We start from the raw sequence: 55514 nt of genomic DNA on the forward strand, positions 1-55514 counted from the left end.
GCGCGGCGGCGCGGTCGGCGAGGCAGGTGCCGGCGGCGGCGTGGTCGCCGCGGCCGTGGGCGCCTCGGTCTCCGGCGCCGGCTTGGGCTCAGGCGGCGGCGGGGGCTCCAGGGCCGCCCGGCGTGTGACTGATCCGCTGCCGGCCGCGCCCAGCTTCGGCGGCTTCAGGACGATCGGCTTCTGGCCCGGCCGCGACTCGCCGGGCAGCGCCGGCCGGCCATAGCGCGAACCATAGGGTTGGCCGATCATCACGCCGGAATCGCTGCCGAGCCGGTCCAGCGCATCGAGATTGACCTCGACCGAAGGCCGTCCGCTGCCGCCCACCGCCACAGGCTCCTGCGCCCACGCGCTGGTCGTGAGCAGAGCCGTGCCAAGAAGGGTCGCGATGCGGATCGACATCATGCCGGTCGTTCTACGGTCCCAAACGCCTCTCTGCCATCGTCCTATATTATGCTTTGGCGAGCAACGTCTTGAGGGCGCCGTGCAGCGAGTCGTTGGCGGCCAGGATGGAGCCGCCGCCGACCGGGTCACCGGTGCCCTGGATGCCGGTCACGACCCCGCCCGCCTCCCGCACCAGGACGATCCCGGCGCAGACGTCCCAGGGCTTGAGGCCGCGCTCCCAGAATCCGTCATAGCGGCCCGCCGCGACATAGGCGAGGTCGAGGCTGGCCGCGCCCATGCGGCGGATGCCGGCGATCTCCGGCATCATCACGGCGAGCTCGCGGGCAGAGAGATCGTGGCCTTCCTTGCCGTTGAACGGCAGGCCGGTCGCGATCAGCGCATCCGGCAGCTTGCTGCGGGCGGAGACCCGGAGGCGGCGATCGTTGAGGAAGGCGCCGCCGCCCTTCTCGGCCAGGAACAGCTCGTCCTTCACCGGATCCAGGATTACGCCGCAGACCGGCTCGCCCTCGCGCTCGACGCCGATCGAGATGGCGAAATGCGGCACGCCGTGCAGGAAGTTGGTGGTGCCGTCGAGCGGGTCGATGACCCAGCGGTGGCTGGGATCGCGCCCTTCGATATCGCCGCCCTCCTCCAGCCTGAAGCTCCAATCGGGCCGCGCCTTGCGGAGTTCCGTCACCAGCAGCTTCTCGACCCGGTGGTCGGCGGCGGAGACGAAATCGGCCGGGCCCTTGCGCGAGACCTGCAGCTGCTCCACCTCGCCGAAATCGCGCGCCAGGCCGCGCGCCGCCTTGCGGGCCGCCATGACCATGACATTGAGCAGCGCGGAACGAAGCGCCATCAGGAACCTCTGGCTTTTTGCTTTGGGAAGCGGGGCGGACAGGGCCCGGAATTCGAGCGGCGGAAGCTATCAGCGGGGCCTGGACCGTTCAATCTCGGTATTTGGCAAGCGCGTCGTTGAAGGCGACCACCGCGGCCGCCGGCCCCTCCGGATGCGACCAGACGCCGCCGACCACGGCCAGGAAGTCGGCGCCGGCGCGGACCAGATCGCCGCAATTCTCCACGGTTATGCCGCCGATGGCGACGCAGGGGATCTCGAACAGTCCGCTCCACCATTCCAGGATCTCGGGCGCGGCCCGCGTCTTCGGCTGCTTGGTGCCGGTCTCGAAGAAGGCGCCAAAGGCGACGTAGTCGGCGCCCTTCTCGGCCGCCTCCATGGCAAGGTGGCGGCTGTCGTGGCAGGTCACGCCGACGATGCGATCCCGGCCCATCAGGCGGCGCGCGGTGGCGTAGTCGGCATCCTCCTGGCCGATATGCACGCCGTCGGCACCCAGTTCGGCGGCGAGATCCGGCCGGTCGTTGACGATCAGTGCCACTTCGTGGCGTTCGACCACCGGCGCAATCGTCGTATAGGCACGACGGACCGTATCGTCCGGCGCGTCTTTCAGGCGGAGCTGCAGCGCCGCCACGTCGCCGGCGCCGAGCGCCGCCTTGAGCGGTTCGAGAAACGCCACCGGCTCAAAGGCCGGCGGCGTCACGAGATAGAGGCGGCAGCGATCGGAAACGGGAGCGCTCAGCTTACTTCTGGCCCCCGTTTTCCTGGCCCTTGTAGATCTTGATCAGCTGGTCGAGCATCTGCAGCGCCTGGTCGCGCGGCCGCTGGAAGGTGTTGCGGCCGATGATCGAGCCGTTGCCGCCGCCGTCGCGGATGGCACGGGCGTCGTCGTAGACCGAGTCCTCGCCCTTCGCCGCGCCGCCGGAGAACACCACGATACGGCGGCCGCCGAAGCAGCACTGCATCACATGCGCGACCCGCTTCGCCATGGTGCCGGTGTCGATCTTCTCGGCCTCGTAGACCTTCTTGGCGTCGCCCTGCTCCAGGTTGGCGCCGGGCAGCTTGACCTTGATGATATGGGCGCCGAGCAGCGCCGCCATGTGCGCGGCATAGCCGCAGATATCCATCGCCGTCTCGCCGTCCTTCGAGATCGCGCCGCCGCGCGGGTAGGACCACACGACGACGGCGAGGCCGACCGCCTTCGCCTCCTCGGCCAGTTCGCGGATCTCCTCCATCATCTCGAACTGGGCGTCGGAGCCCGGATAGATGGTGAAGCCGATCGCCGAGCAGCCGAGGCGCAGCGCATCGTTGACCGAGGCGGTCACCGCCTGGTTCGGCGCTTCCTTGTCGCGCGACAGCGAATTCGACGAGTTCATCTTCAGGATGGTCGGGATCTGGCCGGCGAAGGTATCGGCGCCGGCCTCCAACATGCCGAGCACCGAGGCATAGGCGTTGAGCCCGGCCTCGATCGCGATGTCGAAGTGGTAATGCGGGTCATAGGCCGGCGGGTTCTTGGCGAAGGACCGTGCCGGGCCATGCTCGAAGCCCTGGTCGACCGGCAGGATGATCATCTTGCCGGTGCCGCCGAGCCGGCCGTGCATCAGGATGCGGGCCAGGTTCGCCTTCGTGCCCGGATTGTCGGACTCGTACCAGGACAGGATTTCCTTCACCTTGCGGGTGAGCTTCATGGGGCTTCCTCGTTCGCGTCTCTAGGGGCGCCCGGCAATCGGCCCGGACGCGGGGCCAGATATCGGGCCGGCGCCGCAGAATCCTGCCTGCCCGGCACCCGGCGTTTGCATGGGGCCGTCTGGATAGTGCAGGGAGGGACCGGATGCAACGCCGACGCCGGGGGAAGGCGCCGGCGGTCGCGATCGGATGGTTAGTGCGTGGTCTCGTGCTCTAGTCGGGCGATCTCGTCCTTGATCTTCAGCTTTTCTTTCTTGAGCTGGGCCAGTCGGAGCATGTCGGGGTGCGGCCGGGTGATCTCTTCGTGAATGGTGCTTTCCAGGGCCGCGTGTTTCTGGGTCAACTGCTCGACATGGGGATCGAAGCTCATGCCCACTTCTCCCTTGTTGCTACCGCGCCCGAGGCGGCGCAAGCGGAGCTCGAGCGCAGTTGCTATCCTATCCCGGCCCGGGCCCGGGCGCCAGCGGAGCCGTTGGGGAATTAAGAAAGATGAACGAAAACAAACGGATGATCGTGGGCATCACGGGCGCCTCCGGAGTCGCCTACGGCATCCGGCTGCTGGAGGCGCTGCGCGCGCTGAAGGTCGAGACGCATCTCGTTATCACCAAGGCCGGCGAGATGACGATCGGCTACGAGACCGACCGCAAGCTGGCGGCGATCCGCGGCCTGGCCGACCAGGTCTACGCCATCGCCAATGTGGCGGCGCCGATCGCCTCCGGCTCGTTCCCGACGCTCGGCATGGTGGTCGCGCCCTGCTCGGTGCGCACGCTGTCGGAGATCGCGACCGGGGTGACTTCGAACCTGCTGACCCGCGCCGCCGACGTGGTGCTGAAGGATCGCCGGCGGCTGGTGCTGATGCTGCGCGAGACGCCGCTGCATCTCGGCCATCTGCGCGCGATGACGGCGGTGACCGAGATGGGCGCCATCGTGGCGCCGCCGGTGCCGGCCTTCTATGCCAAGCCGACCTCGGTCGAGGACATCGTCGATCACTCGGTCGGGCGGGTGCTCGACCTATTCGGCCTCGATGCCGGCCTGGTGCGCCGCTGGGGCGAGACCAGCGGCCCGACGCGCCGCCGCCGCTGATCGAGCTCCGCCCGGGCGGCACGAGCGATCGTCGCGATCGCCTTGCGGCCGGCGGTTCCGAGCTTCGGGCGCGCCCGCCCCGCCACTGCGGCGAGCGCGACGGCAAGATCGCCGCGCCGCGCCTCCGGCGTACGGTCCTGGCGGGGTCCGAGCAGCCCGGCCAGCCGGCGCTGCGCTTCCTTCTCGGCTTCGAGCTCCGCGGCCAGCACGCGCTTCCGCGCCGGCGCCGCCGTCGCGACGCCCTTGAGCTGCCCGCGCAGCCGGCGCAGCGGCAGGATGACCAGCAGTCGCCAGCCCTCGATCGCCCGGTTGGCCGCGGCCAGAGCCCCGGCATCGACGGCGCCGCGACCCGAGACCGCGGCATAGGCCGCATAAAGCAGCAGGTTCACGTCGATGCCGTGCCGGTCCTGGAGGGCAAGGCAGGCATCGGCCACGCCGCGCCGCCGGTAGAGCCGGAGCGAGAAGCGCCAAAGCCCCGCGCCGGATGTGGATTTCTTGGTCTTCGGCATGGGAAATGATACCCTGGCCGACCCCGCCGGGCACTGGATCAGGACTGCAGACGAAGCCGGCCGGGGCACAGCGATGTTGGGCATGAACGACGAAGAAATCGGACTGGACGTCAACGCGATCAACGGGCGCCTCGGCGAACTCAGACAGGAGCATCGTGATCTCGACGACGCGATCCAGGCGCTGTCCGGCGGCGGCACGTTCAACCACCTGCAGCTGCAGCGGCTGAAGAAGCGCAAGCTGCAGATCAAGGACCAGATCGCCAAGCTCGAGAACCTTCTGGTTCCCGACATCATCGCCTGACCCGTCACGCGATCCGACCGCCTGACCCGACTGGCCTGCATTGCGCGCCGTTGCCGATCTGTGGAACCGCCATCGCCGGACGCTCGGCGTGGCGCTGCTGCTCGTCGTGCCGGTGATGTTCTCGGTCAACCAGCTGGTGGCGCGGGCGGCGCACGATTTCTTCCCGCCCTTCGCGCTTGCCTTCTGGCGCTGGTCGCTGGCCGGGCTCGTCATGCTCGCTTTCACCGGCGGCCGTCTGTGGCGGCAGCGGCGCGCGCTGGCACGCGAATGGCCGGAGCTGCTCGGCCTCGGCTTCCTCGGCATGTTCGTGTGCGGCGCCTTCGTCTATATCGGCGGCCAGACCACGACGGCGACCAATATCGGCCTGATCTACGCCATGACGCCGATCGGCATCATCGCCATCGGCGGCACCTTCTATGGCGAGCGGCTCGCCGCCGTGCAGAAGGCCGGGGTCGCCCTCGCGCTTGCCGGCGTGCTCGCGATCATCTGCAAGGGCGATCTCGGCATCCTGCTGGATCTGGCCTTCACCGCCGGGGACCTCTGGATCGCCACGGCGGCGACGTGCTGGTCGGTCTACTCGGTGCTGCTGGCCAGGCGGCCTTCGGCGCTCGGCATGGCGGAGCGGTTCACCGCCATCTGCCTGGGCGGCGCGCTGCTGCTGGCACCGTTCGCCATCTGGGAAGCCGCGCGCGGCGAGGTCGCGCCCCTGGATCTGCGCAGCCTGGCGATCGTGGCGCTGGTCGTGCTCGTGCCCTCGCTCGGCGCCTATCAGGGCTACACGCTGGTGCAGCGCGCGCTCGGCACCGGCATCGCCGGCCTGATCGCCTATCTCTCGCCGGTCTACAACGCGGGCCTTGCCTGGGCCTTGCTCGGCGAGGTGCCGCAATGGTTCCACCTTGCCGGCGCCGCGCTGGTGCTGCCGGGGATCTATCTCGCCACGCGACGGTGAGTCTAGGCGCTGACCGGCGCCTTCTTGCCCTGCTTCTGGGCGTACATGGCGCGGTCGGCGCTATCCAGCACCTCGGTCGCCGTGCGGCCCGGGACCAGCGCCTCGACGCCCCAGGAGAACCCGAGCGTCACGGCGGCGCGGTCGATGACGAGCGGCCGGCTCTGCAGGGCCTCGGCGATGCCTTCGGCCTTGTGCGCCGCCTGCGCGACATCGGTCTGCACCAGCAGGACGGCGAACTCGTCGCCGCCGAGCCGCCCCACGAGGTCGGTACGGCGCACATTGTCGTTGACCACTTCGCCGAAGCGCAGGATCGCCTGGTCGCCGGTCGCATGCCCGTAGCGGTCGTTGATCTGCTTCAGGCCGTCGAGGTCGATATAGAGCACGCTCGCCTTCAATCCGTGCCGCTCCACTTGAGCGATGGTGCGGTCGAGCTCGCGCATAAAGGCGCGGCGGTTGACCAGCGGGGTCAAGGTATCGCGGTCGGCCAGCCGCTCCAGCTCGCCGACCCGTTCCTGCATGCGCTCCAGCTGGCGGCGCAGGGTCTGCAGCTCGCCCATCAGGCCGGAAACCGCCGCCTGCACCCTCGGCGTCAGCTCGGTCTCCGGAATGCCGAGCACGGAGGCGGTGTCGCGCGCGCCGCCGGTCGGCGCCGCGGCCGGCTGCGGCGCTGCCGCAGGCGTGCGCAGATCGGCCCGGGCCACCCGGCCCGCTGCCGCCACGCCAGCGCCGTCACCAACCTTGATCTCGGCCATCGCCCTGCCTTTGCCGCGGAATCTTAGGTCACTTGGGGTGATTCGGCCACCCGGCCATCCGGCCACGTCCTGGGCAGATTTGGGGCAGATCCCGCCCAAACAAAGGGCGCGCAACCGGCGTAGACTGGCGCCAAAATAAGCTGGCAGGGAATGTTCTCAGGGAAAGCTGACGGTCAGGGGATGCAGCGGCGCCCGATATTCGACGAGATGCGCGGGTTCGGCGGTGACGTGCGGCCGGTCTATCAGCGCATCGCCCGCTGGCTCGAAGCCCTGGACCCCGAAACCCTGTCCCACAAGCGGGGCGAAGCCGACCTTCTGTTCCGCCGGCTCGGCATCACCTTCCGCGCCTATGGCACCGATGCGGAGGTCGAAACCACGATCCCGTTCGATCTCGTGCCGCGGGTGCTGGGCGGCGCCGAATGGGAGACGCTGTCCAAGGGCCTGATCCAGCGCGCCAAGGCGCTGAACGCCTTCCTGACCGACGCCTATGGCAGGCGCGAAATCTGCCGCGCCGGCAAGATCCCCGAGGCGCGCATCGTGGCGAACGAGCAGTTCGTCGCCTTTGCGCAAGGGTTGGAGCTGCCCGGCAAGGTGCATGCCCATATCAGCGGCATCGACGTGGTCCGCGTCGGCGAGGACCAGTTCTACGTGCTGGAAGACAATGTGCGCACGCCCTCCGGGGTCTCCTACATGCTGGAGAACCGCGAGGTGATGATGCGGCTGTTCCCCGGCCTGTTCGCCGACGGCAAGGTGCGCCCGGTCGCGACCTATACCGACCTCTTGCTCAGGACCTTGCGCCAGGCCTCGTTCTCCACCGATGCCGACCCGACCGTCGTCCTGCTGACACCCGGCCCCTACAACAGCGCCTATTTCGAGCACCTGTTCCTCGCCGACGAGATGGGGATCGAGCTGGTCAAGGGTTCCGACCTGTTCGTCGACGACAATCGGGTCTACATGCGGAGCCCGCGCGGACCGCAGCGCGTCGACGTCATCTACCGCCGGCTCGACGATCCCTTCCTCGACCCCCTCGCCTTCCGGCCCGACAGCATGCTCGGCGTGCCGGGCCTGGTCGGGGCGCTGCGTGCCGGCCGCGTCAATGTCGTCAACGCGATCGGCAACGGCATCGCCGACGACAAGTCGATCTACCCGCTGGTGCCGGAGATGATCCGCTTCTATCTCGGCGAGGAGCCGCTGATCGCCAACGTGCCGACCTACGAATGCAGCGACGGGAGCCAGCTGCAATACGTGCTGGACCACATCGCCGAGCTGGTGGTGAAGGAGGTGCACGGCTCCGGCGGCAAGGGCATGCTGGTCGGGCCGACATCGACCAAGGCCGAGATCGAGGAATTCCGCGCCATCCTGAAGCGCCATCCCGAAGGCTATATCGCTCAGCCCACCTTGGCGCTCTCCACCGTGCCGACCTTCGTCGACCAGGGCGTGGCGCCGCGCCATGTCGACCTGCGCCCCTTCGTGCTGTGCGGCGAGAGCATCACCGTGGTGCCCGGCGGGCTGACCCGCGTGGCGCTGCGCGACGGCTCGCTGGTGGTGAATTCAAGTCAGGGCGGCGGCACCAAGGATACGTGGGTGCTGGACGACGGGGAGCCGGACGGCGGGGCGCTCGATGCTTAGCAGCACCGCCGACAATCTCTACTGGATGGGCCGCTATATCGAGCGGGCGGAGAACACCGCCCGCCTGCTCGCCGCTTCCAACCGCATGTCGCTGATCGCCGGCCCGGAGCGCGCCGCGGGCCAGTCGCAGTCGCAGACGCAAGGGCGCGGCGGCGAATGGCGCTCGGTCGCCACCATCTACGGCATCGAGCCGGAAGCGATCGCGGCCGAGAGCGAGGCACCCGAAGAGAAGCTGCTGCGCACGCTCTGCTTCGATCGCGACAACGCTTCCAGCATCGTCGCCTGCGTGCAGCGCGCCCGCAACAATGCCCGCGCCGAGCGCAACAACCTGACCGTCGAGGCCTGGGAGAACATCAACGCCACCTGGCTCGAGCTTGCCGAGGTGGCGCGCAAAGGCGTGCCGCCCGGCGAATACCGCCCGTTCTTCGAATGGGTGAAGCGGCAAAGCCATCTGATCCTGGGCTCGCTCTGGACCACGCTGCTGCGCGACGAGGCGTTCGACTTCCTGCATCTCGGCATCTTCATCGAGCGCGCCGACAACACCGCCCGCATCCTCGACGTCAAGTATCACCGCATCCTGCCCGACGGCGCGCCCCGCGCCGACGTGGTCGACTACTACGAATGGGCCGAGCTGCTCGCCTGCGTCAGCGCGGTGCGCGCCTACAAGCGCATCTACCAGTCCGGCATCGAGCCGTGGCGCGTCGCGGAATTTCTGCTGCTGCGCCGCGACCTGCCGCGCTCGCTGCATTACTGCCTCGGTCGGGTCGACCGGCATCTCAACAGCCTGGCGGATTTCCACGGCCACCGGCACGAATGCCACCGCATCTCCGGCGTGCTCTATTCCCGGCTGCGCTACGGCCAGATCGAGCGCATCTTCCGCCGCGGCCTGCATCCGGTGCTGACCGATTTCATCGGCTCGATCGCCGAGCTCTCGGAAGAGCTCCGGCGCAACTACCTGATGACCACCTGAGGCCCGCGATGCTGCTCCGGATCGACCATCGCATCGCCTGGGAGCTGGACGAGCCGGCCCGTTTCTCGATCCACTACGTGCGGCTCTGGCCGACCAACGAACCGACCCAGGCGGTGGTCGACTGGCGGGTCGAGAGCCGCGGCCGCACGGCGCCGTTCACCGACGGCTACGGCAACAAGCTGCTCTCGCTCTCGCTGACCGAGCCGCACCGCCGCCTCGCCCTGCATGCCGGCGGCGTGGTGGAGACGCGCGACGCCGCCGGCGTCTACGGCTTCGCGCTCGACCCGCTGCCGCCGGCCTACTGGCTCCGCAACGAGGGGCTCGCCCGGCATGAGGCCGGCATTGCCGCCTTCGCCGCCGCGATCAAGGCCAAGGCCGGCGACGAGCCGCTCACCCTGGCGCATCAACTGATGACGGCGATCCATGCCGGCCTCAAGCGCGAGCGCGCCCAAGGCGCGCCGCGCCGCACTGCGGCGGAAGTGCTGGCGGCCGGCGCCGGCACGCCGGACGACCTGGCGCATCTGTTCATTGCCGCCGCCCGCGCCGTCGGCATTCCGGCCCGCTTCGCCACCGGCTATCTGTTCCGGCCGGATATCATCATCGACGGCATGCATTGCTGGGCCGAGGCCTGGTTCGAGCATCTCGGCTGGGTCGGCTTCGATTCCGCCCATTCGATCTCGCCGACCGAGCACTATGTCAGGGTGGCGGTCGGCCGCGATCAAAGCGAGGCGGCCCCCGTGGCCGGACTTCCGACCGAGGCCGTCAAAATCGAGGTCGCCGTCGCGGCGATCTGATCGGCGTTCAAAGCGATAACGGGCTCGGGAGGAGCCTTCGAATGACCTATTGCGTCGGCACCCTGCTCCAGGATGGCATCGTGCTGCTGTCGGACACCCGCACCAATGCCGGCGTCGACCAGGTGGCGAGCTTCCGCAAGATGACGGTCTGGCGCGTCGCGGGCGACCGCATCATCGCCCTGCTCTCCGCCGGCAACCTGTCGGTCACCCAGTCGGTCATCCACCACCTGAAAGAGGGCCTGGAGATCGACGAGGAGCAGCGGGTCCACCGCATGGACGACGTCCGATCGATGTTCGAGGCGGCGGAACTGGTCGGCCGCGCCGTGCGCCGCGTGCACGCGGTGCACGGCAAGTCGCTGGAGGCCGATCCCGGCATCGGCTTCAACGTCTCGTTCCTGCTCGGCGGCCAGATCGCCGGCCGGCCGCCGGCCTTGTTCCAGATCTACGCCCAGGGCAATTTCATCGCGGCGACGCGCGAGACGCCGTATCTGCAGATCGGCGAGACCAAGTACGGCAAGCCGATCCTCGACCGCGCCCTGACCTACGAGACCGATCTGAAACACGCGGCGAAGCTTGCGCTGGTCTCGATGGATTCGACCTTGCGGTCCAACCTCTCGGTCGGCCTGCCGCTCGACCTGCTGGTGATCCGGCGCGATACCTTCACGCCGCTGATCGAACGCCATATCGACGAGCACGATCCCTATTTCGCCGAGCTGCGCACCGGCTGGTCGGCGGCGCTCCGCGAAGCCTTCAAGCGCATGCCCGACGTGCCGTGGTAATCGGCCGTTAGCCAATCCGCCCGCATAAGGCTGGCGACGGGCCTTGAACCCGCCGCAAATCGATGGCATATCGCGATCCATGACGACGTACGGCCCCTCGCGACGACGACTGGGCCGGCGCACACGGTGCGCCGGGCAGAGCTGATTCGCGCGCGCCCAGGCGGCGCGCTGGCCGCCTTCCGGGCCGTTTTCCAACCGGCCCCGTCGTCAGGATCCCCCGTCAGATGACCAAGTTCACCCTTGTGCCCGAGCAGCCGGAGCACGCCGAGACCATCGAAGCCCTGGTCGCCGAGGCCTTCGGCCCCGACCGGTTCCACAAGACCGTCTACAAGCTGCGCGACGGCGTCGACCCGCTCGGCGAGCTCGGCTGGGTCGCGCTCGACGAGGGCCGCCAGCTGCAGGCCTCGATCCGCTACTGGCCGATCTCGATCGGCAACCGTTGGCCGGCGGTGCTGCTCGGCCCGGTGGCGGTGCGCCCCGCGGTGCAGGGCCAGGGCATGGGCAAGGCGCTGATCCGCCGCACCTTGGCGCTCGCCACCTCGCTCGGCCACCGCATCTGCGTGCTGGTCGGCGACCGCGAGTATTACGAGCCGTTCGGCTTCAGCAATGCGGCGATGCTCGGGCTCGAACTGCCCGGCTGGGTCGATCTCGACCGCTTCCAGGTGCAGGCCCTGGTGCCCGGCGCCCTCAACGGCGTCAGCGGCATGGTGGGCAGGCCGATCGCGCCAACCGTGGTGCGACTTCGAGCCTGACCGGCAAGGCTCACACGGTCAGGCGGCAGCGCGCTCTTCCGTCTTGACCAGCAGCCCGTCGCGCAATCTGTAGATGCGGTCGAACCGATCGAGGATCTTCTCGTCATGGGTCACGGCGATGACGCTCGCCTGTTGCTCGGCCGCCAGCTTGCGCAGGAGATCCATGACGATGCCGGCGCGGGCGGAATCGAGCGCGGCGGTCGGCTCGTCGGCCAGGATGATGCGCGGACGGTTGGCGAGCGCCCGGGCGATGGCAACGCGCTGCGCCTCGCCGCCGGAGAGCTGTGCCGGCATCGCCTGCCGGCGGTGCCCGACCTGCAGGTAATCGAGCAGCTCGACGGACCTGCGGACGCACTCCTCCCGCGCCAACCCGGCAAGCTGCAGCACCACGGCGACATTGTCGGTCGCATCGAGGAACGGCAGCAGATTGTGGGTCTGGAAGATGAAGCCGATCTTCTCCAGCCGAAGCCGGCGCAGATCGCGCCTGAGCCACTGGCCGTCGTAGATCATCTCGCCGTCGAGACGCATCCATCCCTGATTCGGCTCGACAATGGCCCCGATGACATTGAGCAGCGTGCTCTTGCCCGAGCCGGACGGGCCAAGCAAGCCAACCACCTCACCCGTCGACACCGTCATCGTGATGTCGCGCAGCGCGTCGACGCGTGTCTCGCCCTCGCCGAAATGCTTGGCAATGCCCCGGAGCTCCACCAGGGGACGTGGCGGCGGTCGCTCGTCCATCGCGCTATCCCGTCAGTGCCCGACCGGGATCGACCCGGAGCGCCGCGCGCACGCCGAGCGTGCTCGCTGCCAGACAAACGACGACGACCACGCCGAACAGTGTCGCAATGTCCTCGGGCAGCATGACGATGCGGCGCGGAAACCAGCCGCTGAAGGCGTAGACGAGGGCGGTTCCGGCGAGGAAGCTGATCATGCCCATGAGCAGTGCCTGCTGCAGAATGAGGCCGACGATGGTGCGATCGGGGGCGCCGATCAGCTTCAAGGTCGCGATTTCCCTGATCTTGTCCATGGTCAGCGTGTAGATGATCAGCGCGATGACGACGGCGGAGACCAGCGTCAGCACGCTCATGAACATGCCGAGCTGGCGCCGCGCCCGCTCGATCACCGTACGGGTCAGCACCTGCGCCTGCTGCTCGTCGGTCAGCACCGAGAGATGCTTCCAGCGGCGGATCACCTCGGCCACCTCTTCGGGGCGAGTATCAGTGGCGAGCCGCGCGATAACAGCGTTGACCAGGTCGGTCTGGTTACGCTGCGCCCCGCGTGCCGTCTCGCGCCGCGCCGCCGCTGGCGAGAGGTCGAACTGCAGCTGCTGTGCATCCCGGAGCGACAGGTAGACGATCGAATCGCCGGACAGCGTGACGACGCCGGAGGTGATGCCGACCACGGTGTAGTCGTCGCGTCCGAGCCGCAGGACCTCGCCGAGAGCGAGGCCGGTCTGGCGATCGGCGATCAGCTCGAAGTGACTGCGCGTGATCTCGCGGCCCGCGACCAGCCGGATCGGCCCGCCCGGCCGCCCGGGCTCGTAGCCGACGACCTGCAACCTGATCCGCCGGCCGCCGCGGTCGATCTGCACATTCTGGAAAGTGATGGAGCCGGCTTCGACAACGCCGTTGATGCGGGCTACCAGCTCGCGCGTGTCGCCGGGCACGCGCGAGGATTCGGCGAAGGGGCCATGTGTCCCTGCCTCGACGACCCACAGATCCGCCCCGATCGCCTGCGACAGCGCCAGGGCATCCGCCGTCTGGCCGCGATAGATGCCCGCCATGGTTACCACGACGGCGAGCAACAGGCTCAGGCCGAGGCAGGTCAGGACGAAGCGCCCGAGCTTGTGGCGGATGTCGCGCCAGGCGAGATTCATCGCCGCGCCGTGCCCGCCGGCGTCACCGCATCGGCAATGGCGGCGCGCCGGCCGGCGCGGAGCCCGGTCACCGGGTCTCTGACAATCTCCGCCCCGTCAGGCACGCCGTCCCGGATCTCGACCCGCCCGTCGAGCGTGCGATGGCCAAAGGTCACCAGCCGCTGGTGCAGCACGCCATCCTCGACGGTCCAGACCTTCGCCTTGTGATCCCGCATCTCGGCGAGCGCGCCTTGCCTGACCAGGCGCGCGCTCGGCAGGACCGCCACTGTGACCACGATCTCGGCCTGCTCGCCGAGATGAAAGGCGAGCGGGCATCCGCCGCAGCGGACATAGACCCGGCGTTCCTCGTTGACCCGGTCGCTCTCGATATCGATGCGCGCCACCTTCGCCTGCATCGGCCGGTCCGGCGCCGACCGGCGAACGACCTCGGCCGGCTGTCCCACCTCGATCGGCCCGGCGCGCGCCTCGTCGATATAGGCGAGCGCCCAGATCGAGGCCGGATCCACCAGCGTGAACACCGCCTCATTGGGATTCAGCGCGGAGCCGAGCTCGCGATGCCGCGTCATCACGACGGCATCGTAGGGCGCGAACAGGCTGTACTTGGCGAGCCGCGCCTCCTCCAGCGCCAGCACCGCCTTGACCTGCTCGAGATTGGCGCGAGCGACGTTCACCGTGCTCCGCGCCTGGCCGAGATCGGCCTTCGCCACGTCGGCCGCGGCCTGGGTGTCGTCGGCAATCTCGCGCGACACGGCACCCCGCTCCACCAGCTCCTGACGGCGGCGATTGGCCGCCACTTTCTGCTTCTGAACGGCATCGGCCTTGTCGACGGCCGCTTCCGCCTGCTCGACACCGGCTTGCGCCTGTGCCACCGCCGCCCGCGCCTGGGCGACGCGCGCCTCCTGCTCGCGACTCTGCAGCCGCGCCAGCAAGGCGCCGGCCTTCACACTGTCGCCGTGATCGGCATGCAGCTCGATCAGGGTTCCCGGGATCTCTAAGCCGATGCGCGAGAGTGTCTGGGCCTCGATGGTGCCGAGACCGAAGACCTGGATGGGCACATTCTTCTCAATTGCGGCGACGGCGACGGCGACGGGCCGATACCACGCCCAGGCGGACATGGCCGCGACCGCGGCCAGCACGGCGACCGATCCCATCGCCCATCGTAGGTACCAACGTTTCGCCATCGATTTCCCCGGCAAGCGCAATCGCCGGTCTTTGCGGCGAGTTCCGGAAACTGCGGTGGCTTACTTGGCATCGCGACGCCGGGGCCGCCTTGATCGGCATCAACCTTGATCCTCCGGCCCAAGGCCAGACGCTTCTTGCCGGGTCCGCCAAAGTGGACCGGGCACGAGCGCTAGGGCAACTCGAAGCTGACGGCGATGGCGGCGGTGGCGATCACCGCCACGTCGCCGATCTCCTCGTCCGGCACATCGAGGCCGCCTTTCACCGCCCGCACCGTCACGGTGCCGTGCGGCAGGCTCTTCCGCACGGTCTCGACGTCGACCGCGTCCGGCTTCTGCACGCCGATCGTCACTTCGACCTGCATCTGCTTGGCGTCGAGCTTGAGCGTGCGGATCAAAGTGAGCGAGGAATGGTGCAGCGCGTCCTGCACGGCGCGCAGCGCCGCCTTGGTGTAGTCGCCGCCATGCAGGTCGTTGCCGCTGCCCATTTCGAGGATGACGCGCTTCGAGGCCATGGCGCGCTCCCTCAGATATCGAGCCGCACGACGGCGGCGGCATTGGCGATCACCGTCCTGTCGGTGCCGGCCTGGTTCGGAATCTCGAGCCCGCCTTCCACCACCGTCACCGTGCCGGTGCCGTGCGGCAGCACGGCGAGCACCGCCTGCTTGTCGACCTTGTCCGGCCGCGGCACGCCGATGGTCACGTCCACCCGCATGGCATCCGCCGACTGCCCGAGGGCCGAGGCAATGGTGAGCGAGTTGTGCCACAGCGCATCCTTCAGCGCCCGGACCGCCGCCTTGGTGTAGTCCGCCCCGCGGATATCGGTACCCATGCCGATCTGCAGCACCATGCGCCGATAGGCCATCGTTGCTTCTCCTGGAATATGGTCTCGGCTATCGGCCTGCTCTATTCGAGCTTCTGCCCCTGCAGCCCGTCGCCGAGGAAGATGTTCGGCCTGAGGAACATGGCGAGCAGCAGCGCGCCGTTCGGCGAGCGGGCGACATGGCGGTTGCCCTTCGGCCGCCAGACGAAATTGCCGGCGGTGCACACGCCCTCCTCGTCCTCGATCGAGCCTTCCAGCACATAGGATTGCTCGATCTCGACATGCTCGTGCAGGCCGAGCGCCGAGCCCGGCGCCCAGCGGAACAGGGCCGTCATCAGCCCGCTCCGCTCGTCCTTCAGCAGGATCTTCATGTCGATGCCGGGATAGGGCGTCGGCTTCCAGGGGATCTCGGCCACGTCGACATAGCGCGAGGCGAGGTCGCCGGGCTTCATGTCGGTGGCGTCCCATGCGGCACGGCCCGGCTCGCGGGTCGCCGCCATGTCCTGGCTCTTCGGCTTGGGAACGGCGCTCATCGGCCTCTCTCCTGACGAGGGATTCCATTCTGACGAGACACGCGGCTATGCGCCGCACCATAGACGGCCCATGAACACACGACAATCAGGCCTGCCGGCGGCGGCGAATCGCCGTGTCCACGCGACGGCGCTTGCGCACCCCAGGTCCAATGCGTATCTGCCACTCCCTCGATGGCCGAACGCCCCCCGCAAGAACGCCCCAATTCCACAACCGCCGCCGCCGCGGAGCTGAACCGATGTCGCTGTTCGAACGCTATCTGACGCTTTGGGTCGGGCTCTGCATCCTGGCCGGCATCGCCCTGGGCGAGACCGCACCGGCGCTGGTGGGTGCGCTTGCCGCGCTCGAATACGCGAACGTCAATTTCGCCGTTGCCGTGCTCATCTGGGCGATGGTCTATCCGATGATGATCGCGGTCGACTTCGCCGGCTTGCGGCGGATCGGCGAGCGGCCGAAGGGGCTGGTCATCACGCTGGTGGTCAACTGGCTGATCAAGCCCTTCACCATGGCGCTGCTCGGCGTCGCCTTCTTCAAATGGATCTTCGCCGGCCTGATTCCGCCCGCCGATGCCGACGGCTATATCGCCGGCCTGATCCTGCTCGGCGCCGCGCCCTGCACCGCCATGGTCTTCGTCTGGTCGCAGCTCACCCAGGGCGACGCGAACTACACGCTGGCGCAGGTCAGCGTGAACGACGCCGTCATGGTCTTCGCCTATGCGCCGATCGTCGCGCTGCTGCTCGGCGTCACCGACATCGCGGTGCCCTGGCAGACCCTGGTGCTTTCGGTGGTCCTCTACGTCGTGATCCCGCTGCTGGCCGGCATCGCGACGCGCTCGGCGCTGGCGCGCCGGGACGGCGATGCGGCGGTGGCGCGGTTCACCGCGGCGCTCAAGCCATGGTCGGTGCTCGGCCTGCTGGCGACCGTCATCCTGCTGTTCGCCTTCCAGGGCCGCGTCATTCTGGAACAGCCCTTCGTCATCCTGCTGATCGCGGTGCCGCTGGTCATCCAGAGTTACGGCATCTTCGCATTGGCCTATGGCGCCGCCTGGGCCTGGCGGGTGCCGTTCAGCGTCGCCGCGCCCTGCGCCATGATCGGCACCTCCAACTTTTTCGAGCTGGCGGTCGCCGTGGCGATCAGCCTGTTCGGCCTGACCTCGGGCGCCGCGCTGGCGACGGTGGTCGGCGTTCTGGTGGAGGTGCCGGTGATGCTGTCGCTGGTCGCCTTCGCCAACGCGACGAAACGCCACTTCCCTGCCGCCTAGGCTGCCGCCTTCAGCTTCGCCGCCATCTTCTCGGCGATCATGATGGTGGTGAGGTTGGTGTTGGCGCGGCAATCCGACGGCATGATCGAGGCGTCGATCACCCTGACCCCGTCCACCCCGCGCAACACGCATTCCGGATCGACCGCGCCGCGCGGGTCCTCATGCGCCGACATGCGGCAGGAGCCGCTCGCATGCTGCGCATCGGCCGCCTGCGCCATCAGGACATCGTTGATGGTGGCATCGTCGGCCTCGATGAACTCGGTCACCGCCCGATGCGTGCCGGCGAAATCGACCCGTTCCGCGATATCGGTCACCGCCCGGTGCGTCACCAGCTTGAACAGGCGCCGGCAGCCGTCGCGCAGCCGGATCAGGTCGCGCGCATCCGACAGCATGTTGGCCTCGACGATCGGGTCGATGCGCGGATCGGCCGAGCGAAGCCGCACCTCGCCGCGCGAGAAGACCTGGAACAGCGACACCACGAAGCCGCCGGCATGCGGCTTCTCGGGATCGTTGTCCTCGAAGCCGCGGTGGTTCATGCCCATGAAGATCATGTCGTTGAAGCCGCCGCCGGCGAGCCCGGACGAATACCGCACGCAGGAATTGGTATGGCGGAAATCGATGTCGCGCACCCGGTGCTCCGGCTTGACCTTGATATAGGCACGGGTCGCCGGATGCTCGATGAAGTTGCGGCCGATGGCGCGGTTCGCCGCCACCACCTCGATCCCGTGCGGCTTCAGCCAATCCGGATCGCCGATGCCCGAGCGCATCAGGATGGCCGGCGAGTGGCAGGCGCCGGCGCAGACCAGGATCTCGCTCGCCTTGTGCACCTGTCCGGCGACCTGCACGCCGACGGCGCGGCGGCCCTCGAACACGATCTTCTCGACCAGCGCGTTGCCGAGGATCCGCAGGTTGGCGCGGCCGCGCGCCGGCTCCAGGTAGGCTTCGTTGGTGGAGACGCGCTTGCCGTCCCGGTTGTTGATCGGATAGACGGCGACGCCGGTCGAATCCGGCGCGTTGAGATCCGGGTTCCATGGATAGCCGAGGTCGAGCGCGGCGGTGATCAGCGCCCGGTCGATCGGACCCCACTCGTTCTCCGGCGCGCGGTGTACCGGGACCGGGCCCGCCTTGCCGTGGAACTCGCCTTCGGCCGGGTCATCCTCCAGCGCGGCGAAGAAGGGCAGGACGTGTTCCGGCGCCCAGCCCTCGCAGCCCTGCTCGACCCAGTCCTCGAACGCCGCCATCACGCCGCGGATGGCGATCTGGCCGTTCATCATCGAGGTGCCGCCCATGCCGCGGCCACGCCAGTAAAAGGCCGGCTCCTGCCGCGCCGTGCGCCGGCACATCAGGCCCGGCCATTGCCAGATCTGCTGCAGCGCCGGATCGGCGATGATCCGGTGCGGGTTCGGGCTCAGCATCTCGGGCAGAACTTCGGCCGCCCGCCAGTCCCGCCCGGCCTCCAGCAGCAGCACCCGCGTGCCGGGCTTCTCCGTCAGCCGCGCGGCCAGCACCGCGCCGGCCGAGCCGGCGCCAACGACAATGTAATCCCAAGCGTCGCTCATCGCTCTCCCCTCGCCCGCAGCGATGATATCGGAAGCCGCGGCCCCGCGTGCTAGGTTCCGTTCGACACCTTTCACGGGATGCGGCCATGACCAGGAACATCATTGCGGAGCTGAAGCCGTTCGAGACCGATATCGCCGCCATCCGGCGCGACATCCACAAGCATCCCGAGACCGCCTTCGAGGAAGTGCGCACCGCCGACATCGTCGCCGAGAAGCTTTCTGCCTGGGGCATCGAGGTCAGCCGCGGTCTGGCCAAGACCGGCGTGGTCGGCACGCTCAAGGGCAAACGTCCGGGCCAGAAGGTGGTGGGGCTGCGCGCCGACATGGACGCGCTGAACCTGCAGGAGAAGAACGATTTCGCGCACCGCTCGGTGCATGACGGCAAGATGCATGCCTGCGGCCATGACGGCCACACCGCGATGCTGCTCGGCGCCGCGCGCTATCTGGCGGCCAGGCCGGACTTCGGCGGCACGCTGCACTTCATCTTCCAGCCGGCCGAGGAAGGCCTTGGCGGTGCCCGGGTGATGATCGAGGAAGGTCTCTTCACCAAGCATCCCTGCGACACCGTCTACGGCATGCACAACATGCCGGGCCTTGGCGTCGGCAAGTTCGCCATCCGCACCGGCGCCATGCTCGCCTCCTCCGACAGCTGGACGGTGACCTTCAAGGGCACCGGCGGGCACGGCGCCATGCCGTCCCGCGGTACCGATCCGACCATGCCGGCCGCCGCCTTCATCCAGGCGACGCAGACCATCGTCGGCCGCAACGTGCCCTCCTACGAGGCGGTGGTGGTCAGCGTCGGCCACATCGCCGCCGGCGCCTGGGGCTCGCCCAACGTGATCCCATCCGACGTGGTGGTGCGCGGCACGGCGCGCAGCTTCTCGCCTGCGATGCGCGACCTGGTGGAGCGGCGCCTCGGCGAGCTCGGCCGGAGCCTCGCCGAAGCGCATGGTTGCAGCGCCGAGCTGCACTACGAGCGGCGCTATCCAGTGCTGGTCAACGCCGCCGAGCAGACCAGCCTTGCCGTGAAGGCCGCGGCGATGACGGTCGGCGCCGACAACGTCAACCCGAACGTCATCCCGCTCGCCGGGGCGGAGGATTTCGCCTTCATGCTGGAGAAGAAGCCCGGCGCCTACATCATGATCGGCAATGGCGGGACGGAGGAAAGCGGCGGCTGCCACAACGTCCACACGCCGCTCTACGACTTCAACGACGACATCCTGACGCTCGGCGCCGCCTACTGGGTCAACCTGGTGCAGCTCGAGCTCGGCGACGCCGCCGCGGATTGATCGTACCGCGGCATCGATGCGCGCCACCGGCTGGCTCGATGACGACCTGCTCCAGCCGGTGCGCCGACATCTGGCGCGCGGTATCCGTCGCCACCTGACGGAAGGCGCGCCGCTGCTGATCGCCGGCCAGCCGGCCGCGGCATTCGCCTATATCGAAGCAGGCCTGATCCAATCGACCCTGCTGCGCCCCGACGGCGAGCACCTGATCGTCGAGCGTATCGGGCCGGGCTCGATCTGCGGCGAAGGCCCGCTGCTGCACGGCGAGGCGCCGGCCGTGGAGATGGTCGCGCTCGAGCCGACCGCCGTGATCCTGTTCGACCGCGCCTTGACGCAACAGCTGTTCCGCGAGGACGCCGAATTCGCGCTCGCCATCGCGCGGATCCTCAGCGTCAAATACCGTCGCCTGCTCGACCGATTCGGTGCCATCGCCGACCGCCGGCCGGCAGAACGCCTGCTGGAGCTGCTGTCGCGCCTGGCCCGGCTCTGGGGCGAGCCGCATCCGCGCGGCCTGCTGATCCGCACCAGCCTCACGCACGAGGACATGGCGGCCATGACCGGCCTGTCGCGTGTCACCGTTACCCGTGGCCTCACCGGTCTGAGGCGCTCGGAGCAGATCGACATCGTGGACGGGAGCTACCTGCTGATCGGCGGCTGAGCGTCGATCCCGTCGATCAGCAGCACGGTGCCGTCGGTGGCGGCGACGCGGTCCTTGGCGATTTCCTGGTATTCGGGCGACATCGCCCAGCGGCGCCAGCTCTCGCGGTCCTTGAAGCTCATGAGAATGATCTTGTCGAACGGCCAGTCGCCCTGCAGCGGCTCCGGCTGCTCCTGGGCGGCGAGCAGCCGGCCGCCATACTGGATCAGGATCGGCATGAAGCCGGCGACGTAGCGCTCGTAGCGCGCGCGGTCGTGGATACGGATCTGCGCCAGGGCATAGACGGTCATGCTGGCTCTCCTGCCGACACGTGAGGATGCGCGGCAAAGCAGTCGAGCCCGCCCTTGAACTCCTTCTGCGCCATGATCTCCGGCAGCCATTGCCTGAGCCAGGCATCGGACAGATCGAGCCCGTTGGCGCGCAGATAAGGCTGCGCCTCGGCGATCATCATGTCGAGATCAGCCGCCAGCCTGAGATGCTTGTTGCGGTCCTCGTAGGGCTCGAGGCCGAGCGCCTCGACCAGCAGGTCGGTGAAGTTCAGCACCTGGTGCCGCCCGCCCGCCTCGCTCGCCGCGAAGGCACCGTGGCAGCCGTGATAGAGCGTCACCAGCGCATCGGCACCGGTCGCCGCGACGCGGTCGAGCAGGTGCCCATGCTCCTTGGCCTGCAGCGCGGGCGCCCGGCCGCAGCCGGAGCCGCCGCAGGTATAGCCGGACTCGTAGACCGTCTCGACCAGGTCGAGGCCCGGGATCGCCTGCAGCAGGCGTGCGACTGCCTCGCCCACATTGCGATAGCCGGTATGGGCATGCAGCACGACGCGCCGCGGGATCGGGCGGACGAACTTCCCGGCCAGGCCCTCCAGCCGCGCGACCAGGAACTCGGTGACATGGTTCATGTCGAACGAGCTCGCATGGAAATTCGCCAGGCTCTCGGTCAGGTGCAGCTGGCAGGTCGGGCACCAGTTCAGCACCTTCTCCGGCGTGAAGTCGGCGAAGCGGGCCAGCGTGTTGCGCGCCACGCGCCCGCCGGTCTCGATCTCACCCTGCCACTTGGTATGGATCACGCCACAGCAGGCAGACGGCCCGCCGACCACCTCGTAGTCGACGGCCAGCGCGTCCAGCACCGCCATCGTGTTGAACAGAAGGTGCGGCGTGCGCAGCGCGTTGCAGCCGGTATAGAACACGACCGGCGCCTGCCGCGCCGCGCGCGGGGCGGCGAGCCGGCGCAGTTCCTCCGGCTCGAGCTGCATCGCCAGCATCATCTTGATGGCGCGCGACATGCGGCGGAACAGCTGCGGCGTCTCGCTCTTCGCCCGCGCGCCCTGCGTCAGCGCCAGGATCAGCATCTGGCGCGGGTTGACGGCTTCGGGACAGGCCGGGATGCAGTCGCCGCAGCCATTGCAGCTCTCGGTCCAGCGCGCCGCCGCCGCCGATAGCGGCGTCGCATCCGCAAGGTAGCACCGCACCGAGCCGGCGAGCTCGGCCGAGCTTGCCCCGCCGGGATCGGCGAAGGGCGCCACCGGACAGGCCGCGTGGCAGGCGCCGCAGGCGGTGCAGCGGCCCGCGATCGCCTCGGCTTCCGCCGCGAAATATTCCTTCAGCGAGGTCGACATCGCCGCCTCCCTCAATCCAGCACAGCCACGGCCTCGATGTCGAACATCATATCCGGATGGATCAGCCTGCTCACCCCTACGGCGGTCGCCGCCGGCCGGCCGCGCAGATAGCGCGCGCGGATATCGCGCGTGCCTTCGAAGGCGTCGAAATCGGTGACGTACATCGTCACCTTGACCACCTGCTCCCACCGCGCGCCGGCGGCGCGCAGCACGTCGCCGATGTTCTCGAAGCATTGCTCGACCTGGCGGCGCATGTCGCCCGCGCCGACCACCCGCCCCTCCGGGTCGCGCGCCGTCATCCCAGCGGTGAACAACAGCTTCCCCTCGACCCCGACGCCGAGCGAGAACAGCGCCGACGCTTCCCAAGGCTTGCCGCAGGTGATCAGATCGCGCGTCATAAGCTGCCTCCGCCCATGGACCGATGGCAGGATGCGGCAATCGAGAATCCGGCGCTGTATCGCGCGATACAGCGCCGCGCCATGCAGGGGAGGAAGCCGGCACATGGACATGATGCTGGTGGGTACGCATATCGCCCGCTGGGGCCGGCGCCAGCCGGGCAAGACCGCGCTGATCGACGGCGAGCGCCGTCTCAATTGGGGTGAGCTCGACCGGCGCTCGGATCGCGTCACCGCGGCGCTACAGGCGCGCGGCATCCGCCGCGGCGACAAGATCGGCTTCATCGCCGAAGCCTGCCTCGAATGGGTGATCGCCTATCTCGGCATCGTCAAGCTCGGCGCCGTGGCGGTGCCGCTCAACTACCGTCTTACGCCGGCCGAGCTCGCCGACAGCTATGGCGACGCGGAATGCCGCCTGCTGTTCACCACGCGCGAGTTCAACGGCGCGGTACAGGCCGAATCCGTCTCGCTCGAGGAGCTTGCCGCCTTCGAGACGGATCGGATCGACGACGCCCCGCCGGCGGAAGTCCATGCCGAGGATCCGAACGTCATCCTGTTCACCGGCGGCACCACCGGCCGCTCCAAGGGCGTGGTGCTGACCCATGCCAACCTGTTCTGGAACTCGGTCAACATGGTGACCGATACCCATATGCGGCAGGACGACAACACCATCCTGGCGACGCCCTTGCACCATTCGGCGGCGTTGAACTGCTGGCTCTTGCCGCATCTCTATCTCGGCGCCACGGCGACGATCCTGCGCAAGTACTCGGCCGAGGCGATGCTGCGCGCCATCGCGGGCGCCCGCGCGACCAACGGCTTCACCCCGCCCTCGATGGCGCGCGAGCTGTTCCTGCATCCGCTGGCCCGCGAGCTCGATATCGCGTGCTTCAAGCGCTGGTATATCGGCGGCGGCATCCTGCCGCGCCAGGACCGCGAGAAGATCCACGCCCTGCTGCCGGATGCGCGCATCTACTACCAGTACGGCATCACCGAGGCCGGCCCGATCGCCACCGTGCTGCGCGAGGAGGATTACGAGGCCGCGCCGGATTCGATCGGCCGCGCCTTCACCAATATCGAGGCCTGCATCCTGCGCGAGGACCTGTCGCCGGCCGATGCCGACGAGGTGGGCGAACTCTGCCTGAGAGGCCCGAGCGTCACGCCCGGCTACTACAAGCGCCCGGAGGCGAACAAAGCCGCGTTCCATCGCGGCTGGCTCCGCACCGGCGACATGGCGCGGATGGACGCGGCCGGCTTTATCTATTTTCACGACCGGCTGAAGGACATGATCAAGACCGGCGGCCTCAACGTGTTCAGCCAGGAGGTCGAGTATGTCCTCGCCAGGCACCCCGCGGTGCGCGAGGTCGCGGTGCTCGGCCTGCCGTCGGAGAAATGGGGCGAGGAGGTCACCGCCATCGTCGCGCTGCGCGACGGCGCGGCGGCGAGCCCGGAAGAGCTCGCCGCCCACGCGCGCGCCACGCTCGCCGGGTTCAAAGTGCCGAAGAGCTTCCGCTTCATCCCCTATGCGGAGATGCCGATCAACTATTCCGGCAAGATCCTGAAACGCGAGCTGCGCGCGCGGCTCATTCCGAAATGACTATGCCGGCTCGGCGTCGCGCTTCGCCCACATCGCCTTGAAGGCCGGGCGCGACTGGCAGGCAGCGATCCACTTCTTCACGTTCGGTGCCGCCTCGAACAGCTCCGGCGCCGCCTGCGCGTAGCGGCAGATCTCCGCCGTGTTGAGATCGGCGACGGTGAAGCGCCCGCCGACCAGGAAGCCGGTCCTGGCCAGCGCCGCGTCCAGCACCGCGAACGGCGCCTTGAGCTGCGCATAGGCTGCCGCGGCCGCCTTCTCGTCCTTCGCCACCGTGGGGCTGCCGAGGCGGAGATACATGGCGTTGAGCGCCCGGCCCTCGACCTCGGTCGCCGCCCACAGCGCCCACATGGCCATCTCGCCGTCCTCGCGCACATCCTTCGGGGCCAGCGGCCCGCCATGCTTCTTGGCGAGGTAGAGGTTGATGGCGAGGCTCTCGTGCAGGATCACGCCGTCATCGTCGATCGAGGGGATGTGGCCGTTCGGGTTGATCCGCATGAACTCGGCCGAGCGCGTCGACAGCCATGATGGATCGGCGGCGGCGCTCTTGCGGTAATCCTGGATCACCGGCACGTGCTTGAACCCTACGCCGAGTTCCCCGGCGAGCCAGAGATTGCGCGAGGCGCGCGAGCGATAGACGCCGTAGATGGTGAGCATGTGGTCGACCCCCTGAAATGCCGCCTGACACTGCCGTGCAAGGGTGCCGGGCGGTAGCGCAAATTCGGCGCAGCAGCGAGGCCGCGAAGGCCGAACGACCCGGATTCGCGTAAATTCGCGCAACTTGGCCCCGCATGAGGTGCGGTTTTGACGGGAAAGTGGCATTAACCGTCAACTTCTCTTACATTCTGCTTGTAATGATTGTGCCATTGTCGAAGTATTGCAGTAAAATCAGTTAGATAACATCGCGGCATCCGATTTGCATTGCAACCATGAGCCACAAGGGGAAGGTGGGCGTGTCATGCGTTTCATGTCGATATCGGGTCTTGCGGCTTTAAGTATGGTCGCCATGTCGAGCGCGGCCGGCGCCGCTGTCCTCGATCAGAACAACTGGCCGGCGACGGCAAACTTCTTCGGCTCCAACTGGCAGCAGGAAGTGCGGTCCGGGATTGCGGGCCAGTTGACGCGGATCGAGATCTCGATCCTCGGCGAGCCGAACGGGCTCTCCTTCTCGCTCAACCGCGGCCAGGCCTGGCAGGCCGATGCGAATGACGTCGAGCTGAGCAATCTGGCCCCGGTCGGCGGCGTGCTGACGATCGACCTGACGGCCGCGAACATCCAACTCGATATCGGCGACTATTTCGTGTTCTCGGTCTTCGTGCCGCCCCCGGCTCCGATCGAGCCGCCGCCCGGCGGCATTTGCGCCTGCGTGATCATCCTGCCCTCGCCGCCGAGCTTGGGCGCCACCGACGACATCTATGACGACGGCGAACTCTATGTTGCCGGCCTGCCCTTCAGCGATCTCGACATCGCTTTCCGCACCTATGTCGAGCCGGCGAGCACGACGGATCCGGTGACGGTCGGCGAACCCGCAGGCCTGCTGCCGCTCGCCGCCGGCCTCGCCGCGCTGGCCGCCTTCCGCCGCCGCAAGGCCGGTTGAGCGGCTGCGCGCCGCCCACGGCCGAGGCACAGTGACGTCGCAGGGAGCGCGCTAGACTGCCGCCCGTGTCGAAAGCGGGGGGTGAGCCATGCAACAGCCGACGGCCGGCTTCGCCGTGCCGGTCACCGGCGCGCTGAAGCGCCGCGGCATTCGGCGGCGCGAGGCGCGCGTGACGCTCGCCGGCACCGCCTTGCAGATCGTCGGCGACGAGGGCGGCGTGCTGGCGGTTACGCCCGATCGCCTGCGCCGGCTGCGCAGCGGATGGGAGGAGACGAAGCGCGGGCCGAGCTATGAGACGCGGCTGTGGCTGGTCGGCGAAGCGAAGCCGGTGACCCTCTTCCTGAAGGACCGCGCCTATGCCGACTATGCCCGGGTGATCCGCGGCTTCGCCGGCGGCCTGCCGCTCGACCGGCTGGAAACCGGGACGACGCCGGCGGGTGCCCTGTTCCTGCCGGTTGCCATGGGCCTGCTGAGCCTCGCCGCGATCGGCATCAGCCTGTTCGTCATCACCGAGGAGCCGTGGTGGGGCCGGATGCTGGTGCCGATCATCCCGGTCGGCGTGTTCCTCTACGGGCTGCACACATTGCGCCGGATGTGGCCGAAGCCGGCGGCCGACCGCGCCGCCTTCGACCGCGCCGTCATGCGCTGAGCATGGCACGGCGCTTCCCACCGATGCGCGCAATGGTTGTCTCGGCGCAAGAGACGGCCTAGGGTCATGTCGGCGCCTGCCGCGTGCAGGCCCGCAGGGGAGGCAGGGACAAGGGGGACACGCCCATGAACGGCGATGCTCCATCTGCGAACCAGGCCGGCGGATCCGCGCCCGAACCCGGTGCCGCAAACGGCCGGCATGGCCGGTCGAGCGGCGTTCTTCTCGACCAGTTCTACGTGACCTTGCGCGCCGTCCAGCGCGGTATCGACCGGGCGGCCTTGCCGCCGGTCCAGGCCGGCAGCGCGGCGGGCGAGTCCATCGCGGCCATCCGCAAGGATATCGATGCCCTCCTCGCCCAGCCGCAGAGCTGGCGCAGCGCCTACGAGATCGAGCAGCTGCAATGCCAGCTCATGACCGGCGGCCAGTTGGATACCGAGCTCGGCCGCCGCCTCGACGAGGCGGAGGCGCGTAAGCTCGCCAGCGTGCCGGCGTTGAAGGCCCTGCTGGCAAAGCCGGAGGAAGGAACCGAGACGGAGCAGGCGGAACGAAAGCGTGCCGTGCTGCATCGCCTGGTGAACGACCTGCAATGGTTCTACACCCAGCGCTATCAGCGGCGCCGCACCGCGCGCGTGCTGAACGATCGGGTCAGCCTGGTCTTCCTCGCCGCCTTCGCCCTGGTGATCACCATGCTGCTCAGCCAACTCGTCTCGCTGCCGGCCAAGCAGTGGACCCCGCCCCGGCAACAGCCGACGGCACAGAGCCAACCGAGCGGAGGGCAATGACCATGCGCGGCGCCTGGAATCTCATCGTCTTCGGCCTCGTCTGCCTCGGGTTGATGGTGACGTTTCTGCTCTGGCATGCCCAGGCCGGCGAGCAGTCCTGGCTGATCTTCCGCTCCTATACCGGCTTGCTGGTCGGGATGAGCGCCGGACTGTTCGGCGCCGCGTTCAGCATGCTGACCCAATCGCAGCGGCGCGCCTCGCTGGGCACGCTGGAAGATGTCGATGTCGCGGTGGAATGGCATACGCTCGTCATCCGCGGCGCCTTCGGCATCGGCGCGGCGACCATCCTGTATTTCTTCTTCGAGAGCGGCCTGCTGGAGGGCAGCCTTTGGCCGAAGCTCTACCAGCTCGGCGCGTATTATGTGGGCGAGAGGGACTGGCTGCGGGTGCCGAACCGCGATCTGGCGCTGCTGGTGATCTGGTGCTTCATCGCCGGGTTCTCGGAGAATTTCGTGCCGAACGTGCTGGTCGGCGCCGAGAACCGGACCAGCGAGAAATAGCCGGGCTGGCGCCTGGCACGCCGCTTGCCTAACCTGGGCCAGCCGCAAGCACCGGAGTGCCGCCCATGTCCGCCGCCCCCGCCATCAAGCTTCCCATCAATGATGTCCGCGCCCGCGTATCGCCGGAGGAATGGCAGGTGCGCGTCGACCTCGCCGCCGCCTACCGGCTGGTCGCGCTGCATGGCTGGGACGACCTGATCTACACCCATCTCTCGGCCCGGGTGCCGGGGCCGGAGCACCACTTCCTGATCAACCCCTTCGGCATGATGTTCGAGGAGGTGACGGCCTCCAGCCTCGTCAAGATCGACAGCCAGGGCGAGATCGTCCTCGACATCGGCTGGAAGATCAACAAGGCCGGCTTCGTCATCCACGGCGCGGTGCACGCGGCGCGCGACGACGCGCATGCCGTGCTGCACACCCACACCGAGGCCGGCATGGCCGTCTCGGCGCAGAAATTCGGCCTCTTGCCGCTCGACCAGACCGCGCTCTTCCTGACCCACGATATCGCCTATCACGACTTCGAAGGCATCGCCCTCGACATGGACGAGCGGGTGCGCCTGGTCGGCGACCTGGGCACCAAGAACAACATGATCCTGCGCAACCACGGCCTGCTCACCTGCGGCCGAACGGTCGCCGACGCGTTCAGCCGCATGTTCTTCCTGGAGAAGTCCTGCGCCGCGCAGATCAAGGCGCTCACCGCCGGCTACGAGAACCTGCACTTCCCGAGCGCGGAATCGCAGGCGACGGTGGAGGCGCAGGTGAAGGCGTTCAGCGGCGGCGGCAACGCGCTGGAATGGCCCGCGCTCCTCCGCAAGCTCGACCGCATCGACCCGAGCTATCGGGAGTAGAGCGTCAAGCATCTCTCTACGGGTTACCTCTGTGAGCAGGCCCTGGCCAAACATCGTCGGCTTCTTCCGCGATCTGGCTCCCGCCTGTCATGCCGCACCCGGATTTCAGCGCGCAGTTTGCGGAATTGCAGATGTCGCAGAGCACATCGAGCGATCGCCACTGCGGGAAATGCTGTACGGCTGGACGTCGATACATGACCTCTGCATCCAGCCCGCAGATCGGGAACCGTATTCGGGCCCGTTCCTTTGTATCTCACCGCTCCACTCCGGCGACATCGAGTTTCGCTATGTCGATACCGGGATCAAGGCTCGCCAATGGCACCGGAAAGTCCCGCCGACAGGCTCGGTCCCACGCCTCGAGCGCTTTCTCGACCAAGTCAGATGGGTTGCGCGGACGTCGTCGCCATGAATCAAGCCCGCCGCTTTCTTGGATTTGGCTTACGGGGAATTGATGCCTGACCTTTTCGCTTTCCCAATCACCACGCGCTGGAAGCCGCAGCACCCCGATCGCATCCAGATCTATTCGCTGCCGACGCCGAACGGCGTGAAGGTGTCGATCATGCTGGAGGAGAGCGGCCTGCCCTACGAGCCGCATCTCGTCGACATCGGCAAGAACGAGAGCCACTTGGCCGAGTTCAAGAGCCTGAACCCGAACGCCAAGATCCCGGCGATCATCGATCCCGATGGCCCGGGCGGAAAGCCGATCGGCATGTTCGAGTCCGGCGCCATCCTGATCTATCTCGCCGACAAGACCGGGAAGTTCATGCCGCAAGACCCGGCGCGCCGGTGGGAGACCATCCAGTGGGTGTTCTTCCAGATGGCGTCGATCGGCCCGATGTTCGGCCAGGTCGGCTTCTTCCACAAATTCGCTGGCAAGGACTACGAGGACAAGCGCCCGCTCGAGCGCTACGTGACGGAGACGAAGCGCCTGCTCGCCGTGCTCGACGAGCGCCTCGAGGGCCGCGCCTGGATCATGGGAGAGGATTACGGCATCGCCGATATCGCGAGCCTCGGCTGGGTGCGCAACCTGATCGGCTTCTACGAGGCGCGCGACCTCGTCGCCTATGACAGCCTAAAGCACGTGCCGGGCTGGCTCGACCGCGCCCTGGCGCGGCCGGCGGTGCAGCGGGGGCTGACGATTCCGAAGAGGGGGTAGCGCAAACGCTATGCTCGTGGCGACGGGGCAACAATGAGCGTTGGGACTGGCGTCGCGTTGGGCCTGGTAGTCATACAGGTAACGCTGGCGGAAGTTATTCGTCGCCGACTCAAGAGACACCACAGCAAGATATGGAACGAACTCGGGGAGCCGCATATCGGGGGCTCCTTTACATCTGAATGGAATTTCCTCTGGTTCGTGCTTCTTGGAAAGTCGCTTCGGCTTCAGGATCGCACCATCGCGGCGTGCACTATGGGGATCTATGTTTGCACCAGTGCCTTCCTGTACCTGATGTACTTTGCGCAATGGACGCACACTACGACGCTCGTGGATCTGCTTGCACCATTCGGATGAAACGCGGTGCATGTCGGCGCGCTCGGGAACTTGGGAGCGCCGGACTTCGATCAATGCCGTGGGATTACATTCTTCCAATCCTGCTCGCGGATGCTGACCAAGGATGCCGCACATCGAATGTGGGAGCTCACGATGAGCGAAGCAAAGCCGCGCGCGCCGCTCTTCCTCCCGCCCGGCAAGGGGCGCGCCTACGAGATGGGCCGCATCCAGGCGGTGTTCAAAGCCGATGGGGCCGAGAGCGCCGAGCGCTACTCGATCTCGGAATGGTGGCTGGAGCCGCATACCAAGGGGCCGGGCCCGCATGCGCATGACGAGGACGACGTGTTCTACGTGCTCGAAGGCACCATGAGCTTCCTGATCGGCGAAACCTGGCGCGACGCGCCGAAAGGCAGCTTCGTGCTGGCGCCGGGAGGCGTGACGCATGACTTCGAGAATCGCGGGCCGGTGCGTGCCGGCGTGCTGAACTTCTCCGTGCCCGGCGCCTTCGAGGCGGCGATGCCGGGCATCGTCGCCTGGTTCGCCGAGCATCCGCCGGGCGATACGCGTTTGGTTTCCGCGGACTTGCTTTGATATCTAATTTTGATATCATGCCACCATGAACTCGCAGCAGCGGCGGACGCTGGCCCGCATCTTTGCCGAGCCGACGGCCGCCGATCTGAGGTGGAGCGAGATCGAAGGTCTGTTCCGGGCGCTGGGTGCCGAGATCAGCGAGGGGTCCGGCAGCCGCGTCCGCGTTGCGCTGATGGGCGTGCGCGCCGTGTTTCATCGGCCGCATCCGAGCCCGGAAACGAAGCGCGGCGCCGTGCGCGCGGTGCGGGACTTCCTGATGGCGGCCGGCGTCGCGCCGGACCCGGAGTGACGAGTATGCTGGAATACAAAGGCTATGTCGGAACCGTCGAAGCGGACGAAGGCACCTTCGCCGGGCGCGTCATCGGCCTGCGCGACGTGATCACCTTCGAAGGCGCGAGCTTCGCCGAGGTCGAGCAGGCGTTCCGCGACAGCATCGACGACTACCTCGCCTTCTGCGCCGAGCGCGGCGAGGCGCCGGACCGGCCCTATAGCGGCAAGATTCCACTCCGCATCGATCCTGAACTGCATCGACGCGCGGCGACGCGCGCCGAGGCGGAGGGGTTGAGCCTCAACCAGTGGATCGCGCGGAAGATCGAGACGGCGGCGTGAGTCAACCCGGCCCGCGCAGCGGGTAGAGCTCCCGCGGCGCCAAGCGGAACGGGAACTGCGCGATGTCGAGCGCGGCCGGGCCCGGCGCGTCGATGTCGATCAGCTGCTTGAACGTGCCGCCGAAGGCGGCGCGGAAGTGGTTCTTCGCCTTGACGCAGAGGATGGCGGCGCGGGTGACGTCGAGCCCGTGCAGCGCGTAGAAGCCGGGATCGTGCGCCGAGCCGCAGATCGAGGTGACGACGATGCTGACCTGCCCCGCCTCGATCACCGCGGTGGGGCCGAGATCCATCGGCAGGCCGCGCATCAGCGGGCCCAGGTTGACATAGCGCCCGTCGGTCAGGCGCGCGACCTTGGCCCGCACCGGCACCGGCGGGCCGAAATCGGGCGTGAGCCGGCCGCCGAGCGTGGCTTCCACCGTGCCGCCGATGCCGGCCTCGCGGCAGCGCGCGACCAGGCCGGGATCGACGAAGAAGGCGAAGATCACCGGCACCTCCGGCGCGGCGGCGAGCAGCGCGCGCAGCATCTCCGGCGTGTCGGCGATGCCGCCGGAAAGCGGGTTGTCGCCGGCATCGATCACCGCGACGGGGCGCTCGGGTGCCGCCAGCGCCTGCGCGATCCCCTCCGCCGCGCTCGGCAGCGCGATGTAGAAGCGGTGCAGCCGCTCCCGCATCTCGGCCACCACGGCCTCGGCCGCGCCGCGCGCCAGCGCGGCATCGCCATCGGCGAAGACCATCGCGCCGGCGCCGGCCGCCGCGCTGTCGCCATAGGAGAAGCCGCCATAGACCGAGGCATCGAGGATGCGCGGGTCGAATTCCAGCCCGCGCGCGAAGGCCTCCAGCTCCGCCATCGGGCCTTCGGCGGTGCGCATGTTGATGCTGGGCAGGATGGCGTCGAGCTTGGCGATGTGGCCGACCGGGCGGATCTCGCCGCGGAGCGTGCGCCGCAGCGCTTCGAGCACGCGGAGCGCCGTCTCCTTCTGGTCGATATGCGGATGTTCCTTGTAGCCGGCGGCGAAATCAACCAGGGAGGCCACGCGCGGATCGAGATTGGCGTGCAGGTCGAACGACACGCCGAGCAGCCTTTCCGGCCCGATCGCCACGCGCACGCGGCGGATGATCTCGTAATCGGCGAGGTCCATCCCCTCCACGACCATGGCGCCGTGCAGCGAGAGGTAGAAGGCATCGGCCGGCGTGTCGCGGCAGCCTTGCGCGATCTCGTCGGCGATGGCCTCGAAGGCGTCGCGCGTCACCGGCCCGGCGGGTGTCGAGCCGGCCATGCGGAGGAAGGTGCCCGCCCAGTCGGGATGCGCGTCGAGGAAGGCGACCGCGCCGCCGCCCTCGGTCGCGGTGCCGCGATAGACGGCGCCGGCCTCCTGGCCGATGTACCACTCGTCGCGGCGGAACGCGGCTGCGTCGGTCAGCACCGGCGAGAACGAGTTGCCCTCGTGCGAGAAGCGGGCGACAGCGAGGCGGGGCATGTCACTCAGCCGTCATGCGGTTCGAGCGAATCGAAAGATTGTGCATGCCGATGTCAGGATCGGCTTTCTCCCGCTTCCCGCCTGAATCCTTAGCTGTCCGATGCATTTTTAATCGCGGCAAGCTCGCGTCGACATACCTCATTCAACGCGTCGAGTTCGTCCCGCGCCACCTTCCACAAGATGTCGGCCGCGATCCGCTCGTATTCATGCCGAAGCTTGTTGCCGATATCGGCGACCTTGCGCCAGGGAATCTCCGTATGGCGCGCTTTCAGTTCCTCCGGCAGGTGGCGGCTTGCTTCGGAGATGATCTCGATGCCGCGCGTGACCAGCCACTGCGCCTGCCAATCCGCTTCGAAGGCGTCGAGCGTGAGCCCTTCGGTCACGCTCCGAACACGCTCGATCGCCTCCAGCATGTCGGCGAGTCTCGGAGCGATGGAGCGGCCGGCCATTCAAAAGACGCGAAGCGCGCTTGCCTCGATGCCGGGCCGCAGCATGGGATGCAGGCTGTCCTTGGTCAGAAGGTCGACGGGCCGGCCGAGGATCTCGCGGATGCGCTCTTGCAGATCCATGAGGTCGAACAGACCGATGGCACCCTTCTGGTGCTCGAAATAGAGATCGACATCGGAAGCCGGCTGCGCCTGCTCTCGCGCGACCGATCCGAACAGGTAGAGGTGCTCGACGCCGGCCCGTTTGAGGGCAGCCTCCTCGGCACGCAGTCTGGCAATGACGTCCTCGCGTAGCATGCGCGCACGATAGCAAGATTTCGGGGAACGGCGAGAAACACGGGGCGACGCTCCCTTTTGCTTCCCTTTTAGTACAAATTCCGCTATACTGGATACTGTTCTTTTACATCGTGGATCAGGAAGATAAACGGCGGCGCAGGGCGTCAGGGCGAAGGTTGTCGTTGTCGGACCGCATCGACGCGGAACAGATATGCCGCTGGGAGGAAGGCCGTTCTCGTCCGACTTGATTAAGAGGAACAGATGCGCCGCCCGGCGGGTCGGAGACGCACCGGACCGGATAAATGGCAGACAGTTTTCAGGTTTATTCCGTCGAAATCACGCGCCGAGGAACAGACGCGCCGCTTTCCGCTGTAACGCGGGCGGCGGCCGCCCCCACTTGCCCTTCCCCACACCGCTTCGCGGCGCGAGGGAGGGTTCGAGGCGCGGAACGGATGCGCCGCGGAACAAATACGCCGTCGCGGGCGGCGACGGCCCCTCCCGGACTCCCGCGCGGCCGTCGGCAATGCAAAAAGGAATAGATGCGCCGCTACTTCACCCGCGCCACGAGCGTCGCCACCCGGTCGGCCTCGTTCGCCGGCTTGTCCCAGCGGATGCGGGCGATGCGGGGGAAGCGGAGCGCCAGGCCGGATTTGTGGCGGGTCGAGCGGCTCACGCTGTCGAAGGCGAGTTCGCAGACGAGCTTGGGCTCCACCTGCGCCACCGGGCCGAAGCGCTGCACGGTGTGGTGCCGCACCCATTTGTCGAGCTCGGCCAGCTCGGCATCGGTGAAGCCGAAATAGGCCTTGCCGACCGGCACCAGCTCGGTGGCTTGGCCTTCGAGGTCCTCGAGCCAGCAGCCGAAGGTGAAGTCGGAGAAGAAGGAGGAGCGCTTCCCGTGCCCGCGCTGGGCATACATCATGACAGCGTCCACCGTGTCGGGGTCGCGCTTCCACTTGTACCAGTGGCCCTTGGGCCGGCCGGCGAGATAGGGGCTCGAGCGCCGCTTCAACATGATGCCTTCGGAGCCGAGCGCGGCGGAGCCGGCGCGCACCTCGGCGAGCTCCGCCCAGCTCGCGAAGGTGACCAGCGGCGAGAGGTCGAAGCGGTCGGGCGGCGGCGTGGCGCGCGCATACCAGGTTTCGAGCCGGGCGCGCCGCTCGTCGAAGGAGAGCGAGCGCAGGTCCTCCGTGCCCTCGAACAGGATGTCGTAAATGCGTACCGCCGCCGGAAATTTCTCCAGCAGGCGGCGGTCGACGGTCTTGCGGTTCAGGCGCTGCTGCAGGTCGTTGAACGGCGCCACTTCCGCACCAAAGCGCACCAGCAGCTCGCCATCGACCACCACATGCAGGCCCGCCGCGGCTTCCAGGATGTCGGGGAAGGTGGCGCCGATCTCCTCGCCGGTGCGGGTGAACAGCCGCACGATGCCGGGCCCGGCGACCAGCTGCACGCGGATGCCGTCCCATTTCCACTCGGCGCGGAAATCGGAGGGCTCGAGGGCGGCGATCTCGCTCTCCTCCAGCGGGTGCGCCAGCATGGCCGAGCGATAGGCGGCCATGGTGTCCGGCGCCGGCACCGGCCCGCCTTCCCCAAGCCAGGCGAACAGCTCCGGATAGGGCGGTGCGAGGCCGTGCCAGACCTCCTCGATCTGCTCGACCGGCACCTTGCCCCATTCGGCCAGCGCGGTTTTCGCGAGCCGCGCCGAAACGCCGACCCGGAGCCCGCCGGTGACCAGCTTGATCAGCGCCCAGCGCCCCTGCGCGTCGAGCCGGTCGAGCCAGGTCTCGAACAGCCTGGGCACTTCGGCGCGGCCGGCGCCCTGCAGCGCCTCGACGATGGCGGCGAGATGCAGCGGCTCGTTATGGCCGCGCGTCTGCGGCTCCCAGATCAACGCCACCGTCTCGGCCAGGTCGCCGACGAAGTCGTAGGAGAGGTCGAACAGCAGCGGATCGAGCCGCTCGGCGGCGAGGCCGCGCACCATCGCCGGCTTGGCATTGGTGAAGCCGAGATTGCCGGTCAGCGCGGCGAGCGCCCAGCCGCGATCCGGGTCCGGCGTGGTGGCGAAATAGTCCGACAGGAGCCGCAGCTTGGTGTTGCGCGCCGGCGCGAAGACCAGCGCGTCGAGCAGATGGGCGAAGCGGTTCACGCCTCGTCGTCCTCGAAGCCGACCAGCGACAGCGCCCGCGCCTTGCGGCCCTTGAGGGCGGCGTGATGCACCAGCGCCTCCTCGCGGCCATGCGTCACCCAGACCTCGCCGGCGTTCACGTCCTCGAGCGTCTGGCAGAGCTCGTCCCAGTCGGCATGGTCGGAGATCACGAGCGGCAGCTCGACGCCGCGCTGCTTGGCGCGCTGGCGCACCCGCATCCAGCCGGAGGCCATGGCCGAGACCGGATCCGGCAGCCGGCGCGACCAGCGGTCGGCCAGCGCGCCGGGCGGCGCGAGCACGATTGAGCCTGCGAGCTCCTCCTTCTTCGCCTCGGTCGCATGGCGCAGCTCGCCGAGATCGACGCCGAGCGATTGGTAGAGCTGGCAGAGCTCCATCAGCGCGCCATGCAGCCAAAGCGGCTTGTCCCAGCCGGCGCGGCGGAGCAGCGCGATCACCCGCTGCGCCTTGCCGAGCGCGTAGACGCCGACCACATGGCAGCGCTCGGGAAACAGCGCGACGGAATGCAGCAGGCGGCCGATCTCCTCCTCGTCCGGCGGATGGCGGAACACCGGCAGCGCGAAGGTCGCCTCGGTGATGAAGACGTCGCAGGGGATGGGCTCAAACAGGGCGCAGGTGGGGTCGGGCCGCCGCTTGTAGTCGCCGGAGACGACGACGCGGCTGCCCTGCCACTCGAGCAGCACCTGGGCCGAGCCCAGCACATGCCCGGCCGGATGCAGCGTGACGCCGACGCCGTTGATGTCGATCCGCTCGCCATAGGCCGCGGCCTGCAGGCTCTTACCCGCGCCCTCGCCGAGCCGGCTCCGCATGATGGCGATGGTGCCCGCGGTCGCCAGCACCGCGCCGTTGCCGGGCCGCGCATGGTCGCCATGGCCATGCGTGACCACCGCCCGGTCGGCCGCGCGGACGGGATCGACGAAGAAGCCGCCCGGCTCCACAAAGAGCCCCTGCGGCAGCGGCTTGATCCAGCTCTCGGGTTTCGGCGCCATGGCTCGGCTAAGGTAGGTCGGCCAAGCCTGCTCGGCCAGGAGGTGTGGTCCATGGAGTGGAGCGCCGAGGCGATCGTCCTCTCGCTCAGGAAGCACGGGGAGAACGCGGTCGTGGCCGGGTTGTTCACCCGCGAGCACGGCCGCCATGCCGGCTATCTGCGCGCGCGCCCGGCCAAGGGCGGCGGCTGGCCGCTGGTCGGCAACCGCGTGCGGGCGACCTGGCGGGCGCGGCTCTCGGAGCATCTCGGCCACCTGACGGCGGAGCCGCTCGGCGACCGCGCCGGCGAGATTCTGGACGATCCGCTTCGCCTGGCGGTACTGCGAACCCTCGCCGCGTTGACCGAGCTCTGCCTGCCGGAGCGCGAGGCGCACCCGGCTTTGTTCGATGCGACCGACGTGGTGCTCGATGCCCTGGCGCGCGATGCGGCGGACTGGCCGCAGGCCTATATCCGCTGGGAGCTCGGCTTGCTGGCCGAGCTTGGCTATGGGCTCGACCTCTCCCACTGCGCCTCGACCGGCGCGACCGAGGACCTGACCCATGTCTCGCCGCGCTCCGGCCGCGCCGTCTCGGCCGCTGCCGCCGAGCCCTATCTCGACAAGCTGCTGCGGCTTCCCGCCTTCCTCGCCGCCGGCCGCGGCGGGCCGGCGGCCAACGACCCGGCCGAGGACCTCAAGGCCGGCCTCGCCCTCACCGGCTTCTTCCTGGAGCGCCGCGTCCTTCTGCCGCACAACCAGCGCCTGCCGCCCGACCGCGACCGCCTGGCCGAACGGCTGGCGCGGGCCAACGAGAACACAGTGAGAACTATTTGATTGCCCTCGCGCGAATAACTGATAAAATAATTCCACTTATGCGAGCTAGCGTCCTCATGTTGATCAAAGATACTGTGTCCGCCGTGGCCCATAGGACTACATGTTGAGAACATGAAGGTAGCAGGTCTTTTCGCCGGTATCGGTGGATTCGAGCTTGGCCTCTCACGGTCCGGCCACGAAGCCCAATTGTTGTGTGAGATCTGGAGTCCGGCACAGTCGGTGTTGAGAGCGCGGTATCCGGGAATCCCCCTGGTGTCCGACGTGACGACGCTGAACTCCCTTCCCTGCAGTACCGACGCCATCGTTGCCGGCTTTCCCTGCCAGGATCTCAGTCAGGCCGGCCACACACTCGGAATCGACGGCTCGCGCTCGGGCCTCGTCGGACACGTTTTTCGCCTCCTCGACAGTCACAAAGTGCCCGTCGTGGTGCTCGAGAACGTGTCGTTCATGCTGCATCTCGGACGCGGCAAAGCGCTGAGCACCATCATCGATGCCTTCGAAGAGCGAGGCTATCGATGGGCGTATCGAGTGGTGAACTCGTTAGCCTTCCTGCCACAAAGAAGAGAGCGCGTGTTGTTCGTCGCCACGCGCCGTGATGTGGAGATCGATCCCGCAGATATCATCCTGGCCGACGAGCGCTCGCCTCCGAAAATCGAAACATCGTTGGACACGCACGGCCACGGCTTCTACTGGACGGAGGGCATCCGAGGGCTCGGCTGGGCCCCCGATGCCATACCGACACTGAAGAACGGCTCGACCGTGGGCATCGCTTCGCCGCCCGCGATCCTGCTGCCGGACGGTCGAGTGATATTGCCCGACATTCGAGACGCTGAACGCCTGCAAGGTTTCGAGCCGAATTGGACGGAACCGGCGGAGACGGTTGCGAGGCCGTCCATGCGTTGGTCGCTGGCGGGAAACGCGGTGACGGTACCGATCGCCGAGTGGCTCGGCGGCAGACTCGCCCAGCCCGGCCACTACGATCGAAGCCGGGATGATCACCGGCTGCAGGAAACAAAGTGGCCCCGGGCAGCGCGACTCAACGGTGCACAGCGCGTAGCGGTTCGTATTTCCGCATTCCCCGATTGGCGGCCGAGGCCCGCCATTCATCACTTCCTTCAGCATCCCGGCCGTCCGCTGTCGGCGCGCGCGACGCGGGGCTTCCTATCGCGGACCGAGCGCAGCACGTTGCGATTTGCGGACGGATTTCTCGAACGGCTGCGCGTGCACCTTTCACGGATGGAAGCAGTGGCCGAGTCACCCCGACCGTTGGAAAAGCAGCGCGCTGCGGCATGAATCGAAAGATTCCGACCGACCCTCAGCGTAGCGCGCTGATGGCACGTGTACGTCAAAGAGAGACCCCGGCGGAAAGAACGGTGGGTCGGTTACTAAGAGAGCTCGGCATGGGCTATCGGAAGAATGTTCGGGCGCTCCGCGGCTCTCCCGATTTCGCCAACCGAAGCCGCTACTGGGCCGTCTTCGTCCATGGATGTTTCTGGCACCAGCATCCGGGCTGCCCGCGCGCAACCATTCCGACTCGCAACCGGGCGTTCTGGGAAGCGAAGTTCGCGGCCAATCGCGACAGAGACGCCCGCGCTACATCAGCCCTCCGCCGAAAGGGGTTTCGCGTGGTCACGGTCTGGGAGTGTCAGGTCGCCGACGCCCCCGCGGTCAAGTCGCGCCTGTCAAAGCTGCTGAAATCGGGTGGCGTAGATGTGCGATAACCGATCGATCATGGATGCGTAGTGATAGATTTCCCCCGGAAGCGGCGCCGGAGAAGACGTGACGAGGCGGACAGGAGACCCGTTGTTGGCACAATCGACGACGGCGATCGCGAGAGCGTCGTAGCCGACGTCTCCCAACTTCGAACGCCTTGGCAGCTGCTTAACCTTCTCGATCGCGAGTTGCGCGTCACGGGGTTGCTGATGCGTGCTCCACACCAATTCACCTCGCCGAGGTCCTTTGTTCAGATCCGGGCTCAGATACCTCGATGCAACGTTGACCATGACGAACCCGGCGGCGATCGCCTGATCGGTGGCGCCATGGACGGTGAGATGAGACGAATTCAGCTCGTCGTAGAGCCGTGGCAACGCCCGCTGATGTGCGGTCATGCACGCCTTCGCTTCCAGGGCGAGCAGCACGCTTCCGACCGGGGTCGCGGACAATTCGGGCAAGGCCGCGAGCTCCGCGCGCTCGCCACTCGTCAAATCCAGATCATATTCCTTGCCCATCGAGGCGAGCGTGCGCGACTTCACCGCGCGCCGGCCGGTCGCTGGTGTGCAAAGCACCAGGTCCAGATTCTTCTTCCGGTCATGCGCGAAATCCCGCATCTCGTGGTTGATCCCAAATCCGACCATTCCGACCTCGACCTGCCGGCGCAACACCGGACAGTGCCTCAGCAGGTCGAACACGATTCCCCAGCAGGCGATCTTCGAATGGCGATCGCTGCGGGAGTGGTACTGCCACCGACCGCCATGACGATCCTGCAGGGTCGTCGCGGAAAGCGTCTTCGTCAGAATGGTAAGTCCGAGCATTTCAGCGGCTTCCGCAACCAACTCGAATCGAGGTGCATCATATTCTCATCCGATCCGGGATTTTGGAACTCCGGCTCTCCGGAGTGGCGCGGGTCGGTGCGACCCGCTAAGAACCCGGCAACCATTCTGGTCGATCATCACCGCCCCCTCCCAACGGTCCGGAATCCCGCGTGCTGAGACGTCTCTACGACTGGGTGATGCAGCAGGCCGAGCACCCGCGCGCCATGTGGATGCTGCAGGTCATCACCTTCCTGGAAAGCTCGCTGTTCCCGATTCCGCCGGATCCGCTGATGATCCCGCTGATGCTGGCCAGGCGGGCGCAGGCCTTCCGCATCGCCGCGATCTGCACGGTGGTCTCGGTCGCCGGCGGGTTCCTCGGTTACGCGATCGGCCTCTTCCTGTTCGAGACGGTCGGCAAGTGGGTGTTCGAGACCTACCACCTGATGGACACGTTCAGCTCGATGAAGGACGGCTTCGACGAGTGGGGCGCCTGGATCATCATCGCCAAGGGCATGACGCCGATCCCCTACAAGCTGCTCACCATCTCGGCCGGCGTCTTCAAGTTCAACCTGCTCACCTTCACCATCGCCAGCGTCATCTCCCGCTCGATGCGGTTCTTCCTGCTGGCGGCGCTGCTCTACTATTTCGGCCCGCCGATCCGCGAGTTCATCGAGAAGCGGTTGGAAATGCTGACCCTCGCCTTCCTGGTCGCCCTGGTCGGCGGCTTCTTCGCCTTCAAGTACATCTGACGCCAGCGGCGGTTCTGCTATAGAGCCGCCATGGCTGACGACACCACCCTGCCCGATTCGATTCGCGGCGCGCCGCTGAAGGATGCCCTCGGCGAGCGCTATCTCGCCTATGCGCTCTCCACCATCATCTCCCGCTCGCTGCCCGATGTGCGCGACGGGTTGAAGCCGGTGCAGCGCCGCCTGCTCTACGCCATGCGCGAGCTGAAGCTCGACCCCAATGGCGGCTACAAGAAATGCGCCCGCGTGGTCGGCGACGTGATCGGCAAGTACCACCCGCATGGCGAGCTGTCGGTCTACGAGGCGATGGTGCGGCTCGCGCAGGAATTCTCGCAGCGCTATCCGCTGGTCGACGGCCAGGGCAATTTCGGCAATGTCGACGGCGATAGCCCGGCGGCCATGCGCTACACCGAGGCGCGGCTGACCCAGGTCGCCGAGCTGCTGCTGCGCGACATCGACAAGGACACGGTCGATTTCCGCCCGAACTACGACGGCGAGGACAACGAGCCGGTGGTGCTGCCGGCGGCCTTCCCGAACCTGCTCGCCAACGGCGCCGCCGGCATCGCGGTCGGCATGGCGACCTCGATCCCGCCGCACAACGCCGCCGAACTGTGCGACGGCCTGTTGCACCTGATCAAGACGCCGAACGCCCGCATCGAGACCCTGGTCGACATCGTCAAGGGGCCGGACTTCCCGACCGGCGGCATCCTGGTCGAGCCGCGCGAGGCGATCGTCGAGGCCTATGCCACGGGCCGCGGCAGCTTCCGCCTGCGGGCGCGCTGGGAGAAGGAGGAGCTGGCGCGCGGCACCTGGCAGGTCGTCGTCACCGAGATCCCGTTCCAGGTACAGAAGGGCAAGCTGATCGAGCGCATCGCCGACCTGCTGAGCGAGAAGAAGCTGGCGCTGCTGGGCGACGTGCGCGACGAATCGGCCGAGGACGTGCGTCTCGTGCTGGAGCCGAAGAGCCGCAATGTCGAGCCCGAGCACCTGATGGAGCAGATGTTCCGCGCCACCGACCTGGAAGTGCGGATCCCGCTCAACATGAACGTGCTCGAAGGCGGCAAGGTGCCGCGGGTGATGAACCTGCGCGCGGTGCTGAAGGCCTTCCTCGACCACCGGCGCGAGGTGCTGATCCGGCGCAGCAACTATCGCCTGGCCGAGATCGACCGCCGCCTCGAAGTCCTCGGCGGCTATCTGATCGCCTATCTCAACCTCGACGAGGTGATCCGTATCATCCGCACCGAGGACGAGCCGAAGCCGGTCCTGATCAAGAGCTTCGACCTGACCGACAACCAGGCCGAGGCCATCCTCAACATGCGGCTGCGCTCCCTTCGCAAGCTCGAGGAGATGGAGATCCGCAAGGAGCACAAGGAACTCACCGCCGAGAAGAAGGGCCTGAAGGGCCTGGTCGGCAGCGAGGACCAGCAGTGGAAGGCGATCGCGGACGAGATCGCCGAGACGAAGAAGCTGTTCGGCCCGAAAACGGCGCTCGGCCGGCGCCGCACCAGCTTCGGCGAGGCGGCAGAGCTGCCGGAAGAGGCGCTGGAAGCCGCGGTCGAGCGCGAGCCGGTGACGGTGGTGATGTCGGAGAAGGGCTGGATCCGCACGCTCAAGGGCCACCAGCCGGATGACGGCAAAGCCACCTACAAGGAAGGCGACAAGGGCCGCTTCTGGCTGCATTGCGAGACCACCGACCGGATCATGCTGTTCGGCACCGACGGCCGCTTCTACACGTTGCCGGTCGACAAGCTGCCGGGCGGCCGCGGCCATGGCGAGCCGGTGCGGCTGATGATCGATCTCGGCAACGACCGCGAGGTGGTGACCCTGTTCGCCCACAAACCCGGGCGGAAGCTGCTGGTCGCCGCCTCGGACGGCCGCGGATTCGTGGTGCCGGAGGACGAGGCGGTGGCCTCGACCCGCGGCGGCAAGCAGGTGCTGAACGTCTCAGGCGATGTCGAGGCCTGCGTCTGCGTGCCCGCCGAGGGCGACCATGTGGCGAGCCTCGGCGAGAACCGCAAGCTGCTCATCTTCAAGCTCGCCGAAGTGCCGGAGATGGGCCGCGGCCGCGGCGTGATCCTGCAGAAGTTCAAGGATGGCGGGCTGGCCGACGCCAAGGTCTTCGTATTGAAAGAAGGCCTGACCTGGATCACCTCGGACGGCCGCGAGCGCACCGAGACCGACATCCGCGACTGGATCGGCGAGCGCGCCCAGGCCGGCCGCCTGCCGCCCAAGGGCTTCAACAAGTCGAACCGGTTCGGCAGCCGATGACTGGACGGCCCCGGCGGATCGACTAGATTCGGGTCGATGACGGCAAGGTCACTCGCCCGATATGCGCCGGCGCGGCTGTGGGATCGGCTCGATGCCCCCACCCGGGTCGTCATCGGGCTCGGGCTGCTGGCGCTGATCGGGCCGTTCGGCGAGTTCCTCGACGTCGCCGTCTTCGCCGAAATCGAGGCCGATTTCATCACCTTCGATCTCGGCCTCGAAGCGGTCGTCACGCTGCTGCTGCCGTTCTACTACCTGGCCTTGCTGCTCCTGCTGATCGCCGCCATGCGCGGCATCGCGGAATACGGCTGCGCCGGCCGCCAGGTTGCCGCGCATCTCGCCTCGCGCCGTCCCGGCCCGCCGCAGCACGTCCCGATCGCCTGATCTCGAAAGCACGCAACTGAACCGCGTCCCGTCGCCGAACGGGCCGCATCGCGTCTGTTCGAGATCGGACTACTGCCATGGACCTGTTCTCCGCGGAATCGCTCTCCGCGCTTCTCACCATCATCCTGATCGACCTCGTTCTGGCCGGCGACAATGCGCTGGTGATCGGCCTGGTCGCCCGCCAGCTGCCGAAGGAGCGGCAATGGACGGTCATTCTCTGGGGCACCGCTGGCGCCATCGTCGCCCGCGTGCTGATGGCGATCATCGTCGTCTACATCCTGAAGATTCCCGGCTTCCTGCTGATCGGCGGCCTGGCATTGGTCTGGATCGCCCGCAAGCTGGTGGCGCCGCAGCCAGGCGGTGGAGAGGCGCATGGCCACGGCCATGCCGCCGCCACCAGCATGGCCGCCGCCATCCGCACCATCGTGGTCGCCGATGCCGTGATGGGCATCGACAACGTACTGGCGATCGGCGGGGTGGCGCGCGACAGCATCCTGCTGCTGATCATCGGTCTTGCGATCTCGATCCCGATCGTGGTCTGGGGCTCGCGCCTCGTCATCCTGCTGGTCGACCGCTTCCCCTCGATCATCCTGATCGGCGGCGCCGTGCTGGCCTGGACCGCGGCCAAGATGATCCTGGACGAGCCGCTGCTGAAGGAATTCGCGGCCGGCAGCCAGGTGGTGAGCGTGCTGGTCCTTCTCGCCGTCGTCGCCGCCTCGCTCGAGCCCTGGATCCGCGAGCGGCTGACGCCGGAGCTCAAGCCGCTCGCCATCATCCTGCCCGGCATCGTCATCTGGCTGCTGGCGGTGCAGTTCGGCGCGAGCTGGTTCGGCTATCAGGCCGGCTATCTCGGTGTGCGCAGCATGGGCGACGCGCTGGTGCAGGCGGTGAAATGGGCCGGCTGGCTGCCGTTCGCGCTGTTCTACCTGTACCTCCGCCGCCGCTTCGCCCGTGTCTCGGAGTAGCCCCGGGCGGCGCGGACCGGGTATGCCGTCTTCGGCGTTGAAGCGGCGCCCGATCGGCGCGACGATGCCGGCATAAAGCCAAGGCCGCGCGGCCGGGAGGAAACGAAATGGTCGAGAACTCGACGCCGGTCCTGATCGGATGCGGCGATGTCACCGACATGACGACGCCGGTGGAGCAGGGCCGCTCGCCCTTCGATCTGATCGCGCAGGCGGGCCGCAAGGCGCTGGAGGATACCGGCGCCGCCGCGGGCGTCGCCAAGGCGATCGACACCATCGCCATGCTCAGGCTGTTCTCCGATACCTCGCACCGCTTCGCGACCCGGCTCGGCACCTCGGCGAACCCGCCGAAGAGCATCGCCAAGCGGCTCGGCATCGAAGCCTCGCGCCAGCTCTACACCTGGAACGGCGGCAACATGCCGCAATACCTGGTCAACAAGTTCGCCGAGGCGATAGCGCGCGGCGAGATGAAGGCGGCGATGGTCTGCGGCGGCGAGGCGCTGCGCACCCAGCACGGCGTCGAGCGCTCGGGCCTCGACATCTCCTGGAAGGAGGATCCCGGCGGCAAGTACGAGGAGATCGGCGACGCTAGGCGCGGCTGGAGCGACCACGAAGACAAGCACAACATGCGCGCCGCCATCACCATGTACCCGCTGTTCGAGAACGCCATCCGCGGCGCGCGCGGCCGCACGGTCGAGCAGCACCTGAAGGCCATGGGCAAACTGTTCGCCCGCTTCGCCGCGGTCGCCGCCGCGAACCCGCTGGCCAGCCGGCGCGACGGCTTCTCGGCCGAGCGGCTCGCCACCGTCGACGAAAAGAACAAGTGGATCGGCTTTCCCTATCCGCGCCTGATGAACTCCAACGCCTTCATCGACCAGGCGGCGGCTTTCATCATCACCTCGGCCGGCACCGCGCGCGAGCTGGGCGTGCCGGAGGCGAAATGGGTCTACCTGCATGGCTGCGCCGACGGGCACGACCACTGGTATGTGTCCGATCGCATCAACCTGCATTCCTCGCCGGCGATCCGGCGCGGCGCGGCGCAGGCGCTTGCCATGGCCGGCCGGAAGCTGGGCGACATCGGCTTCTTCGACCTTTACAGCTGCTTTCCCTCGGCGGTGGAGATCGGCTGCCAGGAGATCGGCCTGTCGGAAGACGATCCGCGCGGGCTGACCGTCACCGGCGGCCTCCCCTATTTCGGCGGGCCCGGCAACAACTACGTGACGCATTCGATTTCCGAGATGATGCGCCGCGTGCGGTCGAAGCCCGGCAGCTTCGGCCTGGTCACCGCGAACGGCAATTACGTGACCAAGCATTCCTACGGCGTCTATTCCACCGCACCGACGCAAGGGAACTGGCAGCGCGAGGATCCGGCCAGGCTGCAGGCCGAGCTCGACGCGCTGCCCAAGGCGCCGTTCACCGAGACGCCGGAAGGCGCGGCGAAGATCGAAACCTATACCGTGATGCACGGCAAGAACGGGCCGGAATACGGCGTGATCTTCGGCCGGCTGGACGCGACCGGCCAGCGCTTCGTCGCCAATCCGCCGGCCGATCCGGCGACCTTGATGGACCTGCAGAACCGCGAGAGTTTGAACCGGCCAGGTACGGTGCGGCGCGACGGTGAGCGAAACGTGTTCACGCTGGCATAATTCCCCTCCCCCGGCGCCAGACGGGGGAGGCTGGGAGGGGGTTCGATACCGCAATGTCGGCGCAGGAAAACCCCCACCCTGCCTCCCCCGCCTACCGGCGGGGGAGGAGCTAGAAAAGGATGCGCTGGACCACGGCGCTCGGCGTTGCGCTGGCGATCCAGCTGGCGAGCGCGCTGCTCAACGCCAGCGTCATGGTGAGTGCGCCGCTGATCACCGCTTCGGCCGGCGTGCCGGTGGACCGGATCGGCTACTACGCCTCGCTGCAGACCATCGGCACCATGTGGTTCCTGATGAGCGGCGGGGCGCTGCTCAGGCGTTTCGGGCCACTCCGCATGCTGCAGGCAGGGCTGCTGTTCTCGGCCATCGCCATCACCTTCATCACCACGGCCTGGTGGCCGCTGATCCTGCTCGCCGGTTTGCTCAGCGGCATCGGCTATGGCCCGCTGCCGCCGTCGAGCGGCGAGATCCTGGCCCGCTATGCACCGGCCAACCGGCGCGGGCTGGTCTTCTCCGTGAAGCAGGCCGGCGTGCCGGTCGGCCAGGCGCTGGGCGGGTTGATCGTGCCGGCCATCGCGCTCGCCATCGACTGGCGGGCCGGCATCGCCGCCGCGATCCTGTTCCTGATCGCCACCATGGCGGCGACGCAGCGTTGGCGCAGCGAGATCGATTCCGACCGCGATCGCGCGGCACGCATCTCGCCGACCGACATGCTGAGCCTGCGCCATTTCGCGGCGCCGCTGCGCGGCATGCGGCTGGCGCCCGATCTCCCCGGTCTCACCTTCGCCGGCTTCGCCTTCGCCATGGCGCAGACATGCTTCTTCTCCTTCTTCGTCCCCTATCTGACCGCCGACCTGATGCTGGGTGTCGCCGCGGCGGGCTTTGCCTATGCCGTGCTGCAGGTATTCGGGGCGATCGGCCGCGTGGGCGCCGGCTGGTGGGCCGACCGCCGCTCCGGACGGGTGACGCTGGTCTGGCTCGCCGGCGGTGCCACCGCAGCCCTGCTCGTCACCGCCACGCTGGGTCCGGCGACGCCCTGGCCGTTGCTCCTCGCCGCCGCCGCTTTCATCGGCGTCAGCGCGGTCAGCTGGAACGGCGTCTATCTCTCCGAGCTCGCCGCCATCGTGCCGCGCGAAAAGGTGGGCGAGGCCACGGCCGCCTCCACCTTCTTCTCCTTCATCGGCTATGCCGTCGGCCCGGCGAGCTTTGCCGCCATGGTGCAGCTCTCCGGCAGCTACCGGCTCGCCTTCCTGGTCACGGCGATCTTTCCGGCGCTCGGCTGCCTGGTCTTGCTGCGCCAGGCGCGCGGTCGGCTATGATGGACGTCGAAATCGGAGGAAATGTTCCATGAAGGCAGCCGTCATCACCGCGAACGGCCTGCAGGTGCAGGACGTGCCCAAGCCCGCACCGAAGCCGAACGAAGTCCTGGTGCGGGTGCGCGCGGCCGGCCTGAACCGTGCCGATCTCGCCATGGCATCCGGTCACGCCCATGGCCGCGCCGGCGGCCCCGGCGCCGTTGCCGGCCTGGAATGGGCCGGCGAGGTGGCGGAAGTCGGCACTGAGGTGAAGGGCATCAAGCCGGGCGACCGGGTGATGTGCTCCGGCAGCGGCGGCTATGCCGAATACGCGGTGACGGATTGGAGCCGCTGCTCGCCGGTGCCGGCCAACAACATGTCCTGGGAACAGGCGGCGACATTGCCCGTCGCGCTGCAGACCATGCACGACGCCGTGGTCACCAACGGCCGCCTGAAAGCGGGCGAGAGCGTGATGATCCAGGGCGCTTCCTCCGGCGTCGGCCTGATGGCGCTGCAGATCGCCAAGCTGAAGGGCGCCAAATTCGTCATCGGCACGTCGACGCATGAAGGCCGTCGCGCCAAGCTGAAGGAATTCGGCGCCGATCTCGCGATCGATACGAAGGATCCCAGCTGGGCCGACCAGGTGCTGAAGGCGACCGACGGCAAGGGCGTCGACCTGATCGTCGACCAGGTCTCGGGCTCGGTCGCCAACGGCAACCTCAAGGCCTGCGCCATTCTCGGCCGCATCGTCAATGTCGGCCGGCTCGGCGGCATGAAGGGCGAGTTCGATTTCGACCTGCACGCGCTGCGCCGCATCGACTATATCGGCGTCACCTTCCGCACCCGCTCCAACGACGAGGTGCGCGAGATCGTGCAGAAGATGCGGGCCGATCTCTGGCCCGCGATCGAGGCCGGCAAGCTGCATCTGCCGATCGACAAGACCTTCCCGCTCGACGAAGCCGTCGCGGCGCAGGCGCATATGCGCGCCAACGCGCATTTCGGCAAGATCGTCCTCACCGTCTGACAGGAAACGCCCATGCACGACCTGGTCATCCGCGGCGGCACCATCATCGACGGCACCGGCGCACCGCGCCGCACCGGCGATGTCGCGATCGAAGGCGGCATCATCACGGCGGTCGGCGGCAAGCTCGGGCCGGCGAAGCGCGAGATCGACGCGGCGGGCTGCCTGGTCACGCCGGGCTTCGTCGACATCCACACGCATTATGACGGCCAGGCGACCTGGGATCCGGAGCTCGCGCCCTCCTCGCTGCACGGCGTGACCACAGCGGTGTTCGGCAATTGCGGCGTCGGCTTCGCGCCGGTCCGGCCCGGCGCCGCGCCCTATCTGATCAACCTGATGGAGGGCGTCGAGGACATTCCCGGCACCGTCCTCTCCGAAGGCGTGAAGTTCAACTGGGAGAGCTTTCCGGAGTATCTCGATGCTCTCGCCGCGATGCCGCGCGTCATGGATATCGGGACCCAGGCGACGCATGCCTCGCTCCGCTTCTACGTGATGGGCGAGCGCGGCGCCGACCATGCCGAGATCCCAACCGAGGCCGAGATCGTTGAGATGGGCCGCCTGCTCGAGGAGAGTCTCAGGGCCGGCGCGCTCGGCTTCACCACGTCGCGCACGATCAAACACAAGGCCAAGGACGGAAGGCTGACGCCGAGCCTCTCGGCGCGGCAGGCCGAGCTGAACGGCCTCGCCCGCGCCATGCGCCGCGCCGGCAGCGGCGTGCTGGAAGTGAACTCCGATTTCGGGCCGGGCGAGTTCGAGGCGATGCGCGAGGCGGCGGAGATCGCCGGCCGGCCGCTTTCCTGCCTGATCGTGCAGGTCGACGCCAAGCCCGAGCTCTGGCGCGAGACCTTCGGCCAGATCCATGCCGCGCGCCGCGCCGGGATCGAGGCGACGGGCCAGGTCGGCGTGCGCCCCATCGGCGTCGTCATGGGCCTCGAGACGACGATGCATCCTTTCGCCAACCATCCGGCCTGGACATCGCTCGCCAACCTGTCGCCCAAGGAACGCTACGAGCGCCTGCAATCCGACGACGCATTGCGCCGCCGCCTGGTGGAGGAGCGCCCGAACGACGGCGCGACGCGCTTCATGGCGACCGCGCTGACCAGGGCGAACATCCTCGACGGCGCGCTGAACTACGAGCCGGACCCGTTGATCGACAGCGTGCAGGCACGCGCCGAGAAGGCCGGCCGGGATCCCTGGGCGGTGGCGTTGGAGGCGATGATGGCGGATGGCGGCAAGGGCCTGCTGCTGCTGCCGTTCGAGAATTATTCCTACGGCAATCTCGACGTGGTGCGCGAGATGCTGACCGACGAGGCGAGCGTGATCGGCGTGGCCGATGGCGGCGCCCATGTCGGCGTGATCTGCGATGCCAGCGCGCCGACCTTCCTGCTGACCCATTGGGCGCGCGACCGCAAGCGCGGGCCCGGCCTGCCGCTCGAATTCCTGGTGCGCAAGCACACCCGCGACACCGCGGCCGCCTATGCCTTGCGCGACCGCGGCATCCTCGCGCCCGGCTATCGCGCCGATATCAATGTGATCGATTTCGCGAACCTGCGGCTGCACCGGCCGGAAGTGGTCTACGACCTGCCGACCGGCGGCCGCCGCCTGATGCAGCGCGCGACCGGCTATCGCCACACTTTCGTCGCCGGCATCGAGACGCGGGCGAACGACCAGTTCACCGGCGCGCGGCCGGGCCAGCTGATCCGCCAGCCCGATGGTCGAATACAATGCTAGCGGTTGCTGCATGCCGGATCTACACTGCCCAATCGCGACTGCCGAAACAGGACATGCGGCGGCGCCCTGAACGTAAAACGACACAGTAAATCATGCCAATTGAAAACCCCTCTGAACGCGATTTCGCCTGCTTTCTCTGCGCCAAGGGTAAGGCGAAAAAGCTGTCCGACATATGCCCAGTATGCAATAACCCCCTCAATGTCGGTTCTGTATTTGAGAACCAGGCACTTGACGGTTATTTCCTCAAACAATTCAAGGGCCGAGGGTACTACGGCGCAACGTACTATGGGACAAACAGGATAGGCAAACCCGTCGCGATCAAGATCGTCCCAGTAAAATTATACGAACAACACGAAAAGTCATTCAGCGAAGAAGTGACCAAATATGCCCGGCTAGGATCACATCCAAATATTGCCGAACTTTTCGACGCAGGCGAAGGTACTGTGTTTTATAGAGATTCAAAGATCCCAGTATATTTCGTTATTATGGAATGGGTTGAAGGTGTAACGCTAACCGAATTTTGTACGACTGAGAACATCAATGCGAATGTGGTTTATGGCGCGATACTCGATATAGCCTCAGGCATTCAGAGATTTGAGCAAAAGAATCTTTGGCACAATGATTTAAATTCTGACAATATATTAGTTAAGGAACTCACACCTGAAGAATTACAAGCTAGGCATAGCGGATCCCGCTTTATCCTAAAAATCGTTGACACTGGCTCTGCCCTTTTTCGCCAAGCATTTCGAACTCATGCACTTAACGACCTTGCCTTTCTAGCGCGTCACATTGACACTCTAGTCTTAGCAGCTCGAAAAAGTAGCGCAAGCACACCTAAAGAGGATTTATTTTTTCTTGACAATCTCGCCAAAATTGTAAGCCGTCTTTCAGACGAGAACCCGGCACGCCGCCTGCGCAGTGCAGAGGAAACAATTTCAGCTCTCACTCAACTTCGACGGCAGAGCTACTTACTTTCTGAAGAGACGGTCGCTATTTTGCAGTATCCATTTGAATATTTGAACGCAAATGACTTTCCAAGCGATGCACTTATCTGGAGATTATTTTCCAACCGGTTCCCTTGGGTCCGCGACACTATTATGGTTGCAGCACAGTCAACACTTATAACCGGCCCGCGTGGCTCGGGCAAAACCATGATTCTGAAGTGCATGCGACTTAAGACTCGATTGGCAAGTTTTTCCCCAAGCGAGTCAAATGGTACAGTGTCAGACCAGATTGACAGCGACAGCTTCATAGGCTTTTTCGTCTCCGCTCGCCTAGAAATAGGTAATCATTCACCGATAACCAAGCTACCGCCGTGGATGACGAAGGAAGAAACCGTGCTTTATTTTTTTCATCTCCTCTATCTATACGAGATATGTGACACACTTTTGTATGCGAAAATCAAAAATCTTCTTGTAATTAGCGATATCGCCGAGTTTGACTTCTGCTCTTTTCTCTCATCGTCTCTGGGAACCCGTGTAGACAGTTTAGGGTCCGCAATGTCCGCCATAAAGGACATTCAGTCCCAGATACTACTGCTTCAATTTGACCCACAGGAAAGTTCGCCACTTCTCAGCGCAAAATTCCTTTCGGAGATCTGTGCCAAGTTAAAAGCTGCAGTTCCGGCGTTTTTGGGAAAGAGCATTGTGTTTCTGTTGGATGATTTTTCGTTACCGAAAGTTCCCTCTAGTGTGCAGAAGACACTTCTGCCAGTTATTTGGAATTCCGGCGGTGGATACACGTTCAGAGTTACCGCTCACAGCGAAAGTACGGAATTTGTGGATAGTCGACACAACCGATACAATGCAAATAGAGATTTCCGGGAGGTTAATTTAGGCGCGGAATACGTGAATTCAATTGATCTTGAGAAAAAGAGAACTGTGATTCACGAATGTATTGACGACATTTTCAAAAAGCGCTTCGAAGTAAGCCGTGTGCCTGTTGCACAGACCGCTCAATTATTGCTTGGAGATCGGAAGCGTTGGGACATCGCAAAGGATATACGACAGCGGACGCTAGATGGTCGAATTCACGGCCTGCGATACTATGGGTGGGATACGGTAGTTTCACTTTGCTCCGGAGACATTAGTTATCTGATTGATCTAATCGGAAAAATGATCGACGGGATTGATTCCAGCCATTTTCCATTGTCCAAACCGATCGGAATAGCAAAGCAGAACAAAGTTATCCGAGAATACGCCCGAAAAGAGCTGTACAGCCTTCAAGATTTTTCTGTTCAGACGTGTAATCTCTATGAGATTGCTCTACATTTCGGAAAAATGTCTCTTTTCAAGTTGCAGCGTGATAACGTGGGGAGTGAGAAACGGCCCGCCGAATACCTTCGACTTGAAATTCAGTGGGCCAATGCGACAGATGAAGTGCGCAATGCAACCGCAGAGCTTCTTCGTAATGGCGTATTTGTCGATGGCGGTTTTAGCACTTCATCCCAGGGGATACTCGCGCGCCGGCTGATCTTCCGGAAGCAGTTTACGCCGGCTTTCCCGACCACTTTCCGCAGTCGGGATACGTTTCCGATGTCCGCCAGGCATTTCCTCGACTTCGTGCAGAATCCGCCTTCATTCCTACGCCGAATGCTGAGCGAAGCTGGGATTAGGCCGGACCAGCAGCAGCTGACGCTGGATAGACTCTTCGAACCAAGCGTCTGACCCGGGAGGCCGTATGGTTCCCAACATCGAGCTGCTCAAGAACCAACTCTCTGACATATGCCTCGTTGTGTGTGCCGGCTTCGAAGATCGTGCGCCGAGGGCCGCGGAGCTAATCGAAGGGATGGATGTGCGTGCACGATCCGTCCTGCTTTTGACGTATCCCGGAGAGGAGCATTCAGCTTCTTATGAGCGGTTAATGTCTGCCTGCCATCGGATAGCGCACGGGCCCGGCGCGGTGCGACAAATGCCGCTCGCCGACGCACTGCGGGAGCCTGGGCTCGTTGAAGTCATCAACATGCCCGGCGACCTCGTTGTTTGTGATATAACTGCGCTTTCCCGGATCGCATTGTTTTCCATACTAACGAGAATAGTAAATTCCAATCGCCGACTATGGCTTCTTTATACTGAGGCAGAAGAATATTGGCCAACGAAAGAAGATTACGGCCGAATTAAACTGGATAGAGCATCAGATATGAGCGAAGCTTTCTTTAATCTAACCACATTTGAGCATGCGGAGATTGTGTACTCGGGCCGGTGTCGCGTAGAAGAGATCCCCGGATTTGAAGGGCGTCATCTGCCCAATTACCCCCTCATGCTCATAGCTTTTCTGACGTTCAAAAGATCTCGGCTTGGGGCCATTTTGAGGGAATACGAGACGAATGTAAAAATTCTCGTGCAAGGAAAGCCGGTTCGCAGCGACCTGACTTGGCGAGAAAAGTTAATGGAGACTGTGAATTTCGATCTTATCGATGATAATAAAAATTCCGTTCATTTAGTAGAGACACTGGACTGGAAGGCAACACACACTTTTCTATCCCATATTTACAACCGAGATCACAATAAATATAGATTCAACATTTTGATTGCGCCGCTGGGCAGTAAAATGCAGACGGTAGGGTCATGGGTGTTTGCAGTTGAGAACCCGTCAGTTAAACTCATCACCTCCTCTCCAGAGCGGCTGTTTCCCGAGAAGTACTCACGAGGTTGGCGTGACACGTTTATAATTAAAGACCTTCCGTTCAGATCATGAGTATCTAATCCAAAGGGAGAAATTCAAAGGGAGCCAAGCAGAACTATGCCACCCAGAACGAAGATCCTGCTGTCAATAGGCCTCTGGCATTTGGCGCTTTTCCTAGCAGCTGGTTATGCAATCTACTATGAGAATTTTGTGTCTGTGCAACCAACTGACGCCGGCCTCATTGAACACCGGCTACTTTGGATAAATTGTTCCCTCATCGGGCTCGTAGGAAGTTCGCTGTATTTTTCGCGGAAGGTCTACGTTTACCTTATAACGAATAAACTTGGTCGCCTTGCGATTGCAATCGACGAATCTAAACGAACCGTCGATGAAGATGTATATAATAGTCAAGTCATTGGTTATTATATATACTTGACAACAAGGCCGCTAGGCGGATTGGCGATTGGTCCTGTCATCGCCATGATATTTCTAGGTGGCCTTACATCATTTGGGAAGACGTCGGGGTTCAACACCGGATCACTATCGATTGCCGGCGTGTACGTGATTTATCTTTTGTCTTTTGTCGGTGGATACACGTCTAGCGATCTATTCGACTATCTCTCGACGGTCGGTGAGAAGTTTCGCAAGGGCACGAAATGGCACTGACGTATTCTAAAGTGGGGCGTAAGCGGCAACGGCACCCTCCAATTCTATGCTGATCTTTTGAGCAAAACTCTCCCGGGGCCACTGTCGGAATTCCGGCCTCCGCCGTGCTCTTGCTTCCATCCAGCGATTTACCGCAAGTGCTGAGATTTCGGTGGTTGTCAACAGATCACCATAATTTGGCTCTCCGTGCCCCTGGCTCAAAATCTCAAGTGCATTCTCAGCAAGACAGGAAATGAATATCTCTCTTTGCACGCCGTGCCGAAGAAGCGCTTCGCTCAGCCCGAGAGATTTTAAAGACTCTCTAATGGTTCGCATTCGCCAGTTCGGACCACTTCCGAAGCGATGCTGATCCGGATACGAATGATCACGGACGCGGAGGTACTCTCTCATCATAGAAAAAATCTTATCGGGTATGTGGAAGTGCCCCCACCCTTCACTTGTGCCAATAGGGCGAAAATAAACCCTCCCATTCAATTTCAAGCGATTGTACACAGAGGATCTACCAAGCGCCGAGCTAGTTGTGACAGCCACCAACTGAGCTTTCTTCTGAACCTTGGAGATAATTCCTTCTCTGGACCCATATTTGTTAGCAAAATCAGAAGCGACCTCTCGCGAACGGACTAAACAAGCAACTGCCTTTCCTCCAAGTAGCATGTTGTAAGGTGGTACAGCGCCGAGAACGTAGGCGTCCATCATATTTACTAGGCGATCAGCACGGTCTTTCGCAGACCAGCAGATAAAATTATCGCGCGACCGAAGATTAAACACGGGATCTCCAAGCGCAATAATTCCGGCCAATTTTTCATTTTGCTCATCGAGCACCAGATATCGAATTCGACGCCCGTAGCCTTGCGAAACTGGAACCGACCAAGACAGTGACGCAAATCGAAACAAATCGGACTCAATTGTTCCTGCATGGATCTGCTTTAACGAAAACCGAATCTTTGTCGGGTCCACGTCCCATCCATTGGCAAAATGCTCAATCAGTCTGCTGAAATTTCCTCTCAGGAACTCTGAATTTGTTGTGATCCGCTCGCGTCGCTGTTCAATGTGCAATTTACGAACATCGTCCTTCTGGCTCCGACTTGCTATTAGTCCCGCGCCCTCTCCCATTCGAAACCCAAGTGATTTCAAATGACTTCTAAGGTTCCGCTTTAATGCAGCTTCCGAAGTAAGCGCGGGAATTATCCGTGATTGGGTCATGCATGTCGGCT

At 65.9% G+C, this 55514-nt stretch carries 58 protein-coding genes and 1 pseudogene; 34 read left to right on the forward strand and 25 right to left on the reverse strand.

What is annotated here, in order from left to right; all coding sequences use genetic code 11:
• The 5 genes and pseudogenes from DT074_RS16585 to DT074_RS16605 all read right to left on the reverse strand — a co-directional run.
• Positions 1 to 399, reverse strand: a pseudogene (locus tag DT074_RS16585) (hypothetical protein); the annotation flags it as partial.
• Between the two features lie 49 nt (positions 400 to 448).
• Complete coding sequence (locus tag DT074_RS16590; RefSeq protein WP_119420972.1) at positions 449 to 1240, reverse strand: inositol monophosphatase family protein; 792 nt, start codon at positions 1238 to 1240, stop codon at positions 449 to 451.
• Positions 1241 to 1328: 88 nt separating this feature from the next.
• Complete coding sequence (gene thiE / locus DT074_RS16595) at positions 1329 to 1976, reverse strand: thiamine phosphate synthase (protein WP_119420973.1); 648 nt, start codon at positions 1974 to 1976, stop codon at positions 1329 to 1331.
• A 1-nt stretch (position 1977) separates the two neighbouring features.
• Complete coding sequence (locus tag DT074_RS16600) at positions 1978 to 2922, reverse strand: class I fructose-bisphosphate aldolase (protein ID WP_119420974.1); 945 nt, start codon at positions 2920 to 2922, stop codon at positions 1978 to 1980.
• A gap of 191 nt (positions 2923 to 3113) precedes the next feature.
• Positions 3114 to 3290, reverse strand: a complete 177-nt coding sequence (locus tag DT074_RS16605) for a YdcH family protein (protein WP_119420975.1) — start codon at positions 3288 to 3290, stop codon at positions 3114 to 3116.
• A 119-nt stretch (positions 3291 to 3409) separates the two neighbouring features.
• On the opposite strand from DT074_RS16605, the gene DT074_RS16610 reads away from it, so the two are divergent.
• Positions 3410 to 4003: a UbiX family flavin prenyltransferase gene (locus tag DT074_RS16610; protein WP_119420976.1), complete on the forward strand. Its 594-nt coding sequence runs from the start codon at positions 3410 to 3412 to the stop codon at positions 4001 to 4003.
• Here the strand turns inward: DT074_RS16610 and DT074_RS16615 are convergent.
• Positions 3907 to 4512: a TIGR02444 family protein gene (locus DT074_RS16615; protein ID WP_162914958.1), complete on the reverse strand. Its 606-nt coding sequence runs from the start codon at positions 4510 to 4512 to the stop codon at positions 3907 to 3909. The two genes, DT074_RS16610 and DT074_RS16615, sit on opposite strands and share 97 nt — an antisense overlap.
• A gap of 82 nt (positions 4513 to 4594) precedes the next feature.
• Between DT074_RS16615 and DT074_RS16620 the strand changes: the two genes are divergently transcribed.
• Both DT074_RS16620 and DT074_RS16625 read left to right on the forward strand, forming a co-directional pair.
• Positions 4595 to 4813, forward strand: a complete 219-nt coding sequence (locus tag DT074_RS16620; protein ID WP_119420978.1) for a YdcH family protein — start codon at positions 4595 to 4597, stop codon at positions 4811 to 4813.
• 40 nt (positions 4814 to 4853) lie between these two features.
• Positions 4854 to 5762 (forward strand): DMT family transporter, encoded by a 909-nt coding sequence (locus DT074_RS16625; protein WP_368744725.1) that lies wholly within the window; start codon positions 4854 to 4856, stop codon positions 5760 to 5762.
• A gap of 2 nt (positions 5763 to 5764) precedes the next feature.
• Here the strand turns inward: DT074_RS16625 and DT074_RS16630 are convergent, their stop codons facing one another.
• Positions 5765 to 6514 carry a GGDEF domain-containing protein gene (locus tag DT074_RS16630; RefSeq protein WP_119420979.1) on the reverse strand — a complete coding sequence of 250 codons (750 nt, stop codon included), beginning with the start codon at positions 6512 to 6514 and terminating at the stop codon, positions 5765 to 5767.
• Between the two features lie 180 nt (positions 6515 to 6694).
• Between DT074_RS16630 and DT074_RS16635 the strand changes: the two genes are divergently transcribed.
• The 5 genes from DT074_RS16635 (at position 6695) to DT074_RS16655 (ending at position 11438) form a co-directional block, all read left to right on the forward strand.
• On the forward strand, positions 6695 to 8143 hold the full coding sequence (locus DT074_RS16635; RefSeq protein WP_119420980.1) for a circularly permuted type 2 ATP-grasp protein: 1449 nt from the start codon (positions 6695 to 6697) through the stop codon (positions 8141 to 8143).
• The gene (locus DT074_RS16640; protein WP_119420981.1) at positions 8136 to 9113 is read left to right on the forward strand and encodes an alpha-E domain-containing protein; all 978 of its coding nucleotides are present in this window, start codon (positions 8136 to 8138) and stop codon (positions 9111 to 9113) included. Before DT074_RS16635 ends, DT074_RS16640 begins: the two co-directional genes overlap by 8 nt.
• Before the next feature lie 8 nt (positions 9114 to 9121).
• Positions 9122 to 9907 (forward strand): transglutaminase family protein, encoded by a 786-nt coding sequence (locus DT074_RS16645; RefSeq protein ID WP_119420982.1) that lies wholly within the window; start codon positions 9122 to 9124, stop codon positions 9905 to 9907.
• A 41-nt stretch (positions 9908 to 9948) separates the two neighbouring features.
• Entirely contained in the window at positions 9949 to 10686 is a 738-nt protein-coding gene (locus tag DT074_RS16650; RefSeq protein WP_119420983.1) for a proteasome-type protease, read from the forward strand.
• 224 nt (positions 10687 to 10910) lie between these two features.
• Positions 10911 to 11438, forward strand: a complete 528-nt coding sequence (locus DT074_RS16655; RefSeq protein ID WP_119420984.1) for a GNAT family N-acetyltransferase — start codon at positions 10911 to 10913, stop codon at positions 11436 to 11438.
• Positions 11439 to 11456: 18 nt separating this feature from the next.
• Here the strand turns inward: DT074_RS16655 and DT074_RS16660 are convergent, their stop codons facing one another.
• From DT074_RS16660 to DT074_RS16685, 6 genes are all read right to left on the reverse strand, one after another.
• A complete protein-coding gene (locus DT074_RS16660) occupies positions 11457 to 12176 on the reverse strand; it encodes an ABC transporter ATP-binding protein (protein WP_119420985.1) in 720 nt (239 codons plus the stop codon).
• A gap of 4 nt (positions 12177 to 12180) precedes the next feature.
• Positions 12181 to 13314, reverse strand: coding sequence for an ABC transporter permease (locus DT074_RS16665; protein WP_119420986.1), 1134 nt, complete (start codon positions 13312 to 13314; stop codon positions 12181 to 12183).
• Positions 13311 to 14495, reverse strand: a complete 1185-nt coding sequence (locus DT074_RS16670) for an efflux RND transporter periplasmic adaptor subunit (RefSeq protein WP_119420987.1) — start codon at positions 14493 to 14495, stop codon at positions 13311 to 13313. Before DT074_RS16670 ends, DT074_RS16665 begins: the two co-directional genes overlap by 4 nt.
• A 170-nt stretch (positions 14496 to 14665) precedes the next feature.
• Positions 14666 to 15007 carry a Lin0512 family protein gene (locus DT074_RS16675; RefSeq protein WP_119420988.1) on the reverse strand — a complete coding sequence of 114 codons (342 nt, stop codon included), beginning with the start codon at positions 15005 to 15007 and terminating at the stop codon, positions 14666 to 14668.
• An 11-nt stretch (positions 15008 to 15018) separates the two neighbouring features.
• A complete protein-coding gene (locus DT074_RS16680) occupies positions 15019 to 15357 on the reverse strand; it encodes a Lin0512 family protein (protein ID WP_119420989.1) in 339 nt (112 codons plus the stop codon).
• A gap of 41 nt (positions 15358 to 15398) precedes the next feature.
• Positions 15399 to 15767 carry a cupin domain-containing protein gene (locus tag DT074_RS16685; RefSeq protein WP_162914963.1) on the reverse strand — a complete coding sequence of 123 codons (369 nt, stop codon included), beginning with the start codon at positions 15765 to 15767 and terminating at the stop codon, positions 15399 to 15401.
• Positions 15768 to 16084: 317 nt separating this feature from the next.
• On the opposite strand from DT074_RS16685, the gene arsB reads away from it, so the two are divergent.
• Positions 16085 to 17107: an ACR3 family arsenite efflux transporter gene (gene arsB / locus DT074_RS16690; protein ID WP_119420990.1), complete on the forward strand. Its 1023-nt coding sequence runs from the start codon at positions 16085 to 16087 to the stop codon at positions 17105 to 17107.
• On the opposite strand, the gene DT074_RS16695 is transcribed toward arsB, so the two are convergent.
• Positions 17104 to 18666 carry a GMC family oxidoreductase gene (locus DT074_RS16695; protein WP_119420991.1) on the reverse strand — a complete coding sequence of 521 codons (1563 nt, stop codon included), beginning with the start codon at positions 18664 to 18666 and terminating at the stop codon, positions 17104 to 17106. The two genes, arsB and DT074_RS16695, sit on opposite strands and share 4 nt — an antisense overlap.
• A gap of 86 nt (positions 18667 to 18752) precedes the next feature.
• Here DT074_RS16695 and DT074_RS16700 point away from each other — a divergent pair, with 86 nt between their 5' ends.
• Entirely contained in the window at positions 18753 to 19955 is a 1203-nt protein-coding gene (locus DT074_RS16700) for a M20 aminoacylase family protein (RefSeq protein ID WP_119420992.1), read from the forward strand.
• Between the two features lie 16 nt (positions 19956 to 19971).
• Positions 19972 to 20610, forward strand: coding sequence for a Crp/Fnr family transcriptional regulator (locus DT074_RS16705; RefSeq protein ID WP_119420993.1), 639 nt, complete (start codon positions 19972 to 19974; stop codon positions 20608 to 20610).
• On the opposite strand, the gene DT074_RS16710 is transcribed toward DT074_RS16705, so the two are convergent.
• Genes DT074_RS16710 through DT074_RS16720 form a run of 3 tightly spaced genes read right to left on the reverse strand, consistent with a single transcriptional unit; the run spans position 20589 to position 22620 of the window.
• Complete coding sequence (locus tag DT074_RS16710; RefSeq protein WP_119420994.1) at positions 20589 to 20900, reverse strand: DUF1330 domain-containing protein; 312 nt, start codon at positions 20898 to 20900, stop codon at positions 20589 to 20591. The genes DT074_RS16705 and DT074_RS16710 overlap by 22 nt on opposite strands.
• Positions 20897 to 22222, reverse strand: coding sequence for a (Fe-S)-binding protein (locus DT074_RS16715; protein ID WP_119420995.1), 1326 nt, complete (start codon positions 22220 to 22222; stop codon positions 20897 to 20899). Before DT074_RS16715 ends, DT074_RS16710 begins: the two co-directional genes overlap by 4 nt.
• Positions 22223 to 22233: 11 nt before the next feature.
• Complete coding sequence (locus DT074_RS16720; protein ID WP_162914959.1) at positions 22234 to 22620, reverse strand: RidA family protein; 387 nt, start codon at positions 22618 to 22620, stop codon at positions 22234 to 22236.
• 103 nt (positions 22621 to 22723) lie between these two features.
• Here DT074_RS16720 and DT074_RS16725 point away from each other — a divergent pair, with 103 nt between their 5' ends.
• The gene (locus DT074_RS16725) at positions 22724 to 24211 is read left to right on the forward strand and encodes a class I adenylate-forming enzyme family protein (RefSeq protein ID WP_368744727.1); all 1488 of its coding nucleotides are present in this window, start codon (positions 22724 to 22726) and stop codon (positions 24209 to 24211) included.
• On the opposite strand, the gene DT074_RS16730 is transcribed toward DT074_RS16725, so the two are convergent.
• Positions 24212 to 24865: a glutathione S-transferase family protein gene (locus tag DT074_RS16730; protein ID WP_119420997.1), complete on the reverse strand. Its 654-nt coding sequence runs from the start codon at positions 24863 to 24865 to the stop codon at positions 24212 to 24214.
• A gap of 349 nt (positions 24866 to 25214) precedes the next feature.
• Here DT074_RS16730 and DT074_RS16735 point away from each other — a divergent pair, with 349 nt between their 5' ends.
• The 9 genes from DT074_RS16735 to DT074_RS16780 all read left to right on the forward strand — a co-directional run bounded on the left by DT074_RS16735 (position 25215) and on the right by DT074_RS16780 (position 31273).
• Positions 25215 to 25805 (forward strand): hypothetical protein, encoded by a 591-nt coding sequence (locus DT074_RS16735; protein WP_162914960.1) that lies wholly within the window; start codon positions 25215 to 25217, stop codon positions 25803 to 25805.
• A gap of 88 nt (positions 25806 to 25893) precedes the next feature.
• On the forward strand, positions 25894 to 26454 hold the full coding sequence (locus DT074_RS16740; RefSeq protein ID WP_119420999.1) for a hypothetical protein: 561 nt from the start codon (positions 25894 to 25896) through the stop codon (positions 26452 to 26454).
• Between the two features lie 125 nt (positions 26455 to 26579).
• A complete protein-coding gene (locus DT074_RS16745; protein ID WP_119421000.1) occupies positions 26580 to 27236 on the forward strand; it encodes a hypothetical protein in 657 nt (218 codons plus the stop codon).
• A gap of 2 nt (positions 27237 to 27238) precedes the next feature.
• Positions 27239 to 27736, forward strand: coding sequence for a hypothetical protein (locus DT074_RS16750; RefSeq protein WP_119421001.1), 498 nt, complete (start codon positions 27239 to 27241; stop codon positions 27734 to 27736).
• Between the two features lie 65 nt (positions 27737 to 27801).
• Positions 27802 to 28584, forward strand: coding sequence for a class II aldolase/adducin family protein (locus DT074_RS16755; RefSeq protein WP_119421002.1), 783 nt, complete (start codon positions 27802 to 27804; stop codon positions 28582 to 28584).
• Positions 28585 to 29035: 451 nt separating this feature from the next.
• Entirely contained in the window at positions 29036 to 29740 is a 705-nt protein-coding gene (locus DT074_RS16760; RefSeq protein WP_119421003.1) for a glutathione S-transferase N-terminal domain-containing protein, read from the forward strand.
• A gap of 486 nt (positions 29741 to 30226) precedes the next feature.
• The gene (locus DT074_RS16770) at positions 30227 to 30664 is read left to right on the forward strand and encodes a cupin domain-containing protein (protein WP_368744728.1); all 438 of its coding nucleotides are present in this window, start codon (positions 30227 to 30229) and stop codon (positions 30662 to 30664) included.
• 25 nt (positions 30665 to 30689) lie between these two features.
• Positions 30690 to 30953 (forward strand): type II toxin-antitoxin system HicA family toxin, encoded by a 264-nt coding sequence (locus DT074_RS16775; protein ID WP_119421005.1) that lies wholly within the window; start codon positions 30690 to 30692, stop codon positions 30951 to 30953.
• 5 nt (positions 30954 to 30958) lie between these two features.
• Positions 30959 to 31273, forward strand: a complete 315-nt coding sequence (locus DT074_RS16780) for a type II toxin-antitoxin system HicB family antitoxin (protein ID WP_368744729.1) — start codon at positions 30959 to 30961, stop codon at positions 31271 to 31273.
• Between the two features lies 1 nt (position 31274).
• Here the strand turns inward: DT074_RS16780 and DT074_RS16785 are convergent, their stop codons facing one another.
• The 5 genes from DT074_RS16785 to DT074_RS16805 form a co-directional block, all read right to left on the reverse strand.
• The gene (locus DT074_RS16785; RefSeq protein ID WP_119421006.1) at positions 31275 to 32750 is read right to left on the reverse strand and encodes a M81 family metallopeptidase; all 1476 of its coding nucleotides are present in this window, start codon (positions 32748 to 32750) and stop codon (positions 31275 to 31277) included.
• An 89-nt stretch (positions 32751 to 32839) separates the two neighbouring features.
• Positions 32840 to 33163 carry a HepT-like ribonuclease domain-containing protein gene (locus DT074_RS16790; RefSeq protein WP_368744730.1) on the reverse strand — a complete coding sequence of 108 codons (324 nt, stop codon included), beginning with the start codon at positions 33161 to 33163 and terminating at the stop codon, positions 32840 to 32842.
• Between the two features lie 36 nt (positions 33164 to 33199).
• On the reverse strand, positions 33200 to 33493 hold the full coding sequence (locus DT074_RS16795) for a nucleotidyltransferase family protein (protein WP_119421008.1): 294 nt from the start codon (positions 33491 to 33493) through the stop codon (positions 33200 to 33202).
• 526 nt (positions 33494 to 34019) lie between these two features.
• Positions 34020 to 35615 (reverse strand): cisplatin damage response ATP-dependent DNA ligase, encoded by a 1596-nt coding sequence (locus tag DT074_RS16800; RefSeq protein ID WP_119421009.1) that lies wholly within the window; start codon positions 35613 to 35615, stop codon positions 34020 to 34022.
• Positions 35612 to 36622, reverse strand: a complete 1011-nt coding sequence (locus DT074_RS16805) for a ligase-associated DNA damage response exonuclease (protein ID WP_119421010.1) — start codon at positions 36620 to 36622, stop codon at positions 35612 to 35614. Before DT074_RS16805 ends, DT074_RS16800 begins: the two co-directional genes overlap by 4 nt.
• Before the next feature lie 51 nt (positions 36623 to 36673).
• Here DT074_RS16805 and recO point away from each other — a divergent pair, with 51 nt between their 5' ends.
• The 3 genes from recO to DT074_RS16820 all read left to right on the forward strand — a co-directional run bounded on the left by recO (position 36674) and on the right by DT074_RS16820 (position 39153).
• A complete protein-coding gene (recO, locus tag DT074_RS16810; RefSeq protein WP_119421011.1) occupies positions 36674 to 37432 on the forward strand; it encodes a DNA repair protein RecO in 759 nt (252 codons plus the stop codon).
• Between the two features lie 111 nt (positions 37433 to 37543).
• Entirely contained in the window at positions 37544 to 38725 is a 1182-nt protein-coding gene (locus tag DT074_RS16815) for a DNA cytosine methyltransferase (protein ID WP_119421012.1), read from the forward strand.
• Entirely contained in the window at positions 38722 to 39153 is a 432-nt protein-coding gene (locus DT074_RS16820) for a very short patch repair endonuclease (protein ID WP_119421013.1), read from the forward strand. The genes DT074_RS16815 and DT074_RS16820 overlap by 4 nt, the downstream gene beginning before the upstream one ends.
• On the opposite strand, the gene DT074_RS16825 is transcribed toward DT074_RS16820, so the two are convergent.
• Positions 39115 to 39963: a hypothetical protein gene (locus DT074_RS16825; protein WP_119421014.1), complete on the reverse strand. Its 849-nt coding sequence runs from the start codon at positions 39961 to 39963 to the stop codon at positions 39115 to 39117. The genes DT074_RS16820 and DT074_RS16825 overlap by 39 nt on opposite strands.
• A 170-nt stretch (positions 39964 to 40133) precedes the next feature.
• Between DT074_RS16825 and DT074_RS16830 the strand changes: the two genes are divergently transcribed.
• The 10 genes from DT074_RS16830 (at position 40134) to DT074_RS28120 (ending at position 53706) form a co-directional block, all read left to right on the forward strand.
• Complete coding sequence (locus tag DT074_RS16830) at positions 40134 to 40712, forward strand: YqaA family protein (RefSeq protein ID WP_119421015.1); 579 nt, start codon at positions 40134 to 40136, stop codon at positions 40710 to 40712.
• A 30-nt stretch (positions 40713 to 40742) separates the two neighbouring features.
• On the forward strand, positions 40743 to 42977 hold the full coding sequence (gene parC / locus DT074_RS16835; RefSeq protein WP_119421016.1) for a DNA topoisomerase IV subunit A: 2235 nt from the start codon (positions 40743 to 40745) through the stop codon (positions 42975 to 42977).
• A gap of 36 nt (positions 42978 to 43013) precedes the next feature.
• A complete protein-coding gene (locus tag DT074_RS16840) occupies positions 43014 to 43358 on the forward strand; it encodes a hypothetical protein (protein WP_119421017.1) in 345 nt (114 codons plus the stop codon).
• 77 nt (positions 43359 to 43435) lie between these two features.
• Positions 43436 to 44323, forward strand: a complete 888-nt coding sequence (locus tag DT074_RS16845; protein ID WP_119421018.1) for a YjbE family putative metal transport protein — start codon at positions 43436 to 43438, stop codon at positions 44321 to 44323.
• A 107-nt stretch (positions 44324 to 44430) separates the two neighbouring features.
• A complete protein-coding gene (locus tag DT074_RS16850; RefSeq protein WP_119421019.1) occupies positions 44431 to 45966 on the forward strand; it encodes an acetyl-CoA acetyltransferase in 1536 nt (511 codons plus the stop codon).
• A 119-nt stretch (positions 45967 to 46085) separates the two neighbouring features.
• Positions 46086 to 47282 (forward strand): MFS transporter, encoded by a 1197-nt coding sequence (locus tag DT074_RS16855; RefSeq protein WP_119421020.1) that lies wholly within the window; start codon positions 46086 to 46088, stop codon positions 47280 to 47282.
• A gap of 28 nt (positions 47283 to 47310) precedes the next feature.
• Complete coding sequence (locus tag DT074_RS16860) at positions 47311 to 48282, forward strand: zinc-binding dehydrogenase (RefSeq protein ID WP_119421021.1); 972 nt, start codon at positions 47311 to 47313, stop codon at positions 48280 to 48282.
• A 12-nt stretch (positions 48283 to 48294) separates the two neighbouring features.
• Complete coding sequence (locus DT074_RS16865; RefSeq protein ID WP_119421022.1) at positions 48295 to 50010, forward strand: N-acyl-D-amino-acid deacylase family protein; 1716 nt, start codon at positions 48295 to 48297, stop codon at positions 50008 to 50010.
• Between the two features lie 92 nt (positions 50011 to 50102).
• Positions 50103 to 52676, forward strand: a complete 2574-nt coding sequence (locus DT074_RS16870; RefSeq protein WP_119421023.1) for an ORC-CDC6 family AAA ATPase — start codon at positions 50103 to 50105, stop codon at positions 52674 to 52676.
• A gap of 13 nt (positions 52677 to 52689) precedes the next feature.
• Positions 52690 to 53706: a hypothetical protein gene (locus DT074_RS28120; RefSeq protein WP_162914961.1), complete on the forward strand. Its 1017-nt coding sequence runs from the start codon at positions 52690 to 52692 to the stop codon at positions 53704 to 53706.
• A gap of 600 nt (positions 53707 to 54306) precedes the next feature.
• Here DT074_RS28120 and DT074_RS16875 read toward each other — a convergent pair.
• Positions 54307 to 55503, reverse strand: a complete 1197-nt coding sequence (locus DT074_RS16875; RefSeq protein ID WP_119421024.1) for a Druantia anti-phage system protein DruA — start codon at positions 55501 to 55503, stop codon at positions 54307 to 54309.
• Positions 55504 to 55514: the final 11 nt, after the last annotated feature.

This window comes from Desertibaculum subflavum, from assembly GCA_003576705.1.
GTDB classification, from domain to species: Bacteria; Pseudomonadota; Alphaproteobacteria; order Ferrovibrionales; family Ferrovibrionaceae; genus Desertibaculum; species Desertibaculum subflavum.

Coding starts and splice junctions, on each gene's coding strand:
- DT074_RS16590 (WP_119420972.1), bottom strand. CDS start 1,240: ATGGCGCTTCGTTCCGCGCTGCTCAATGTCATGGTCATGGCGGCCCGC.
- DT074_RS16600 (WP_119420974.1), bottom strand. CDS start 2,922: ATGAAGCTCACCCGCAAGGTGAAGGAAATCCTGTCCTGGTACGAGTCC.
- DT074_RS16605 (WP_119420975.1), bottom strand. CDS start 3,290: ATGAGCTTCGATCCCCATGTCGAGCAGTTGACCCAGAAACACGCGGCC.
- DT074_RS16610 (WP_119420976.1), top strand. CDS start 3,410: ATGAACGAAAACAAACGGATGATCGTGGGCATCACGGGCGCCTCCGGA.
- DT074_RS16615 (WP_162914958.1), bottom strand. CDS start 4,512: ATGCCGAAGACCAAGAAATCCACATCCGGCGCGGGGCTTTGGCGCTTC.
- DT074_RS16620 (WP_119420978.1), top strand. CDS start 4,595: ATGAACGACGAAGAAATCGGACTGGACGTCAACGCGATCAACGGGCGC.
- DT074_RS16630 (WP_119420979.1), bottom strand. CDS start 6,514: ATGGCCGAGATCAAGGTTGGTGACGGCGCTGGCGTGGCGGCAGCGGGC.
- DT074_RS16635 (WP_119420980.1), top strand. CDS start 6,695: ATGCAGCGGCGCCCGATATTCGACGAGATGCGCGGGTTCGGCGGTGAC.
- DT074_RS16640 (WP_119420981.1), top strand. CDS start 8,136: ATGCTTAGCAGCACCGCCGACAATCTCTACTGGATGGGCCGCTATATC.
- DT074_RS16645 (WP_119420982.1), top strand. CDS start 9,122: ATGCTGCTCCGGATCGACCATCGCATCGCCTGGGAGCTGGACGAGCCG.
- DT074_RS16650 (WP_119420983.1), top strand. CDS start 9,949: ATGACCTATTGCGTCGGCACCCTGCTCCAGGATGGCATCGTGCTGCTG.
- DT074_RS16655 (WP_119420984.1), top strand. CDS start 10,911: ATGACCAAGTTCACCCTTGTGCCCGAGCAGCCGGAGCACGCCGAGACC.
- DT074_RS16660 (WP_119420985.1), bottom strand. CDS start 12,176: ATGGACGAGCGACCGCCGCCACGTCCCCTGGTGGAGCTCCGGGGCATT.
- DT074_RS16665 (WP_119420986.1), bottom strand. CDS start 13,314: ATGAATCTCGCCTGGCGCGACATCCGCCACAAGCTCGGGCGCTTCGTC.
- DT074_RS16670 (WP_119420987.1), bottom strand. CDS start 14,495: ATGGCGAAACGTTGGTACCTACGATGGGCGATGGGATCGGTCGCCGTG.
- DT074_RS16675 (WP_119420988.1), bottom strand. CDS start 15,007: ATGGCCTCGAAGCGCGTCATCCTCGAAATGGGCAGCGGCAACGACCTG.
- DT074_RS16680 (WP_119420989.1), bottom strand. CDS start 15,357: ATGGCCTATCGGCGCATGGTGCTGCAGATCGGCATGGGTACCGATATC.
- DT074_RS16685 (WP_162914963.1), bottom strand. CDS start 15,767: ATGAAGCCCGGCGACCTCGCCTCGCGCTATGTCGACGTGGCCGAGATC.
- arsB (WP_119420990.1), top strand. CDS start 16,085: ATGTCGCTGTTCGAACGCTATCTGACGCTTTGGGTCGGGCTCTGCATC.
- DT074_RS16695 (WP_119420991.1), bottom strand. CDS start 18,666: ATGAGCGACGCTTGGGATTACATTGTCGTTGGCGCCGGCTCGGCCGGC.
- DT074_RS16700 (WP_119420992.1), top strand. CDS start 18,753: ATGACCAGGAACATCATTGCGGAGCTGAAGCCGTTCGAGACCGATATC.
- DT074_RS16705 (WP_119420993.1), top strand. CDS start 19,972: ATGCGCGCCACCGGCTGGCTCGATGACGACCTGCTCCAGCCGGTGCGC.
- DT074_RS16710 (WP_119420994.1), bottom strand. CDS start 20,900: ATGACCGTCTATGCCCTGGCGCAGATCCGTATCCACGACCGCGCGCGC.
- DT074_RS16715 (WP_119420995.1), bottom strand. CDS start 22,222: ATGTCGACCTCGCTGAAGGAATATTTCGCGGCGGAAGCCGAGGCGATC.
- DT074_RS16720 (WP_162914959.1), bottom strand. CDS start 22,620: ATGACGCGCGATCTGATCACCTGCGGCAAGCCTTGGGAAGCGTCGGCG.
- DT074_RS16725 (WP_368744727.1), top strand. CDS start 22,724: ATGGACATGATGCTGGTGGGTACGCATATCGCCCGCTGGGGCCGGCGC.
- DT074_RS16730 (WP_119420997.1), bottom strand. CDS start 24,865: ATGCTCACCATCTACGGCGTCTATCGCTCGCGCGCCTCGCGCAATCTC.
- DT074_RS16735 (WP_162914960.1), top strand. CDS start 25,215: ATGTCGAGCGCGGCCGGCGCCGCTGTCCTCGATCAGAACAACTGGCCG.
- DT074_RS16740 (WP_119420999.1), top strand. CDS start 25,894: ATGCAACAGCCGACGGCCGGCTTCGCCGTGCCGGTCACCGGCGCGCTG.
- DT074_RS16745 (WP_119421000.1), top strand. CDS start 26,580: ATGAACGGCGATGCTCCATCTGCGAACCAGGCCGGCGGATCCGCGCCC.
- DT074_RS16750 (WP_119421001.1), top strand. CDS start 27,239: ATGCGCGGCGCCTGGAATCTCATCGTCTTCGGCCTCGTCTGCCTCGGG.
- DT074_RS16755 (WP_119421002.1), top strand. CDS start 27,802: ATGTCCGCCGCCCCCGCCATCAAGCTTCCCATCAATGATGTCCGCGCC.
- DT074_RS16760 (WP_119421003.1), top strand. CDS start 29,036: ATGCCTGACCTTTTCGCTTTCCCAATCACCACGCGCTGGAAGCCGCAG.
- DT074_RS16770 (WP_368744728.1), top strand. CDS start 30,227: ATGAGCGAAGCAAAGCCGCGCGCGCCGCTCTTCCTCCCGCCCGGCAAG.
- DT074_RS16775 (WP_119421005.1), top strand. CDS start 30,690: ATGAACTCGCAGCAGCGGCGGACGCTGGCCCGCATCTTTGCCGAGCCG.
- DT074_RS16780 (WP_368744729.1), top strand. CDS start 30,959: ATGCTGGAATACAAAGGCTATGTCGGAACCGTCGAAGCGGACGAAGGC.
- DT074_RS16785 (WP_119421006.1), bottom strand. CDS start 32,750: ATGCCCCGCCTCGCTGTCGCCCGCTTCTCGCACGAGGGCAACTCGTTC.
- DT074_RS16790 (WP_368744730.1), bottom strand. CDS start 33,163: ATGCTGGAGGCGATCGAGCGTGTTCGGAGCGTGACCGAAGGGCTCACG.
- DT074_RS16795 (WP_119421008.1), bottom strand. CDS start 33,493: ATGCTACGCGAGGACGTCATTGCCAGACTGCGTGCCGAGGAGGCTGCC.
- DT074_RS16805 (WP_119421010.1), bottom strand. CDS start 36,622: ATGGCGCCGAAACCCGAGAGCTGGATCAAGCCGCTGCCGCAGGGGCTC.
- recO (WP_119421011.1), top strand. CDS start 36,674: ATGGAGTGGAGCGCCGAGGCGATCGTCCTCTCGCTCAGGAAGCACGGG.
- DT074_RS16815 (WP_119421012.1), top strand. CDS start 37,544: ATGAAGGTAGCAGGTCTTTTCGCCGGTATCGGTGGATTCGAGCTTGGC.
- DT074_RS16820 (WP_119421013.1), top strand. CDS start 38,722: ATGAATCGAAAGATTCCGACCGACCCTCAGCGTAGCGCGCTGATGGCA.
- DT074_RS16825 (WP_119421014.1), bottom strand. CDS start 39,963: ATGCTCGGACTTACCATTCTGACGAAGACGCTTTCCGCGACGACCCTG.
- parC (WP_119421016.1), top strand. CDS start 40,743: ATGGCTGACGACACCACCCTGCCCGATTCGATTCGCGGCGCGCCGCTG.
- DT074_RS16840 (WP_119421017.1), top strand. CDS start 43,014: ATGACGGCAAGGTCACTCGCCCGATATGCGCCGGCGCGGCTGTGGGAT.
- DT074_RS16845 (WP_119421018.1), top strand. CDS start 43,436: ATGGACCTGTTCTCCGCGGAATCGCTCTCCGCGCTTCTCACCATCATC.
- DT074_RS16850 (WP_119421019.1), top strand. CDS start 44,431: ATGGTCGAGAACTCGACGCCGGTCCTGATCGGATGCGGCGATGTCACC.
- DT074_RS16855 (WP_119421020.1), top strand. CDS start 46,086: ATGCGCTGGACCACGGCGCTCGGCGTTGCGCTGGCGATCCAGCTGGCG.
- DT074_RS16860 (WP_119421021.1), top strand. CDS start 47,311: ATGAAGGCAGCCGTCATCACCGCGAACGGCCTGCAGGTGCAGGACGTG.
- DT074_RS16865 (WP_119421022.1), top strand. CDS start 48,295: ATGCACGACCTGGTCATCCGCGGCGGCACCATCATCGACGGCACCGGC.
- DT074_RS16870 (WP_119421023.1), top strand. CDS start 50,103: ATGCCAATTGAAAACCCCTCTGAACGCGATTTCGCCTGCTTTCTCTGC.
- DT074_RS28120 (WP_162914961.1), top strand. CDS start 52,690: ATGGTTCCCAACATCGAGCTGCTCAAGAACCAACTCTCTGACATATGC.
- DT074_RS16875 (WP_119421024.1), bottom strand. CDS start 55,503: ATGACCCAATCACGGATAATTCCCGCGCTTACTTCGGAAGCTGCATTA.